Origin of the sequence: Streptomyces sp. 11x1 (assembly GCF_032598905.1) — a bacterium.
GTDB lineage: Bacteria > Actinomycetota > Actinomycetes > Streptomycetales > Streptomycetaceae > Streptomyces.
The window spans coordinates 5336158-5393637 of record NZ_CP122458.1 but is presented as its reverse complement, the minus strand read 5'-3'; the positions used below and the strand labels follow the sequence as shown (position 1 = coordinate 5393637).

51 protein-coding genes, 1 tRNA gene and 1 riboswitch (1 of these 53 only partly in view) are annotated in these 57480 nt (G+C 69.8%); of the genes, 28 read left to right on the top strand and 24 right to left on the bottom strand.

Annotated features, from left to right (window positions below; all coding sequences use genetic code 11):
• The first annotated feature begins 251 nt into the window (after positions 1–251).
• The 9 genes from P8T65_RS23605 to P8T65_RS23565 all read left to right on the top strand — a co-directional run bounded on the left by P8T65_RS23605 (position 252) and on the right by P8T65_RS23565 (position 10733).
• Entirely contained in the window at positions 252–1073 is an 822-nt protein-coding gene (locus P8T65_RS23605) for a hypothetical protein (RefSeq protein WP_316727246.1), read from the top strand.
• Positions 1074–1473: 400 nt separating this feature from the next.
• Positions 1474–2220, top strand: coding sequence for a YcnI family protein (locus tag P8T65_RS23600; RefSeq protein WP_316727245.1), 747 nt, complete (start codon positions 1474–1476; stop codon positions 2218–2220).
• A gap of 83 nt (positions 2221–2303) precedes the next feature.
• A complete protein-coding gene (locus tag P8T65_RS23595; protein WP_316727244.1) occupies positions 2304–2978 on the top strand; it encodes an SCO family protein in 675 nt (224 codons plus the stop codon).
• Positions 2975–3442: a copper chaperone PCu(A)C gene (locus P8T65_RS23590; protein WP_316727243.1), complete on the top strand. Its 468-nt coding sequence runs from the start codon at positions 2975–2977 to the stop codon at positions 3440–3442. The genes P8T65_RS23595 and P8T65_RS23590 overlap by 4 nt, the downstream gene beginning before the upstream one ends.
• A 14-nt stretch (positions 3443–3456) precedes the next feature.
• A complete protein-coding gene (locus P8T65_RS23585; protein ID WP_316727242.1) occupies positions 3457–5535 on the top strand; it encodes a copper resistance protein CopC in 2079 nt (692 codons plus the stop codon).
• 8 nt (positions 5536–5543) lie between these two features.
• Entirely contained in the window at positions 5544–6968 is a 1425-nt protein-coding gene (gene efeB / locus P8T65_RS23580; protein WP_316727241.1) for an iron uptake transporter deferrochelatase/peroxidase subunit, read from the top strand.
• Positions 6969–7026: 58 nt separating this feature from the next.
• Positions 7027–7962: a prephenate dehydratase gene (pheA, locus tag P8T65_RS23575; protein WP_316727240.1), complete on the top strand. Its 936-nt coding sequence runs from the start codon at positions 7027–7029 to the stop codon at positions 7960–7962.
• Positions 7963–8532: 570 nt separating this feature from the next.
• Positions 8533–9810, top strand: a complete 1278-nt coding sequence (gene serS / locus P8T65_RS23570) for a serine--tRNA ligase (protein WP_316727239.1) — start codon at positions 8533–8535, stop codon at positions 9808–9810.
• A 116-nt stretch (positions 9811–9926) separates the two neighbouring features.
• Positions 9927–10733: an HAD family hydrolase gene (locus P8T65_RS23565; RefSeq protein WP_316731684.1), complete on the top strand. Its 807-nt coding sequence runs from the start codon at positions 9927–9929 to the stop codon at positions 10731–10733.
• Between the two features lie 728 nt (positions 10734–11461).
• Here the strand turns inward: P8T65_RS23565 and P8T65_RS23560 are convergent.
• The 6 genes from P8T65_RS23560 to P8T65_RS23535 form a co-directional block, all read right to left on the bottom strand.
• A tRNA-Ser gene (locus P8T65_RS23560) sits at positions 11462–11545 on the bottom strand.
• 283 nt (positions 11546–11828) lie between these two features.
• Complete coding sequence (locus P8T65_RS23555) at positions 11829–12071, bottom strand: hypothetical protein (protein ID WP_316727238.1); 243 nt, start codon at positions 12069–12071, stop codon at positions 11829–11831.
• 143 nt (positions 12072–12214) lie between these two features.
• Entirely contained in the window at positions 12215–12934 is a 720-nt protein-coding gene (locus P8T65_RS23550; protein WP_316727237.1) for an ABC transporter permease, read from the bottom strand.
• A 10-nt stretch (positions 12935–12944) separates the two neighbouring features.
• Complete coding sequence (locus tag P8T65_RS23545) at positions 12945–13856, bottom strand: ABC transporter ATP-binding protein (RefSeq protein WP_184891982.1); 912 nt, start codon at positions 13854–13856, stop codon at positions 12945–12947.
• Positions 13853–14788: an ABC transporter permease subunit gene (locus P8T65_RS23540; RefSeq protein WP_316727236.1), complete on the bottom strand. Its 936-nt coding sequence runs from the start codon at positions 14786–14788 to the stop codon at positions 13853–13855. The genes P8T65_RS23545 and P8T65_RS23540 overlap by 4 nt, the downstream gene beginning before the upstream one ends.
• A complete protein-coding gene (locus P8T65_RS23535; protein ID WP_316731683.1) occupies positions 14778–15767 on the bottom strand; it encodes an ABC transporter ATP-binding protein in 990 nt (329 codons plus the stop codon). Before P8T65_RS23535 ends, P8T65_RS23540 begins: the two co-directional genes overlap by 11 nt.
• A gap of 500 nt (positions 15768–16267) precedes the next feature.
• Here P8T65_RS23535 and P8T65_RS23530 point away from each other — a divergent pair, with 500 nt between their 5' ends.
• From P8T65_RS23530 to P8T65_RS23510, 5 genes are all read left to right on the top strand, one after another.
• The gene (locus tag P8T65_RS23530; RefSeq protein ID WP_316727235.1) at positions 16268–18034 is read left to right on the top strand and encodes an SDR family oxidoreductase; all 1767 of its coding nucleotides are present in this window, start codon (positions 16268–16270) and stop codon (positions 18032–18034) included.
• Positions 18031–18987, top strand: coding sequence for a MerR family transcriptional regulator (locus P8T65_RS23525; protein WP_316727234.1), 957 nt, complete (start codon positions 18031–18033; stop codon positions 18985–18987). Before P8T65_RS23530 ends, P8T65_RS23525 begins: the two co-directional genes overlap by 4 nt.
• A 141-nt stretch (positions 18988–19128) precedes the next feature.
• Positions 19129–19677, top strand: coding sequence for an RNA 2'-phosphotransferase (locus P8T65_RS23520; protein WP_316727233.1), 549 nt, complete (start codon positions 19129–19131; stop codon positions 19675–19677).
• Between the two features lie 36 nt (positions 19678–19713).
• Entirely contained in the window at positions 19714–20616 is a 903-nt protein-coding gene (locus tag P8T65_RS23515) for an LLM class flavin-dependent oxidoreductase (RefSeq protein WP_316727231.1), read from the top strand.
• A gap of 163 nt (positions 20617–20779) precedes the next feature.
• Complete coding sequence (locus P8T65_RS23510; protein WP_316727230.1) at positions 20780–21649, top strand: HAD family hydrolase; 870 nt, start codon at positions 20780–20782, stop codon at positions 21647–21649.
• A 23-nt stretch (positions 21650–21672) separates the two neighbouring features.
• On the opposite strand, the gene P8T65_RS23505 is transcribed toward P8T65_RS23510, so the two are convergent.
• The 5 genes from P8T65_RS23505 to hisC form a co-directional block, all read right to left on the bottom strand.
• Entirely contained in the window at positions 21673–22746 is a 1074-nt protein-coding gene (locus P8T65_RS23505; protein ID WP_316727229.1) for a M23 family metallopeptidase, read from the bottom strand.
• Between the two features lie 274 nt (positions 22747–23020).
• Positions 23021–26518 carry a thiol reductant ABC exporter subunit CydD gene (gene cydD / locus P8T65_RS23500; RefSeq protein WP_399099859.1) on the bottom strand — a complete coding sequence of 1166 codons (3498 nt, stop codon included), beginning with the start codon at positions 26516–26518 and terminating at the stop codon, positions 23021–23023.
• Positions 26519–26626: 108 nt separating this feature from the next.
• Positions 26627–27631 (bottom strand): cytochrome d ubiquinol oxidase subunit II, encoded by a 1005-nt coding sequence (gene cydB, locus P8T65_RS23495; protein WP_316727228.1) that lies wholly within the window; start codon positions 27629–27631, stop codon positions 26627–26629.
• A 27-nt stretch (positions 27632–27658) separates the two neighbouring features.
• The gene (locus tag P8T65_RS23490) at positions 27659–29167 is read right to left on the bottom strand and encodes a cytochrome ubiquinol oxidase subunit I (RefSeq protein ID WP_316727227.1); all 1509 of its coding nucleotides are present in this window, start codon (positions 29165–29167) and stop codon (positions 27659–27661) included.
• 216 nt (positions 29168–29383) lie between these two features.
• A complete protein-coding gene (gene hisC, locus P8T65_RS23485) occupies positions 29384–30463 on the bottom strand; it encodes a histidinol-phosphate transaminase (RefSeq protein WP_316727226.1) in 1080 nt (359 codons plus the stop codon).
• 424 nt (positions 30464–30887) lie between these two features.
• On the opposite strand from hisC, the gene P8T65_RS23480 reads away from it, so the two are divergent.
• From P8T65_RS23480 to P8T65_RS23470, 3 genes are all read left to right on the top strand, one after another.
• Positions 30888–32000: a LacI family DNA-binding transcriptional regulator gene (locus P8T65_RS23480; RefSeq protein WP_184906427.1), complete on the top strand. Its 1113-nt coding sequence runs from the start codon at positions 30888–30890 to the stop codon at positions 31998–32000.
• A 214-nt stretch (positions 32001–32214) separates the two neighbouring features.
• Positions 32215–33294, top strand: coding sequence for a metallophosphoesterase (locus P8T65_RS23475; RefSeq protein WP_316727225.1), 1080 nt, complete (start codon positions 32215–32217; stop codon positions 33292–33294).
• 183 nt (positions 33295–33477) lie between these two features.
• Entirely contained in the window at positions 33478–34353 is an 876-nt protein-coding gene (locus tag P8T65_RS23470; protein ID WP_316727224.1) for a hypothetical protein, read from the top strand.
• A gap of 201 nt (positions 34354–34554) precedes the next feature.
• Here P8T65_RS23470 and thiC read toward each other — a convergent pair whose 3' ends face one another.
• Complete coding sequence (gene thiC / locus P8T65_RS23465; RefSeq protein WP_316727223.1) at positions 34555–36381, bottom strand: phosphomethylpyrimidine synthase ThiC; 1827 nt, start codon at positions 36379–36381, stop codon at positions 34555–34557.
• Positions 36374–36530: riboswitch (TPP riboswitch) on the bottom strand. It overlaps the preceding gene by 8 nt.
• A gap of 71 nt (positions 36531–36601) precedes the next feature.
• On the opposite strand from thiC, the gene P8T65_RS23460 reads away from it, so the two are divergent.
• Positions 36602–38146 (top strand): YibE/F family protein, encoded by a 1545-nt coding sequence (locus P8T65_RS23460; protein WP_316727222.1) that lies wholly within the window; start codon positions 36602–36604, stop codon positions 38144–38146.
• A gap of 29 nt (positions 38147–38175) precedes the next feature.
• Here P8T65_RS23460 and P8T65_RS23455 read toward each other — a convergent pair whose 3' ends face one another.
• Positions 38176–38613: an SsgA family sporulation/cell division regulator gene (locus tag P8T65_RS23455; protein ID WP_184906419.1), complete on the bottom strand. Its 438-nt coding sequence runs from the start codon at positions 38611–38613 to the stop codon at positions 38176–38178.
• Positions 38614–38711: 98 nt separating this feature from the next.
• Complete coding sequence (locus P8T65_RS23450) at positions 38712–39437, bottom strand: IclR family transcriptional regulator (protein WP_399099850.1); 726 nt, start codon at positions 39435–39437, stop codon at positions 38712–38714.
• A gap of 7 nt (positions 39438–39444) precedes the next feature.
• Between P8T65_RS23450 and P8T65_RS23445 the strand changes: the two genes are divergently transcribed.
• The gene (locus P8T65_RS23445; RefSeq protein ID WP_316731966.1) at positions 39445–39867 is read left to right on the top strand and encodes a hypothetical protein; all 423 of its coding nucleotides are present in this window, start codon (positions 39445–39447) and stop codon (positions 39865–39867) included.
• A 301-nt stretch (positions 39868–40168) separates the two neighbouring features.
• Here P8T65_RS23445 and P8T65_RS23440 read toward each other — a convergent pair whose 3' ends face one another.
• Positions 40169–40381, bottom strand: a complete 213-nt coding sequence (locus P8T65_RS23440) for a DUF5326 family protein (protein WP_316727221.1) — start codon at positions 40379–40381, stop codon at positions 40169–40171.
• Positions 40382–40544: 163 nt separating this feature from the next.
• Positions 40545–40862, bottom strand: a complete 318-nt coding sequence (locus P8T65_RS23435; RefSeq protein ID WP_033530837.1) for a cupin domain-containing protein — start codon at positions 40860–40862, stop codon at positions 40545–40547.
• A 57-nt stretch (positions 40863–40919) separates the two neighbouring features.
• Here P8T65_RS23435 and P8T65_RS23430 point away from each other — a divergent pair, with 57 nt between their 5' ends.
• From P8T65_RS23430 to P8T65_RS23420, 3 genes are read left to right on the top strand one after another with little or no spacing between them, the layout of a single operon-like run.
• Positions 40920–41297 (top strand): phage holin family protein, encoded by a 378-nt coding sequence (locus tag P8T65_RS23430; protein WP_316727220.1) that lies wholly within the window; start codon positions 40920–40922, stop codon positions 41295–41297.
• A 9-nt stretch (positions 41298–41306) separates the two neighbouring features.
• Complete coding sequence (locus tag P8T65_RS23425; protein ID WP_316727219.1) at positions 41307–41798, top strand: low molecular weight protein-tyrosine-phosphatase; 492 nt, start codon at positions 41307–41309, stop codon at positions 41796–41798.
• The gene (locus P8T65_RS23420; protein ID WP_184906410.1) at positions 41795–42940 is read left to right on the top strand and encodes a cystathionine gamma-lyase; all 1146 of its coding nucleotides are present in this window, start codon (positions 41795–41797) and stop codon (positions 42938–42940) included. Before P8T65_RS23425 ends, P8T65_RS23420 begins: the two co-directional genes overlap by 4 nt.
• Positions 42941–43051: 111 nt before the next feature.
• Here the strand turns inward: P8T65_RS23420 and P8T65_RS23415 are convergent, their stop codons facing one another.
• Entirely contained in the window at positions 43052–44314 is a 1263-nt protein-coding gene (locus P8T65_RS23415) for an IS701 family transposase (RefSeq protein ID WP_198655123.1), read from the bottom strand.
• 259 nt (positions 44315–44573) lie between these two features.
• Here P8T65_RS23415 and P8T65_RS23410 point away from each other — a divergent pair, with 259 nt between their 5' ends.
• Positions 44574–45479, top strand: a complete 906-nt coding sequence (locus P8T65_RS23410; RefSeq protein WP_316727218.1) for a LysR family transcriptional regulator — start codon at positions 44574–44576, stop codon at positions 45477–45479.
• Between the two features lie 123 nt (positions 45480–45602).
• Complete coding sequence (locus P8T65_RS23405) at positions 45603–46085, top strand: NUDIX hydrolase (RefSeq protein WP_316727217.1); 483 nt, start codon at positions 45603–45605, stop codon at positions 46083–46085.
• Positions 46086–46159: 74 nt separating this feature from the next.
• Here P8T65_RS23405 and P8T65_RS23400 read toward each other — a convergent pair whose 3' ends face one another.
• The gene (locus P8T65_RS23400; protein ID WP_316727216.1) at positions 46160–47632 is read right to left on the bottom strand and encodes a globin domain-containing protein; all 1473 of its coding nucleotides are present in this window, start codon (positions 47630–47632) and stop codon (positions 46160–46162) included.
• 610 nt (positions 47633–48242) lie between these two features.
• Between P8T65_RS23400 and P8T65_RS23395 the strand changes: the two genes are divergently transcribed.
• Positions 48243–49109, top strand: a complete 867-nt coding sequence (locus tag P8T65_RS23395; RefSeq protein ID WP_316727214.1) for a GNAT family N-acetyltransferase — start codon at positions 48243–48245, stop codon at positions 49107–49109.
• Positions 49110–49142: 33 nt separating this feature from the next.
• Here the strand turns inward: P8T65_RS23395 and P8T65_RS23390 are convergent, their stop codons facing one another.
• On the bottom strand, positions 49143–50354 hold the full coding sequence (locus P8T65_RS23390) for an MFS transporter (RefSeq protein ID WP_316727213.1): 1212 nt from the start codon (positions 50352–50354) through the stop codon (positions 49143–49145).
• Between the two features lie 140 nt (positions 50355–50494).
• Between P8T65_RS23390 and P8T65_RS23385 the strand changes: the two genes are divergently transcribed.
• Both P8T65_RS23385 and P8T65_RS23380 read left to right on the top strand, forming a co-directional pair.
• A complete protein-coding gene (locus tag P8T65_RS23385) occupies positions 50495–50953 on the top strand; it encodes a MarR family transcriptional regulator (protein ID WP_316727212.1) in 459 nt (152 codons plus the stop codon).
• Between the two features lie 9 nt (positions 50954–50962).
• On the top strand, positions 50963–51415 hold the full coding sequence (locus tag P8T65_RS23380) for a GNAT family N-acetyltransferase (protein WP_316727211.1): 453 nt from the start codon (positions 50963–50965) through the stop codon (positions 51413–51415).
• Between the two features lie 80 nt (positions 51416–51495).
• Here P8T65_RS23380 and P8T65_RS23375 read toward each other — a convergent pair whose 3' ends face one another.
• Together P8T65_RS23375 and dnaB are read right to left on the bottom strand one after the other, a co-directional pair.
• The gene (locus tag P8T65_RS23375; RefSeq protein WP_316727210.1) at positions 51496–52881 is read right to left on the bottom strand and encodes a serine hydrolase domain-containing protein; all 1386 of its coding nucleotides are present in this window, start codon (positions 52879–52881) and stop codon (positions 51496–51498) included.
• 50 nt (positions 52882–52931) lie between these two features.
• A complete protein-coding gene (gene dnaB, locus P8T65_RS23370) occupies positions 52932–54407 on the bottom strand; it encodes a replicative DNA helicase (protein ID WP_184906398.1) in 1476 nt (491 codons plus the stop codon).
• Between the two features lie 449 nt (positions 54408–54856).
• Between dnaB and P8T65_RS23365 the strand changes: the two genes are divergently transcribed.
• Complete coding sequence (locus P8T65_RS23365) at positions 54857–56203, top strand: MATE family efflux transporter (RefSeq protein WP_399099836.1); 1347 nt, start codon at positions 54857–54859, stop codon at positions 56201–56203.
• A 134-nt stretch (positions 56204–56337) separates the two neighbouring features.
• Here P8T65_RS23365 and rplI read toward each other — a convergent pair whose 3' ends face one another.
• From rplI to P8T65_RS23350, 3 genes are all read right to left on the bottom strand, one after another.
• Positions 56338–56784: a 50S ribosomal protein L9 gene (rplI, locus tag P8T65_RS23360; RefSeq protein ID WP_184906394.1), complete on the bottom strand. Its 447-nt coding sequence runs from the start codon at positions 56782–56784 to the stop codon at positions 56338–56340.
• An 18-nt stretch (positions 56785–56802) separates the two neighbouring features.
• Positions 56803–57039 (bottom strand): 30S ribosomal protein S18, encoded by a 237-nt coding sequence (gene rpsR / locus P8T65_RS23355; protein WP_003949403.1) that lies wholly within the window; start codon positions 57037–57039, stop codon positions 56803–56805.
• A gap of 82 nt (positions 57040–57121) precedes the next feature.
• A protein-coding gene (locus P8T65_RS23350) for a single-stranded DNA-binding protein (RefSeq protein WP_215456920.1) crosses the window boundary here: on the bottom strand, positions 57122–57480 show its 3' portion. The gene runs 229 nt beyond the window's last position; the window shows 359 of its 588 coding nt (coding positions 230–588); its start codon lies off the right edge, out of view; the stop codon is at positions 57122–57124.

Genomic DNA, 57480 nt, shown 5'->3' with positions numbered 1-57480 from the left:
GCGCCCGCACAGCCCCGAGCCCTTTCAGGGGCGCGGGGAACCGCGCGACCAGCCCGCAATCACCCGCACCCGCCGGCCGACCGCAGACCCCACCCCCTTCCGCATCTCCCTCCACCACACGCTCCATCACTCCTCACCCGCCCCGAACGCACCCCTAAACCCCACCTGAACACCGCTCCCTCCCTCCCCCTACCTCAACCCATGAACCCGCCGAACCCGGCGGAGCGCCCCGGTGCGATGATGGGCCCGCCATGACTGTCCCCCACCCAGACCGCCCGGCCGCGCCACGCCGGACCCGCGCCGGAGGCGACCTCCGTGTGCTGCGGGCCGCGGTGTTCGCCGTGGTCTGTGTCGTGCTGGCCGGGGCCGGACACGCACTCGCCTCGTGCGCGACGGTCCCGCTGTGGAGTCTGGGCGTCGGGTTCGTCGGCACCTTCTGCGTCGCCGCCGCACTGGCCGGCCGGCAACGCTCGCTCCCGGGCATCGCGGCACTGCTGGCGGTGGGCCAGACCGTGCTGCACGTCCTGTTCGGCCTGAACCAGCACGGGGCGACCGGCGCGTCCCGCACGACGGAGGCGATGGACGCGGCGCTCATCGAGCGCGCGGCCCGCTTCGTGTGCGGCACGACCGCGGCGACCCTGAGCCCCGAGCGGGCCCGCCGCATCCTCATCGACGCGGGAATCGGCGGTACGCACGTCACGCACGACCCGGCGGACGCGATGACGACCGCGCCGGGCTCGTCCGCCGCCCTCCTGCCGTCCCTGCCCATGCTGCTCGGCCATGTGCTCGCGGCCGTGGCCGCCGGGTGGGTACTGCGCCACGGCGACCTCGCGCTGCTCCGTCTGACCCGGCTGGCGACCGAGGAGTCGCTCGTACGGTCGCTGCTTGGCGCGCTCGCGCTCGCGCTGGCGCGGGTCCTGCGGTCCGGGCTGCCAGGCACGCCGGAGGCGGTTTCCCGCGCCCCGCACACCGTGCACGTGGCGCCCGCCGCCCTGCGGACGACCGCGCTCCAGCACACCGTGGTCCGCCGCGGCCCTCCCGCCGCCGCGCCCGCCTTCATGCTCGCCGCCTGACCCGACGCACACTCACTCCGCACCAGGGAGAGGGCGTCCGTCGCCCGGCGCCGAGCCCCGCGCACCTGCTGCCGACCCCGGCCCAGCGGCCTCGCCCCGCTCCGGCCCCACGGCTCCGGCCTCACGGGCTCCGGCTCTGCGGCTTCCGATTCTGCGGATTCAGAACTCGGGCGCCTGCTGAGCCCGGCCCGGGCCTGGACCCCGGGCTCGGACCTCGCGGCTCGGACCGACAGGCTCGGATCCCCAGGCTCAGGCTCCCGGACCCGAAGCACCGGCTCCCAGCCCTGCTCCCGGTCCCGGCCGTGGATGCCGGCCCGGGCCGCAGCCCGGCTGTCGGCTCGCGGGGTGCGCGGTCCCTCGTCCTCTCTTCTCCCTCACTCACTGTGGAGTGTCACCAGTCATGAAGGCTTCTCGTATCGCCGCCGTCGGCGCCCTCGCCGGCTCGGCCGTGTTCCTCCTGTCCGGCCCCGCGTTCGCGCACGTCAGCGTCGCGGCGGAGGGCACGGCGGCCAAGGGCGGGTACGCGACCGTCAACTTCAAGGTCCCCAACGAGCGCGACGACGCCAGGACCACCAAGCTCGAGGTGAGCTTCCCGACCGACCACCCGCTCGCCTCGGCCCAGCCGGAGGCCGTCCCCGGTTGGGACATCAAGGTCACCACCGCCAAGCTCGACAAGCCGCTCGAACTGCACGGCGAGCAGATCGACGAGGCCGTCTCCAAGATCACCTGGACCGCCACCGGCGACGGCATCGCGGCGGGCTTCTTCCAGAAGTTCCCGGTCTCCATCGGCCAGCTCCCCGAGAACACCGACGAACTGGTCTTCAAGGCGCTCCAGACGTACTCCAACAAGGAGGTCGTCCGCTGGATCGAGGTGCCGCAGGACGGCCAGGAGGAGCCCGAGAACCCGGCGCCCGTACTCGCACTGTCCGCCGCGTCTGACGACCACCACGGCGCGGCCGGCGCCTCGAACGCCTCCGACAAGTCGAAGGACGCCGACGACGCCGAGGCCGCGTCGAACGAGACCACCGCCGCACCCGCCGACAGCAGCGACACCATCGCCCGCGTGCTCGGCGTCGTCGGCATCGTCATCGGCGCGGCGGGCGTGGCGTACGGCGTCCTCGCCGGCCGTCGGCGCACGAACGCCTGAGCCTCCGCCTTCCCGGCCCTCTCCCTCGGCGCGCGCGGGTACGCCCCGTGCGCGCCGGGGCTCGAACCCACTGGACATTTCTCATGCGCACGAACACCAAGAAGAAGGCGCTCGCGGCCGGTGCCCTGCTGGCCGCGGCCGTCCTCGGCCTCTCGGCCTGCGGCACGGGCGGCAGCTCCACCACGTCGGTCGCCGAGGTCTCGGACACCGGCCCCCAGAGGCACTTCACGGTCCTCGACCGGCCGTTCACCAAGCCGGACCTGGTCCTCACCGACACCAACGGCAAGTCGTACGACCTCCGCAAGGAGACCGAGGGCAAGCCGACGCTGATCTACTTCGGCTACACCAACTGCCCTGACGTCTGCCCCCTCACCATGAACAACCTCGCGGTCGCCAAGAAGGAGATCGCGAAGAAGGTGCCGAAGGCGGAGCTGGCGAACCTCCGGCTCGTCTTCGTCACCACCGACCCGGAGCGCGACACCTCGGCCGAACTGGGCAAGTGGCTCAAGGGCATCGACTCCGAGATCGTCGGTCTGACCGGCGACTTCGACGACACCCAGGCCGGCGCCCGCACCCTTGGCATCTCCATCGCCCCGCCGACCAAGGACGAGAACGGCAAGACCGTCTCCGAGCACGGCACCCAGGTCATCGCGTTCTCGCCGAAGACCGACGACGGCTATGTGCTGTACGACGACGATGCCACCGTGCAGGACTACGAGAAGGGCCTGCCGAAGCTGCTCAAGGGTGAGAACCCGTGAGAGCACCGGCCGGCCCCGTCCTGATCACCGCCGCCGCGCTCGTCGCCCTGACGGGCTGCGGCTCCACCGACTCCTCTTCCTCCGGCTCCGCCGCGAAGCTGTCCGTGCGGGCGGCCTACATGCCGCAGCCCGTCACGGACTCCATGGCCGCCGGTTACCTCGTCATCGAGAACGACGGCGGTACGGCGGACGAGCTGACCTCCGTCACCAGCGACCTCGCCCGGGACGTCACCGTCCACGAGACGACCGGGCAGTCGATGCGGGAGGTCGCGGGCCTGAAGGTCCCCGCCGACGGCGAACTCGTCCTGGAGACCGGTGGAAACCACCTGATGTTCGAGAACCTGAAGCGCAAGCCGAAGGAAGGCGAGACGGTGTCCCTGCGGTTGAACTTCACCAAGTCCGAGGCCATCACGGTCGAGATGCCCGTGAAGTCGGCGACGTACCAGCCGACCAGCGGTCACTGAGGGAGGTAGCACCGGTGAGCCGGTTGAGGCCCTTGCTGTTGCTGTTGTTCGCCACCGTCGGAGCTCTGCTCGCCGGTGCCGTGCCCGTCTCCGCGCACGCCGCGCTGACCGGCAGCGACCCGCAACAGGGCTCGGTGGTCCAGGAAGCACCGGACCAGGTGTCGCTCACCTTCTCCGAGAAGGTCGCGGTGTCCGACGGTTCGGTGCGCGTGTACGACCCCAAGGGCAAGGAGGCCGACACCGGCGAGGTCACCGATCTGGGCGGGAACAGCTATGCCGTCGGACTGCATTCGGGCCTGCCCGACGGCACGTTCACCGTCACCTACCAGGTCGTCTCGGCGGACAGCCACCCCGTCTCCGGTGCCTTCACCTTCTCGGTGGGGGCGCCGTCCAAGACAACGGTCGCGGTACCCGAGCAGGGCGCGGGCGGCGGGCTCGTCGGCGGCCTCTATGGCTTCGCGCGCTATCTGTCGTACGCCGGTTTCATCCTGCTGATCGGCGGCGCAACCTTCGTGCTGGCCTGCTGGCAGCGCGGCGCCGGGGTACGGCCCGTGCAGCGGCTCGTGGTGGCCGGCTGGCTCACGCTGACCATCGCCACCCTCACGATGCTGCTGCTGCGCGGTGCCTACACCGGCTCCGGCAAGTTCGGCGACGTCTTGAACCTGGACCTCCTCAGCCAGGTCCTCCAGACGAAGACGGGCGCCGCCCTGGTCTCCCGTCTGCTGCTCCTCGCCGCCGCGGCCCTGTTCATCGCAGTGCTTTTCGGCGCGTACGCACGGCGGTACGAGGAGACCGAGGAAGCCGGGGACGCCGGGGACGTCGAGCCCGCAGCCATGGCGGCCGCCGGCACCGCGAGCGCCGCCGACGATGCGGACTCCCGGGACGACGCTGACACGGACACCGACGCGGACTCCGAGCACCACGACCCGTCCCTCCAGCGGGACCTCACCTTCGGGCTGGCCGTCGGCGGGGGCGTGGTCGCCGCCGGCCTCGCCGCGAGCTGGGCGATGGCCGAGCACGCCTCGACCGGCATCCAGACCGGCATCTCGATGCCCCTGGACGTCGTGCACCTGCTGGCCGTCGCCGCCTGGCTGGGCGGCCTGGCGACGCTCCTCGTGGCACTCTTCCGAGCACCCGTGGGCGCGCAGATCGAGACCGGCGCCGTACGGCGGTTCTCGCGGCTCGCGTTCGGCAGCGTGCTCGTGCTGGCCGCGACCGGGATCTACCAGTCGTGGCGCCAGGTCGGCAGCTGGTCCGCGCTGACCGGCACGGCGTACGGGCAACTCCTCCTCGTGAAGATCGGCCTGGTGGCCGTCCTGGTCGGGATCGCGTGGATCTCGCGCCGGTGGACCTCGCAGCTGGCGGAGGCGCCTGCCGCACTGGAGACGCACGCTGCTGCGGAGACGCAAGCCGCTGCGGAGACGCAAGCCGCTCAGGAGAAGGAGGCCGCCGAGGAGAAGGAGCCGGTGGTCGCGCACGCGGCGGTCGGTTCCACGAAGGCGACCGGCGAGGGCGCGGAGCGTGCCGCTCAGCTCGCCCGGCAGCGGGCGGCGGTGGCGAGCGCGCGCGAGAAACGGCTGCGGGACGCGGATCCGGGCCGTCCCGGTCTGCGTCGGTCCGTGCTGGCGGAGGCGGGCGTCGCCGTCGTCCTGCTCGCCGTCACCACGGTGCTGACGGCCACCGAGCCGGGGCGCACGGTGGAGGAGGCCGAGGCGGCCAAGGCGGCCGTGACGCAGCAGGACGAGACGTCGGGCGCGCTGGCGCTGGACATGTCGTTCGACACCGGCGGCAAGAACGGCCAGGGCGTCGCCCGGCTGCAGATCGACCCCGCACGGGTGGGTGCCAACGAGATGCACGTCTATGTCCAGGGGCCCGACGGCAAGCCCATCGACGTCCCCGAGGTGAAGGTCGCCTTCACCCTGGAGGCCAAGAAGATCGGCCCGCTGCCCGTGGTCCCCGACCGCGTCACCACCGGCCACTGGACGGCGAGTGGCGTACAGGTCCCCATGGCGGGCGACTGGAAGATCGAGATGACCGTACGGACATCCGACATCGACCAGGTGACCGTCAGCAAGAACGCGAAGATCGGCTGAAACACACCATGGCTGACCAGGACCTCGTCGAAGACGGCCCCGCCCGGAGAGGGGCACGGGACGGCGGTGACCACACTGCCGCCGCGCGGGTGCGGACGACCACGGACGACTCACCGTCGTCGTCCGTCGGCGCGGAACAGAAGCGGGAAGGGGACCGACCGCACGGCCCCGCGAGCGGACCCCTCTCCCGCCGCCGCCTGCTCGGCACGGCCGGCGTCACCGGTCTTGCGCTGGGTGCGGCGGGCGGCGCCGCAGGCTACACGGCAGGCTCCGCCTCCTCGTCCTCCGCCGAGAAGGTCACCCCGCTGTCCTCCCTCGGCGCGGGGGAGGTCATGTTTCACGTGAAACATCAGCCGGGGATCACCACCCCGCTCCAGGCGCGTGGCCATCTCGTCGCCTTCGACCTGGCTGCCGGGGCCGGGCGCAAGGAGGCCGCCGCTCTGCTGCGCCGCTGGTCGGACACGGCCCGGCGGCTGATGGCGGGCGAGCCCGCGGCTCAGGACGACACCGCGATCGCCCTGGACGCCGGGCCCTCGTCGTTGACGGTCACCTTCGGCTTCGGACACAGCTTCTTCGCCCGTACCGGGCTGGAGAAGCAGCGCCCGGAGTCCCTGGACCCGCTGCCGGACTTCTCCTCGGACCAGCTCGACAGGTCGCGCAGCGACGGCGATCTGTGGGTGCAGATCGGCGCGGACGACGCGCTCGTCGCCTTCCACGCCCTGCGCGCGATCCAGAAGGACGCGGGCGGCGCGGCCCGGGTGCGGTGGCAGATGAACGGCTTCAACCGCTCGCCGGGCGCCACGGCCCACCCCATGACCGCCCGCAACCTGATGGGGCAGGTCGACGGCACCCGCAACCCCAAGCCGACCGAGTCCGACTTCGACGAGCGGATCTTCGTGCCCGGGTCCGCCTCACCGAGCACCTCCGGCGATCCCGCCTGGATGGCGAACGGGTCCTACGCCGTCGTACGCCGTATCCGCATGCTCCTCGACGACTGGGAGCAGCTCTCGCTCAAGGAGCAGGAGGACGTCATCGGGCGCCGCAAGTCCGACGGCGCCCCGCTGAGCGGGGGATCGAAGGCCACGGAGGCGACCGCGATGGATCTGGAGAAGACGGACGCCGAGGGCAGTCTCCTGGTCCCGATCAACGCGCACGCCCGTATCTCCCGCCCCGACCAGAACGGCGGCGCGGCCATGCTCCGCCGCCCGTTCTCCTTCCACGACGGCATCGACGCGAAGGGCGTCCCCGACGCGGGTCTCCTCTTCGTCTGCTGGCAGGCCGACCCGCTGCGCGGCTTCGTCACCGTCCAGCGCAAACTCGATCGCGGCGACGCCCTGTCGAAGTTCATCCGCCACGAGTCGAGCGGCCTCTTCGCGGTGCCGGGAGGCGCGGCGGAGGGGGAGTACGTGGGGCAGGGTCTGCTGGAGGGCTGACGGCCGCGGGGCCGGGCGAGAGTCGTACGGCTGGACCGGGGCCCATTAGGGTGAGCCCATGTCAGCCAGCTACGTGTACCTCGGCCCCGAGGGCACCTTCACCGAGGTCGCCCTGCGCACGCTGCCGGAGGCCGCGACCCGCGAGCTCGTCCCGATGGTGTCCGTGCCCGCCGCGCTCGACGCCGTCCGCAACGGTGAGGCCGAGGCCGCGTTCGTCCCGATCGAGAACTCCGTGGAGGGCGGCATCACGACCACGCTCGACGAGCTGGTGGCCGGGGCCCCCCTGATGATCTACCGCGAGGTGCTCCTCTCGATCACCTTCGCGCTCCTGGTCCGGCCGGGCACCCAGCTCTCGGACATCAAGACGGTCACCGCACACCCGGCCGCCCAGCCGCAGGTCCGCAAGTGGATGAAGGCCAACCTCCCGCCCGACGTGGTCTGGGAGTCCGCCGCCTCGAACGCCGACGGTGCCCGTCTCGTGCAGGAGGGCCGTTACGACGCCGCCTTCGCCGGAGAGTTCGCGGCCTCGCGCTACGGCCTGGAGGCCCTGCAGACCGAGATCCACGACGCGGAGAACGCCCAGACCCGGTTCGTCCTGGTCGGCCGTCCCGCCCGGCCGGCCGCCCCGACCGGCTCCGACAAGACGTCCGTCGTGATCTGGCAGCGCGACGACCACCCCGGTGGATTGCGCGACCTGCTCGGCGAGTTCGCCGTCCGCGGCGTGAACCTCATGCTTCTGCAGTCCCGCCCGACCGGCGAGGGCATCGGCAACTACTGCTTCGCCATCGATGCCGAGGGCCATATCGCCGACCGGCGGGTGGCGGAGGCGCTGATGGGCCTCAAGCGGGTCTGCCTCCAGGTCCGCTTCCTCGGTTCGTACCCGCGTGCGGACGCCGCCACCGCGAAGGTCCGGCCCATGCTGCCGGGCACCTCCGACACCGAGTTCGTGGCCGCGGCGGACTGGGTGGCGCGCTGCCAGGACGGCCGGTTCTGACCTGGCCCGCCGTCGGTGCTACCTGCCTATTTTCTTTGTCCACAGAAGTTATCCACAGGGCACCTTCTCGACCTGGGGACAAGTCGACAACGCAGCCCCGATCAGTCGACAAATCCCCTTCGTGAGCCGTGCTGCGTCCACAACCTCGTGGGCCACCCTTCGCCCATGTGTTTCCTCACGTCAATCCTTTAGAGCGACCCATTCCCACGTCAATCCACTCGAAAGTGGCCGTGAAGGCGGTTTGGGCCGGGAATCCTCAGGACGGCGCCCGACTTCCCCGGCGATCTTCTCGGAAGTCCACAGATCTTTCGCACAGCCTGTGGATAACTCTGCGGCACTGTGGATTCCTGTGGACGAACGATCCCCAAGTCCCTTGCGGCACAAGAGAGTCGAGTCAACCAGGCGTCGCACCCCCACCCCCTTTCAGGGGGTCGCCTTTCAGTTCATTGACTTTCACCGGCGCCTGCCATGGCGGGCCCAGGTGATCAACATTCCGCTCAAAGCGCCACATAAAGGGCGTACCGCGAATTCAAGTCGTGGGTCGGAACCACGCACCGGTAGCCTTGAGGGGTGATTGACCTTCGCCTGCTCCGTGAGGACCCCGACCGTGTGCGCGCGTCCCAGCGCGCCCGTGGAGAGGACGTCGCGCTCGTCGACTCCCTCCTGTCCGCCGACGAGCGGCGCAGGTCGTCCGGCGTCCGCTTCGACGAGCTCCGTGCCGAGCAGAAGTCGCTCGGCAAGCTGATCCCCAAGGCCTCCGCCGAGGAGAAGGCCGAGCTGCTCAAGCGTGCGGAACAGCTCAAGGCCGACGTCAAGGCCGCCGACGCCGAGCGCGACGCGGCCGACACCGAGACCCAGGAGCTTCTCCTCCAGCTCGGCAACCTCGTCCACCCCGACGTCCCCGTCGGCGGCGAGGAGGACTTCGTCACGCTGGAGACGCACGGCGAGATCCGTGACTTCGCGGCCGAGGGCTTCGAGCCGAAGGACCACCTGGAACTCGGCACGATCCTCGGTGCCATCGACACCGAGCGCGGCGCCAAGGTCTCCGGCTCGCGCTTCTACTTCCTGACGGGCATCGGCGCCCTCCTGGAACTCGCCCTGGTCAACGCGGCGATCGCCCAGGCCACCGCGGCCGGCTTCACCCCGATGCTGACCCCGGCGCTGGTCCGCCCGCACTCGATGGCCGGCACCGGCTTCCTCGGCCAGGCCGCCCAGGACGTCTACCACCTCGACAAGGACGACCTGTACCTGGTCGGCACCTCCGAGGTCGCGCTGGCGGCGTACCACATGGACGAGATCATCGACGCCGACCGCCTCCCCCTGCGGTACGCGGGCTTCTCCCCCTGCTTCCGCCGCGAGGCCGGTTCGCACGGCAAGGACACCCGGGGCATCTTCCGCGTCCACCAGTTCGACAAGGTCGAGATGTTCTCGTACGTCGCGCCGGAGGACTCGCAGGCGGAGCACCAGCGTCTGCTGGACTGGGAGAAGCAGTGGCTGACGTCGCTCGAACTGCCCTTCCGCGTCATCGACGTCGCCTCCGCCGACCTCGGCTCCTCGGCCTCGCGCAAGTTCGACTGCGAGGCGTGGATCCCGACCCAGGGCAAGTACCGCGAGCTGACCTCGACGTCCGACTGCACGGAGTTCCAGTCGCGCCGCCTGCAGATCCGTGTCCGTGACGGCAAGCAGGTCAAGCCGCTGGCCACGCTCAACGGCACGCTCTGCGCCGTCCCGCGCACCATCGTGGCGATCCTCGAGAACCATCAGCAGGCCGACGGCTCGGTCCGCGTCCCCGAGATCCTGCGTCCGTACCTGGGCGGCCGCGAGGTGCTGGAGCCGGTAGCCAAGTGAGCGAAACGGCAGCCACCGGGGGATCCACGGACCCCGGCGAGAGCGCGGTGTCCGAGGCGCCCGTCGCGTCCGACGCGGCCACGGCCTCCGGAACGACCACGGTCTCCGAACGGTCCGTGACGCCCCCGGGCTTCCCCTACAAGCTGATCGCGACCGACCTCGACGGAACGCTTCTCCAGTCCGACGACACGGTCTCCCGGCGCACCCGGGAAGCGCTCGCCGCGGCCACTGCGGCGGGCGCCGCCCACATCGTCGTCACCGGCCGGGCCGTCCCCTGGACCCGCCACATCCTCGACGACCTTGGCTACCGGGGGCTGGCCGTCTGCGGCCAGGGCGCACAGGTCTACGACGCCGGAGAGCACCGGCTGCTCACGGCCGTCACCCTGGACCGACAGCTCGCCGCGGTCGCCCTCGCGAAGATCGAGGCGGAGGTCGGCCCCCTGCACCTGGCCGCCAGCCGCGCGGGCCTGGACGGCGAGATCCTGGTCGGCAGCGGGTACTCCCTGCACGGCTCGCTCCCCACGATCCCGCTCACGGACGTCTCCGACCTCTGGACGTCCCCGCTCAACAAGATCTACATACAGCACCCCACCCTGACCTCGGACGAACTCACCGAGGCCGCCCGTCAGGCCGCCGGCGGCTTCGTCACGGTCGCCATGGCCGGTGAGGGCATCGTCGAGCTGCTTCCCCTCGGCCTCACCAAGGCCACCGGGCTCTCCATCGCCGCCCGCCGCCTCGGGGTGAAGCGCACGGACACCATCGCCTTCGGCGACATGCCCAACGACGTCCCGATGTTCACCTGGTCCACCCACGGCGTGGCCATGGCCAACGCCCACCCCGACCTCAAGGCCGTCGCCGACGAAGTGACCTCCTCGAACGAGGACGACGGCATCGCCGAGGTACTGGAACGCCTGCTGCCTTGACCGATCCGAAGGCCCCCGCCGCGGCGGGGCCCGGGGAAGCGGGGCGACAGCACCGGAGGGACGAGAGACCTGTGGCCGGGCGGCCTCAGCGCCCCACGCGCGCTGACGCGGCAACATCCTGGCGGCGCCTCGAACCAGACGTGTGCGCCCGGCAAACGACACCCGGCCCACCCGGCGCCGCCCGCCCGGCTCCACCGACCGCCGCCCCGAGACCCGGCACAGCCCCCGAGAAGCCTCTCCGCCCACACCCCTTGGCCCAACGAACCCGGCACAGCCCAGTTGAGCCTGTCCAACCCCGCGGCCCAACGAGCCCGGCACAGCCCCGTGAGCCTCTCTACACACACGCCCTCGCCCACCGAGCCCGGCACAGCGCCCGGGAGCCTCGCCGCACCCACCCCCTGGCCCAACGAACCCGGCACAGCCCAGTTGAGCCTGTCCAACCCCGCGGCCCAACGAGCCCGGCACAGCCTCGTGAGCCTGTCTACACACGCCCTGGCCCAATGAGGTCGGCGCAGCCCCGGGGCCTCTCTACACACACCCCTGGCCCAACGAACCCGGCACAGCCTCGTGAGCCTGTCTACACACGCCCTGGCCCAATGAGGTCGGCGCAGCCCTGGGGCCTCTCTACACACACCTCCCGGCCCACCAGGCCCGGCGCAGCCCCGGGGCCTCTCTACACACACCCCTGGCCCAACGAACCCGGCCAAGTCACAGCGACAGCGAAACGGCGGAGGATGCACGGATCGAACGTGCGCGGGCAGAACCCGACCACGGCTTAGCAAGCCGGTGCCTTACCACTCGGCCAATCCTCCGGGTGGGCGGCCCACGCGAAGCGATTCGCGTGCTCGAAGCGGCCGCCCCGGGCAGCCCCCCACTGGGGGGACGGACTCGACGGAGGGGTAACTACTCCGGAGTCCGTCGTGGGCCGCCCTGCGGGGAACTCGACGTACTGCACCTGAAGGACAGCATCGCCGGGCTCCTCTCCCAGAACGTGACGCCGATCCGATCCGGCGACCTGGACACCAACTACTGTGCCCGGCGGCCGAGTTGCCCGCCACCGAATATCGGCCGCGCGGCCCCGGCCACTCCGGACGGTCAGCGGCGGCGCCACTTGCGACGTCGTGCCTTGCTGAAGAACCACCCGGCGGGCGGCTCGTCCGAGCGCCAGGGCTGGGGATCCGGAGCCTGCCCCCGCCACCGCGCCGCCAACATCCGGGCCCGCGCCGACGGTTCGGCCGTCTCGGCGGACCGTATGAAGTCCTCGTCCAGCACGAGGTCGTCCCAGACGTCCTCGCCCGCGCCCCGCGTCTCGCCTCCGTCGGACGAATACTCCGTCATCCCCGTTCCTCCCGCCCTCTGGCCGCCCTTCCTGGCCGGTGTGTCCCGTGTATCCGTCCGCCCAGTCTGCCCGGGCGGGCGTGAAGCCTCCGTCAAGACCGCGAGAGAGGGGCCTCCGGGGCGGCTCGCCCCGGAGGGTCCCGTCACTCCTCGCCGGCGAGCTTCAGCGTCCGCAGCTTCTGTCCCGCGTACCAGGTCGTGCCCGCCGTGACGACCGTCAGCAGGATCACCGCCGTCGGCAGCCCCACGTCGGAGGTCACCAGGTTGCCGTCGGTGACCTTCTGGGCGACGGCGAGTGCCCACTGCTGGACGCTGAGGGTGCGTGCCCCGTCCACCAGGGACCCGAAGAGGGTCTCCCAGACGAGGGCGTACACGAGCCCGAAGACGACCGCGTGCCGGGTGACCGTCCCGAGGAGCAGGAACATCGCGGCGTACGCGATCGAGGCGACCAGCGCCGCCACGGTGTAGGCGACGGCGATCTGCTGCCCGTTGCCGTTGAGGATCAGGCCCGCGATCAGCGTCGGTACGGCCGAGAAGGCCATGGTCACGGCGATCGCCACGATCAGCTTGGTGAAGATGATCGTCGGCCGCTTCACCGGCTTGGCGAGCAGATACACCACCGAGCCGTCGTCGATCTCCGGTCCGATCGCGCCCGTTCCCGCGATGACGCCGATGATCGGCACCATCGTGGCGAGCGCGAATCCGCCCAGGAGATCCGCCGCCACCTGGTCGTCGGCGCCGCTCAGGGCGCGTACGGCCACGGAGAGCACGATCAACAGGGCGGGCAGCGCGCTGAGGATGAGGGCCCGACGGCGGCCGAGCAGGGCCCGGTAGGTGAGCCGGGCGACTGTGGGGTCGTACATCTTCGGCCTCCTACGCCGCGACGAGATACGAGAAGACGGACTCGAGGGACTCGTCCGACGGCGAGACCGTGAGCAGACGGATGCCGTGGTCCCGGGCCACCCTCGGCAGCAGGGTCGTGAACCGCCCGAAGTCGACGGCCTGGATGCGCAACGCGCCCTCGGCCAGATCCACTTCGATCCCGGCGGTCGACGGGTCGGCGATCAGCGCCGCGGCCAGGGCCCGGTCGTCGCTGGAGCGCACCAGATAGCGGTGGGGGCGGTCGGTCATCAGCCGGCGGATGCGCCGGAAGTCACCGCTCGCCGCGTGCCGGCCGGCGACGATCACCTCGATGTGGGCCGCCAACTGCTCGACCTCTTCGAGGATGTGGGACGAGAACAGCACCGTGCGGCCCTCGTCGCCCATCCGCCGCAGCAGGTCCATGAGCTGCATGCGCTGGCGCGGATCCATGCCGTTGAACGGCTCGTCGAGGAGGAGCAGCGACGGTTCGTGGACCAGCGCCGACGCCATCTTCACGCGCTGGCGCATGCCCTTGGAGTACGTCGAGATCTTGCGGTCCTGCGCGTACTCCATCTCCACCGTGGCGAGCGCACGCTGGGCGGCGGTCGCCCCGAGGCCGTGCAACTCGGCGTTGGCGACGACGAATTCGCGGCCAGTGAGGAAGTCGTACATCGCCTCGCGCTCCGGCACGATGCCGATGTGCTTGTAGATCTGCTCGTTGCGCCACACCGGCGTCCCGTCGAGGGTGACGGAGCCCGTGGAGGGGGCGAGGAAGCCGCCCATCATGTTGATGAGGGTGGACTTGCCGGCGCCGTTCGGGCCGAGCAGGCCGGTGACTCCGGGGCCGATCGTCATCGTGACGTCGTTGACCGCCACCACGTTGCCGAACCAGCGGGAGACGTGGTCGATGTTGAGCGTGGTCACAGCCCGACCTTTCGGTAGCGGCGCATCAGCAGGCCGTAGGAACCGGCGATGAGACCCAGGACGACGAGGACGTAGAGGGCTCCCTGCCCGTCGGAGGGCCCGTGCCCGCCGGGGAAGGCGGAGGTGGCGCCCAGGAAGGCGGTCTGTACGCCGTCGATGAGGGTGATGGGCGAGAAGAAGCCGAGCCAGGGCACCGTGGCCGAGCTGTTCTGCTCGGTGGCGATGGCCTGGACGACGGAGACCGCGCCGTAGGAGATGGTCAGGACGGCGATGACGGCCGCGATGCCGAAGCCCCGCCGCGGGGTGACCGCCGAGATCACCAGGCCGATACCGGCGAAGAGGAGCGACAGCAACGCCACGGACACCAGTCCCTGCGCCAATCCCTTGGTCTGGTCGGTGAAGTCGAGCTTGGCCAGCAGCGCGCCGATGTAGAGCACGAGCAGGGGCACCGCGGTGAGGACGAACAGCGCCGAGGTCAGCGCCGCGAACTTCGCGCGGACGTAGTCGGCGGTCTCGATCGGGCGCGAGAAGTACAGCGGGACGGTCTTGAACCGCAGGTCGCGCGAGACGGCTTGCGGCGCCTGGGAGGCCACGTACAGGCCGATGACGGCCTGCATGATCACCGCGTAGTCGGTGTACTTCACGGGCAGGTCGTTGGCCTGGGTGGCGACCGCCACCGCCACCATGATGGCCGCCGGCACGCACATGACCGCGAACAGCAGCATGGGCAACACCTTCGACTTGGCCGAGCGGCCCAGTCCGTAGGCGCCGCGCAGCGACTGCGAGTACAGCGAGCGCCGGGCGTAGGCGCGGCCGAGGCGGGGGCCGTCGTAGGAGCGGTATCCGATGTTGTGGATACGGCTCTGCTCGCCCGTGCGGGCGGGTCCGCCGCTGAGGGACGGTGCCGGTGCACCGTGCTGCTCAACCGCCATGGCCGACCGCCTCCTTTCCTGCGTCCTGGGCGCTCCGGGTGCCGGTCTGCGCGTCGTGGTCCTGGAAGACCTCGGCGATCTGGTGCCTGCGCTGCTCCATGCGGACCAGACCGAGGCCCAGGTCGGCGACGACGTCCCGGACCAGGTCGTAGGTCTCCTCGCCCTGGGCGGTGAGCAGCAGGATGTGCCCGGCGCCGGGGAGGCCGCTGCCGTCGGAGACGGTGACTCCGCGCGCGTGGAGTGCCTGCCGCAGCGCGCCCGTGCCGTCCGGGTGCTCGTCGCTGTCGGTGACCTCGATCGCGAGGGTCGCCGTGCTCTGGGTGAAGTCCCTGGTGGAGCTGGACCGCAGGAGCTTGCCGCCGTCGACGACGACCACGTGGTCGCAGGTGCGCTCCAGCTCGCCGAGGAGATGGGAGGTGACGAGGACGGAGATGCCGAAGTCGGTGTGGATGCGGCGGATGAGGCCGAGCATCTCGTCCCGGCCGACCGGGTCCAGGCCGTTGGTCGGCTCGTCCAGGAAGACCAGCTGCGGATCGTGCACCAGGGCCTGGGCGAGCTTCACCCGCTGCTTCATGCCCGTGGAGTAGCCGCCGATGGGGCGGTACCGCTCCTCGTACAGGCCGACATGGCGCAGGGTGTCCGCGGTGCGCTCGCGCGCGGCGGTCGGCGGGAGTCCGGACATGCGGGCCATGTGCACGACGAACTCGGTGGCCGAGACGTCGGGGGGCAGGCAGTCGTGCTCCGGCATGTACCCCACGCGCTCGCGGATGGCGCCGCCCTTGGCGGCGACGTCCAGGCCGAGCACTTCGGCACGGCCCTCCGAGGCGGGGGACAGACCCAGCAGGATTTTGATCAGTGTGGACTTGCCGGCGCCATTGGCACCGACGAGTCCGGTCACACCGGGTCCGATGTCCACGGAGAGCCGGTCAAGAGCGGTCACCCTCGGGAACCGCTTGCTCAGGCTTTCGGTCGCGATCACAGTCACGATTTAGACATTAGGGGCGCGGGACGCCGCGGTCGTCAGCCCGCGGGGTTGCTTCTTCCTCACCCTCGAGTCGTACGGGCTCCTAGGGGGCCTCCACCGCCGGTCCCCCTAGGGGTCACCCTGAAGGTCGAGTGACGGGACGGCTCCGTGCCGCCGTCCTTGGGCGGCGGTGTGCGGCCATGAGCGGCCGTCATGAGAGGGAACGAACGGCGCCACGGTTTCGTGCCCGCGTTCGCTTGGTTCTTCGGGTTGTACTTCGGGCTGTACTTCGGGCTGTTCTGCGGGCCTGTTTTCTCGGTCTTCGGGCCTGTCTTCTCGGTCTTCGGGCCTGTTTTCTCGGCGTGCCCGTCGTCACGCCCGGCGGTTTTCCACAGCCCGTACGCGCCCGTTGACGCAGCCACCGCTCGCTGGCACAGTCGTTGATGTCACGGCGCGAGCACGGACCGTAGTCGACGAAGGCGGGCGGGGTGGTGGCCTCGGCCGGAGAGGGAGACATGGCGGATGCGGGGACGCTCGAAGACGCGCGGGAGCGCAGGGTGCGTGCGGACGGGGTCGAGCTGAGCGTCGCCGAACTGGGCGACCCCGAGCGCCCGACCATTCTGTTCGTGCACGGCTATCCCGACTCCAAGGAGGTCTGGTCCGAGGTCGCCGTACGGCTCGCGGAGCGCTTCCACGTGGTGCTCTACGACGTGCGCGGCCACGGCGGCTCCACGGCGCCGAAGCCGCTGCGGGGCGGATTCACGCTGGAGAAGCTGACGGACGACTTCCTGGCCGTCGCGGACGCCGTCAGCCCGGACCGCCCCGTGCACCTGGTGGGACACGACTGGGGATCGGTCCAGGGCTGGGAGTTCGCGACGGTCGAGCGCACCGAGGGGCGCGTCGCGTCCTTCACCTCGATGTCCGGCCCCTCCCTCGACCACATGGGGCACTGGATCAAACGGCGGGTGCGACGCCCGACCCCGTCCCGGATCGGCCAGCTGCTGGGCCAGGGAGCCCGGTCCTGGTACATCTACGTACTGCACACCCCCGTACTGCCCGAGCTCGCCTGGCGCGGCCCTCTCGGCAAGTGGTGGCCCGGCATGGTCCGTAGAGCCGAGAAGCTGCCCCCGGGCGACTACCCGAGCGCGTCGTTGCCCACCGACGCCGCGCACGGGGCCTGGCTGTACCGGGACAACATGCGCGCCCGTCTGTCCCGCCCCCGGGACGACGCGTACGCCCATGTGCCCGTGCAGCTCATCACGCCCCAGGGCGACCAGTTCCTCTCCGAACGGCTCTACGACGACCTGGAGTCATGGGTTCCGCGCCTCACCCGCCGCACCCTGCCGGCCAAGCACTGGATCCCACGCACCCGGCCCGATCAACTGGTCGGCTGGATAGCCGACTTCGTCACGGCGACCGAGGGCGGGCGCGAGGCCCCGACGGCCACCGGAAAGCACACGGACCGATTCGGCGGGCAGTTGGTGCTGGTCACCGGCGCGGCCGACGGCATCGGCCGGGCCACGGCCCTCGCGTTCGCCGAGTCGGGGGCACGCGTCGTCGCCGTCGACGTGAACGCCGAAGGGGCGGCCCGCACCGCCGAGTCGTCCCGGCTGCGCGGCGCCCCCGAAGCCTGGGCGGAGGCGGTCGACGTCTCGGACGAGCAGGCCATGGCGAAGCTCGCCGAGAAGGTCGCCACCGAGTACGGCGTGGTCGACGTGCTGGTGAACAACGCGGGGATCGGGCTGTCCGGGTCCTTCCTGGACACCTCTGTCGAGGACTGGCGCAAGGTCCTCGACGTCAACCTCTGGGGCGTGATCCACGGCTGCCGGCTCTTCGGCAGGCAGATGGCCGAGCGCGGCCAGGGAGGCCACATCGTCAACATCGCCTCGGCCGCCGCGTATCTGCCCTCCCGCTCGCTGCCCGCGTACAGCACCTCCAAGGCGGCGGTCCTGATGCTCAGCGAGTGCCTGCGCGCGGAACTGGCCGGGCGGGACATCGGGGTGTCGGCGATCTGTCCCGGCATCGTCAACACCTCCATCACGTCGACCGCGCGCTTCGCCGGTGTCGACGCCGCGGAGGAGAAGCGCCGGCAGCGGAGGGCCGCGAAGCTCTACGGGCTGCGGAACTACCCGCCGGAGAAGGTCGCGGAAGCCGTCCTGCGCGCCGTCGTCCGCGACCAGGCGGTCGTCCCCGTCACCCCGGAGGCCCGCGGCGGACGCTTCATGTCCCGGTTCACCCCCCGGGCGCTGCGCGCGCTCGCCCGTATGGAGCCGCCACTGTGAGCCGTCGGGTCGAGCGGGACGAGCGGGACGACGCACCGGCGGGCGCCGTGTACCGCATCGACGACCTGGCGCACCACAGCGGCGTCACGGTCCGCACGATCCGCGCCTACCAGGACCGCGGACTCCTCCCGAGCCCCGAGCGGCGCGGCCGCGCCAACGTGTACTCCGACGCGCACCTGACCAGGCTGCGCCAGATCGCCGACCTCCTCGACCGCGGCTACACCCTCGCCTCCATCAAGGAGCTCCTGGAGGCGTGGGACACGGGCCGCGGTCTCGGCGGGGTCCTCGGCCTGGCCGCGGAGGTCGAGGGGCCGTGGACCGACGAGAGGGCCGTACGGATCTCGCGGACCGAGTTGATCGAACGGTTCGGCGGCCCTCCCGACGAGACGGCGGTGGCGGACGCCGTCGACCTGGGTGTACTGGTGCCGGTTCCGGACGACGAGGACCTGTTCCTCGTGCCGAGCCCCCAAGAGCTGTCCGTGGCCGCCGAGTTGCACGCGGCCGGCGTGCCGCTGTCCGCGATCGCCGGTCATCTACGGGAGTTGAGGGGTCAGGTCGAGCACATCGCCACGCGTTTCCTGGAGTTCACCACCGAGCATGTGTTCGCCCTCTCGCTCGGGCAGCACCGGCCACCGACCGAGGCCGACGCGGTCGAGGCGGCCGCGCTGGTGCGGCGGCTGAGGCCGCTCGCGCGGCAGACGGTGGACGCCGAACTCGCGCGCGCGATGCGGCTGTTCGCCACCCGCCGACTGCGCCGACATCTCGGCTCCGACGCGCGGGCCGAACCCGCGGAGGAGTCGCGTTCCGTGCTCATCGCAGCGTCCACGATACGAGCGGTGGAGAAGCTGGTTGGTCCGGAGCAGGTGTCCGCCTTCGTCACAGCCGCCGCCGAACGCGAGGTGCAGTCGCGCGCTTTGGATGCTCTTGCCGCAAATACGGAAGAAATCGGATAAATTGATCAATAACCCTGAATCCGGCAGGCCGTTGTCCACAGAATCTTCAATTCCCCTGTGGATAACTACATTTGGCTGTGGATCAAACATCCGCGGCAAAATCAAGTGCGTGACGCAGGTCTCGCCGGGCACGCTGGCGAGATGAACGAACGACGTACCGTGAGAGTGTCGAAGTACCTCTCGAAGCACCTGAGACACCAGCCGGAGCGGATCGGGCTCACGCTCGACGAGGGCGGCTGGGTCGGGATCGACACCCTCATGGCGGCGGCCGCCGCCCACGGCTTCCCCTTCACCAGGGCCGAGCTCGACCATGTGGTCGAGGTCAACGACAAGCGACGCTTCGCGGTCGACGGCGACCGGATCCGCGCCAACCAGGGCCACACCGTCGAGGTCGACCTGGGCCTGTCCCCGGCCACCCCGCCCGCACACCTCTACCACGGGACCGTCGCGGCCTATCTCGGCGCGATCCGCGCCGAGGGACTGCGCGCCATGAACCGGCACGACGTGCACCTCTCACCCGACCGCGAGACCGCCACCCGTGTCGGCGCCCGCCGGGGGCGCCCCGTCGTGCTGTCGGTGGACGCGGGCGCCATGCACCGCGACGGCCACGTCTTCCGTGTCAGCGACAACGGGGTGTGGTTGACCGAGACGGTTCCGCCCCGGTACCTGCGGTTTCCCGAGTCGCACTGAGCGCAACCACACCACGGGGGCCTTTACGCTCGGGGTATGAGTCTGCGTCTGAGCACCGTGATCCTGCCGTACCTACGCTGGCACGAGGGCAGCCGTGACATGTGGCAGCGGGCTGAGCAGCTCGGGTTCCACACCGCGTTCACGTACGACCACCTGTCCTGGCGTACCTTCCGGGACCGGCCGTGGTTCGGCGCCGTGCCCACCCTGACCGCGGCGGCCGCCGTCACCGACCGCATCCGCCTCGGCACGCTCGTGACCTCGCCGAACTTCCGGCATCCGGTCACCCTCGCCAAGGAACTCATCTCCCTCGACGACATCTCCGGCGGCCGGATCACCCTGGGCGTCGGCGCGGGCGGAACCGGCTTCGACGCCACCGCGCTCGGCCAGGAACCGTGGACGCCGCGAGAGCGCGCCGAACGTCTCGCCGAGTTCGTCCCCCTGCTCGACCGCCTGCTCACCGAGGACTCGGTCTCGTACGAGGGCGACTACTACTCCGCGCACGAGGCCCGCAACATCCCCGGCTGCGTCCAGCGGCCCCGGCTGCCCTTCGCGGTGGCCGCCACCGGGCCGCGCGGAATGCGGCTGGCCGCCCGGTACGGGCAGGCCTGGGTCACCACCGGCGACCCGAAGCTGTTCGAGACGGGCACGCCCGGACAGTCGGTTCAGGCCATTCGTGGGCAGGTCGAGAAGCTGGCCGACACGGCCGCCGCGGTCGGCCGCGACGCGTCCCGCCTCGACAAGATCCTCCTCACCGGCTTCACCCCGGACCGAGGCCGCCCCCTGGAGTCGCTCGACGCCTTCGTGGACTTCGCGGGCCGCCACGCCGAGCTGGGCTTCACCGACCTCGTGATCCACTGGCCGATCCCGGACTCGGACTTCGCCGCCGACGAGAAGGTCTTCGAGCGAATCGCCATGGAGGCCCCGGCCCAGCTGGCGTGACCACCGCCCCGAAGCCGTCGCGTACGAGCCGCGTACCGCGGCTCGTACGCCCGCGAGAACGGCGTCGGTAACAGGTCGGGCAGCGGGACGGCCACGGCCCTTGATCACTCACTTGTGCGGGTACCCGCACGGCCGTGCGCGCATATGCGCGACAATGGGGTCCGTGACCTCAGCGACGAGACAGCCCGAGCCCCCGGCCCCGACCGTCCCGCTCCGGCTGATAGCCACGGACCTCGACGGCACCCTGCTCCGCGACGACAAGTCGGTCTCCCCCCGCACCGTCGCCGCCCTCGCGGCCGCCGAGGAGGCGGGCGTCGAGGTCTTCTTCGTCACCGGGCGCCCGGCCCGCTGGATGGACGTCGTCAGCGAGCACGTCCACGGCCACGGCCTGGCGATCTGCGGAAACGGCGCCGCCGTGGTCGACCTGCACGGCGGCCCCGGTACCCACAGCTTCGTCAAGGTCCGTGGGCTGGCGCGCGAGAACGCGCTCGACGCCGTACGGCTGTTGCGCGAGGCCGCGCCGGGCACGGTGTACGCGGTCGAGCAGACGTACGGCTTCAACCAGGAGCCCGAGTACCCGAAGCTCCACATGGAGATCCCCGACACCCTGGCGCCCGCCGAGAAACTGCTGGCCCCGGGTGGTGTGGCCGATCACGAGCCGGTGCTGAAGATCCTCGCCTACCACCCGTCGATCGACCCCGACGACTTCCTCGCCACCGCGCGCTTCGCCGTCGGCGACCGCGCCACCATCACCCGCTCCAGCCCCAGTGCCCTGCTGGAGATCAGCGGTCCGGGCGTCTCCAAGGCCAGCACCCTCGCCCTGTGCTGCGCCGAGCGCGGTATCTCCCACGAGGAGGTCGTCGCCTTCGGGGACATGCCGAACGATGTCGAGATGCTCACCTGGGCCGGCCAGTCGTACGCCATGGGCAACGCGCACCCGGACGTCCTCGCGGCGGCCTCCGGCCGGACCGTGGCCAACAACGAGGACGGGGTGGCGGTCGTGATCGAGCGACTGCTGGCGGAGCGTCTGTAGACCAGACCCGGCGCAGCGCCCATCTACAACGTCACCCCGCGCTTGCGCAGCCACGGCACGGGGTCCACCCCCGAGCCCAGCTCCGGGGTGACCCGTACCTCGAAGTGCAGGTGGGGTCCCGTGGAGTTGCCGGTGGTGCCCGACTGACCGATCCACTGGCCCGGGCCCACACGGTCCCCCTGATCGACGGTGACGGCGGCGAGGTGTGCGTACTGCGTGAAGTAGCCGCCCGCGTGCTCGACGACGATCTCGATGCCGAAGGCACCCCCGCACGACACCTTCACCACGCGGCCCGCACCGACCGCCCGTACCGGCGTGCCGATCGGCACCGCGAAATCCTGCCCGGTGTGCCGACTGGCCCAGCGCTCACCACCGCTGCCGTAGCCCGCGGAGAGTTCGTACGTGGCCACCGGAGCCACCCACCTGCTCGACCGCTTGCCGTCCGGTTGCTCCAGGCGGACGGCTCCCCGGCAGGCACCGGCCGCGACCGCCTCGTCGGCCTGGCCCTGAAGCGTCCACTGCGCCTCTTCGAGCTTCTGCTCGATCGTCTTCTTGATCCCGGAGAGCCCGGTCCTCCACTCCTCCAGCGCTCGCCACGCCTTGGTCGCCTCGGCCTCGTCCGCGGCCAGCCGCGTCTCCGCGCGACGGCTCCTGGCCACGGCGTTGTTGACGGCCAGATCGGCCTGCCAGACCGCCCGCTGACCTCGCATCAGCTCTTCGGTGTCCTTCGCGAACAACATCTGCGCGGTGTACGGCACCCCGCCGCCCTCGCGGTACTGGGCGCGCGCGATCCGGCCGAGATCGGCGTTGAGCACCGCGATCTGCTTCCGCTCCCGGGTGAGCAGCTTCTCCAGTCGCTCCGTCCGCGCCTTCTGTGCCTCCGCCGCCTGCCGACCCGCCTCGTACCGCTGGGTGGCCACCGCCGCTTCCTCGAACAGCCTCGCCACCCGGGCGCTGATGCCCTCCTCCGCGGACGCTCCCGAGGCCCCGCCGGCCCCTCTGCGATCGCTGTCGGCCGCCGTCGGCCGGACCGCGACGGTGGCCGAGGCGCACAGCACCACGGCGACGAGCAGCGAGTGTCGGCGAGAGAAGCGCATAGCAGCGATCGTGGACCTGCCCCGCGCCACAGTCCTGTTCGAGTCGTACGGCCGGGGGACACTCTGACCCGTACGGGCCAAGCGAATGAGCCGAACAGGGGCCGGACCGCGGGGCGTTCGGCGCGGCCCCTTGCAACCGGGGCAGTCCCGTGCGGAAGGCGGGCCTGATCAGCAGGTCATCAGGACCGGTGGGGCGGCGGCACGACCGGCGACACCGGCCCTGTGGCCAAGGATCAGCCGACAGGGACCGGCGGCCAGGGCACCCGCGAGGCGCTCAGACCGCGGCCAGCAGCTCCCCGGCCGCTTCCCGTTCCACCATCTCCCGCAAGGGGCCTTCCGCCAGGGCCAGTTCCGCGTAGGTCCCGCGCTGCGCGACGCGCCCCTCCGCCAGTACGACGACTTCGTCCACCGCGTCGAGGCCGACCAGCCGATGGGTGATCAGCAGGGTCGTACGGCCCTCGGTCGCGGCCAGCAGATCCGCGGTGAGCGCGTCGGCCGTCGGCAGGTCCAGGTGCTCCGCCGGCTCGTCGAGAACGAGGACCGGGAAATCGGCCAGCAGCGCGCGGGCGAGCGCGAGCCGCTGACGCTGGCCGCCAGACAGCCGCGCCCCGTGCTCGCCGATCAAGGTGTCGAGCCCGTCCGGCAGTTCGTCCGCCCAGTCGAGCAGCCGTGCCCGCGCGAGCGCGTCCCGCAACTCCGCCTCACCGGCGTCCTTACGGGCGAGCAGCAGGTTCTCCCGCACCGAACTGTCGAAGAGGTGCGCGTCCTGGGCGCACAGCCCCACGAGCCGCCGCACGACGTCCCCGTCGAGCGTGCTCGCGTCCACGCCGCCCAGCGTGTAGGTCCCCTCGCGCGCGTCCAGGAACCGCAACAGCACCTGCGCGAGCGTCGTCTTGCCCGCCCCCGAGACGCCGACCACGGCGATCCTGCGGCCCTCCTCGAGGGTGAGGTCCAGCGCGGTGAGCGCGTTCCGGTCCTGCCCGGCGTACCGCGCGCCGAGCCCTTCGAGCCGCAGCGGGAACGGCGACACCGGCGCCTCGGCCGACTCCTCCGGTTCGCGGACGGGTTCGGGGGTGTCCAGCATCTCGTACACGCGCTCCGCGCTCCTGCGCACCCGCTGGCGGAACTGGACGGCGAGCGGCATTCCCAGCACCGCCTCGAACGCGGCCAGCGGGGTGAGCACGACGACGGCCATGGCCACACCGCTCAGCCGTCCGTCGACGACCGCCTGGGCGCCGAAGAGCGCGGTGGCGGCGACGGTGAGTCCGGAGACGAGCGCGGTGAGCCCGTCGCCGAGCGCGGTGGCCGTGGCGGCCCGGGAGGCGATCCCGGTGAGCGCCCGGTCGGCCCGGCGTGCCTCCGCCGTACGCGCGGGCAGGGCGCCCGCGACCGCCAACTCGGCGGTGCCGGTGAGCAGATCGGCCACACGCGTGGCCAGCACCCCACGGGCCGGCGCCAGCCGGTACTCCGCCCGCCGCGCCACGGCCCCGGTCACGACCGGGACCCCGGCACCGGCCGCGAGCAGACCGACGGCCAGCGCGGCTCCCGCCTCGGGCAGCAGCCAGGCGGTGAACCCGACGGAGGCGGCGGAGACCGTGACCGCCGCCCCTGCGGGCAGCAGCCAGCGCACCCAGTAGTCCTGCAGCGCGTCGACGTCGGCGACCAGCCGTGAGAGCAGGTCGCCCCGGCGGATCGTGCGCAGTCCTGCGGGTGCCAGTCGTTCGAGCCGCCGGTAGACGGCCACCCGTGTGTCGGCCAGCATCCGCAGCACGGCGTCGTGCGACACCAGCCGCTCGGTGTACCGGAACACGGCCCGCCCGATCCCGAACGCCCTCGTCGCCGTCACCGCGACCATCAGATACAGCACCGGGGGTTGCTGCGAGGCCCGCGAGATCAGCCATCCGGAGGTCGCCATCAGCCCGACCGCGCTGCCCAGCGCGAGGCTGCCGAGCAGCAGCGCGAGGGTGAGCCGGCCCCGTCGCGGTCCGGCCATCCGGCGGACCCGGCTCAGCACGCCTCCGCGCCGCTCCAGCGGCAGGTCTTCCCCGGGCGTCGGCTCCGGTGCCTCCTCATGTTCCGACCGAGGGGAGGCGGCGAGCACCCGGTCCCGCTCGGCGGCCGGCGCCGCCCCGCGCCCGGTGGCCTCCTCCAGCCGCACCACCCGGTCCGCCACCCCCAGCAGGGCCGGACGGTGAACCACCAACAGCACGGTCCGGCCCACGGCCAGCCGCCGTACCGCCTCCACGATCTCCGCCTCGGTCTCCCCGTCCAACGAGGCCGTCGGCTCGTCGAGTAGCAGCACGGGGCGGTCGGCGAGGAACGCCCGGGCGAGAGCGAGGCGTTGTCGCTGTCCGGCGGAGAGTCCGACGCCGTCCTCACCGAGGACCGTGTCGGCCCCGGCGGGCAGGGCGTCCACGAAATCGAGCGCTCCCGCGTCGGCGAGCGCCCGCCGTATCGCCTCCTCGTCCGCGTCCGCACGGGCCAGCCGTACGTTCTCCGCGATCGACCCGGCGTACAGATGCGGCCGCTGCGGCACCCAGGCCACCTGCGATCGCCACGCGTCCAGGTCGAGCGAGGCGAGGTCGGCTCCCCCGACCCTCACCCCGCCGGAGGTGGCTGCCGTGAACCCCAACAGGACGCTCAGCAGGGTCGACTTGCCTACGCCACTCGGCCCGACGAGGGCCACCGTCTCACCGGGGGCCACGGTGAACGAGACGTCGGAGACGGCGTCGTACGACCGGCCGGGGTAACGGACGGTCACCCCGTCGAAGCGGAGTTCACTCACGGGCGGCACTGTTCCGGTCCCGGACGCCGGCACCGGGGTCTCCAGGATCTCGAAGATCTCCTCGGCGGCCGCGAGCCCCTCGGCGGCCGCATGGAACTGGGCGCCCACCTGCCGGACGGGCAGATACGCCTCGGGAGCCAGGACGAGGATGACCAGACCGATGTACAGGTCCATCTCGCCGTGCACGAGCCGCATGCCGATGGTGACCGCGACCAGGGCCACCGAGATCGTCGCGAGCAGCTCCAGCGCGAAGGACGACAGGAAGGCGATCCGCAGCGTCCGCATGGTCGCCCGGCGGTACTCACCGGTGATCCGCTTGATCGACTCGGCCTGGGCCTTGGCCCGGCCGAACACCTTCAGCGTCGGCAGCCCGGCCACGACATCCAGGAAGTGCCCCGACAGCTGTGACAGCAGCCGCCACTGACGGTCCATCTGCGAGCGGGTGGCCCAGCCGATGAGCACCATGAAGACGGGGATCAGCGGCAAGGTCCCGACGATGATCGCCGCCGACACCCAGTCCTCGGTGACGATCCGCGCGAGGACCGCGACGGGCACGACGACCGCGAGGCCCAACTGCGGCAGATAGCGCGAGAAGTAGTCGTCCAGCGCGTCGACCCCACGGGTGGCGAGGGCAACCAGTGAGCCGGTGCGCTGTCCGCTCAGCCAGCCGGGCCCCAGTGCGGTCGCCCGTTCCAGCAGCCGCCCCCGCAGCTCCGACTTCACCGCCGCACTCGCACGGTGAGCGGCCAGTTCGGTCAGCCAGGAGACCAGGGCCCGGCCGAGCGCGACCGCGACCAGGAGCAGCAGGGGGGTGCGGAGTGCGGAGACCGGCATCCCGTACTGGAAGGCCCCGACCACCACCTCGGCGATGAGCATGGCCTGCGCGATGACGAGCGCGGCTCCCGCAACACCCAGTCCGACGACGACCACCAGGAAGAAGCGAGTGGCACGCGCGTACCGCAGCAGTCGTGGGTCGATCGGTTTCACGTGAAACACCCTCTTCTCAGCAGGCATGTTTCACGTGAAACATGCCTCTTCGGCCTGGCGAGACGTGTTTCACGTGAAACATCGTCAAACACACCCCCTCACCGAGACTCAGTGCACCGACTCGGCGATGTGCTGCGTACCGATCCGCTTGCGGAACACCCAGTAGGTCCACCCCTGATAGAGCATGACCACCGGTGTGGCGATGGCCGCGCACCAGGTCATGATCTTCAGGGTGTACGGGCTGGACGAGGCGTTGGTGACGGTGAGGCTCCAGTCCTCGTTCAGCGAGGACGGCATGACGTTCGGGAAGAGCGTCAGGAAGAGCATCGCGACGGCGGCCACGATGGTGACCCCCGACAGGGCGAACGCCCAGCCCTCGCGCCCCGCCCGAACCGCCGCCAGCGCCACCACCAGTGCGGTCACGGCCACGACCGCAGCGACCAGTGAAGCGCCGTCGCCCTTCTCGATCTGAGTCCAGAGCATGAAGAGCAGCGCCACTCCGGCCGTCACGGCACCCACCCGCAGGGCCAGCGTGCGCGCCCGCTCACGGATGTCCCCGACGGTCTTGAGGCCGACGAACACCGTTCCGTGGAAGGTGAACAGGGCCAGCGTGACCAGTCCGCCCAGCAGGGCGTACGGGTTGAGCAGGTCGGTGAGGCCGCCTACATACTCGAAGTCGCGGTCGATCTTCACCCCGCGCACGATGTTGGCGAAGGCCACGCCCCACAGGAAGGCGGGGAGCAGCGAGGTCCAGAAGATCGCTGTCTCCCAGTTGCGCTGCCACTTCTCCTCCGGCCGCTTCACCCGGTACTCGAACGCCACACCGCGGACGATCAGGCAGACCAGGATGAGCAGCAGCGGCAGATAGAAGCCGGAGAAGAGGGTGGCGTACCACTCGGGAAAGGCGGCGAAGGTCGCGCCGCCCGCCGAGAGCAGCCAGACCTCGTTGCCGTCCCAGACGGGCCCGATGGTGTTGATGAGGACCCGCTTCTCCGGACGGTTCCGGGCCAGCAGTTTGGTGAGGACGCCGACCCCGAAGTCGAATCCCTCCAGGAAGAAGTAGCCGATCCACAGGACGGCGATGAGGACGAACCAGACGTCGTGAAGTTCCATGACTGTGCTCCCTTGGCCCGGTGCGGCCTAGTACGAGAAGGCCATCGGCTTGTCGGCGTCACGGGAGTCGCCGCCGATCTTCGTGGGCGGGTTGAGGTCGGCCTCCGTCAGCTCGGGCGGCCCCGCCTTGACGTACTTCACGAGCAGCTTGACCTCGACGACGGCGAGGATCGCGTACAGCGTGGTGAAGACGATCATCGAGGTGATGATCTCGCCCTGGGAGACACCGGGGGAGACCGCGTCCTCGGTGCGCAGCACGCCGTAGACGACCCAGGGCTGACGGCCCATCTCGGTGAAGATCCAGCCCCAGGAGCTGGCGATCAGCGGGAAGCCCAGGGTGAGGACCGCGATGCGCCAGTACCACTTGGTGAGCGTCGGACCGAGGGCCTTCTTCGGCAGCAGTACGAGATGCGGCACCTCGTCGTCGCCGACCCGCAGGTGCTGCGGCAGCAGGAACTTCCGCCGGGTGAGCCAGAGGCCGACCGCGCCGATCGCGACGGACGCCATGCCGAAGCCGATCATCCAGCGGAAGCCCCAGTAGGCGACGGGGATGTTGGGCCGATAGTCACCGGGCCCGAACTTCTCCTGCTCGGACTTGTTGACGTCGTTGATGCCGGGGACGTACGAGTCGAAGTCGTCATTGGCGAGAAAGGACAGCAGGCCGGGGATCTCGATGGCCACCTTGTTGTGGCCCTCGTCGACGTCTCCGTAGGCGAAGACGGAGAACGGCGCGGGCGCCTCGCCGTCCCACAGGGCCTCGGCGGCCGCCATCTTCATCGGCTGCTGCTTGAACATGACCTTGCCGAGGAGGTCGCCGCTGATCGCGGTGAGCATGCCGGCGATCATCACGGTGACCAGACCGAGGCGCAGCGAGGTCTTCATCATCGGGATGTGCTTCTTGCGGGCCAGATGGAAGGCGGCGATGCCGACCATGAAGGCTCCGCCGGCGAGGAAGGCCGCCGCGAGGGTGTGGAAGACCTGGGTCAGCGCGGTGTTCTGGGTCAGGACGAGCCAGAAGTCGGTGAGCTCGGCCCGGCCCTTCGCCTCGTTGATCCGATAGCCGACCGGGTGCTGCATCCAGGAGTTGGCCGCGAGGATGAAGTACGCCGACAGGATCGTGCCTATGGAGACCATCCAGATGCAGGCCAGATGGATCTTCTGCGGGAGCTTGTCCCAGCCGAAGATCCACAGGCCGATGAAGGTGGACTCGAAGAAGAAGGCGATCAGCGCCTCGAAGGCGAGCGGAGCCCCGAAGACATCACCGACGAAGCGGGAGTAGTCGGACCAGTTCATGCCGAACTGGAACTCCTGGACGATGCCGGTGACGACACCCATCGCGATGTTGATCAGGAAGAGCTTGCCCCAGAACTTGGTGGCCTGGAGGTACTTCTCCTTCCCTGAGCGCACCCAGGCGGTCTGCAGGCCCGCGGTCAGAGCGGCGAGCGAGATCGTCAGGGGAACGAAGAGGAAGTGGTAGACGGTCGTGATGCCGAACTGCCATCGCGCCAGAGTCTCCGGCGCCAGAGCGAGGTCCACGTCTTCTCCTTACATGCCGTGGCACTGCGGCAGCCTGTCCAGATGACACGCACATCTCAGGACAACCAGGACGCGCTTGTGAACGCGTTCACATTCACAAGCAATTATGACATGGCTGTTCGAGGCCGGACCGCGGGGTCCCCAAAAACAAGAGGCCCGGGGAAAAATCCCCGAACCCCCTGGTCAATGGCCGTCCAGGGCCATCAGGAGCCCTGCCTAGAGCTCCTTGCGGAAGGTCTCCGTCACCTTGAGGAAGATGTCGTTGGCCTCGGTCTCACCGATCGTCACGCGCACGCCCTCGCCCGGGAACGGCCGCACGACGACGCCGGCCTGCTCGCAGGCACCGGCGAACTCGACGGTGCGCTCCCCCAGCCGCAGCCATACGAAGTTCGCCTGCGTCTCCGGCACCGTCCACCCCTGGCCGCGCAACGCCTCGACGACCCGGTTCCGCTCGCAGACCAGCGAACCGACGCGGCCGAGCAGCTCGTCCTCGGCGCGCAGTGAGGCGACCGCGGCGTCCTGTGCGAGTTGGCTCACACCGAACGGCACGGCCGTCTTCCGCAGCGCGGCCGCCACCGGCTCGTGAGCGATCGCGAATCCCACCCGGAGCCCCGCGAGCCCGTACGCCTTCGAGAAGGTACGCAGCACACAGACGTTCGGCCGCTCACGGTAGAACTCGACGCCGTCCGGCACCTCGACATCCCGCACAAACTCGCGGTACGCCTCGTCCAGCACCACCAGCACATCACCGGGCACCCGGTCGAGGAACCGCTCCAGCTCGGCACGGCGGACCGCCGTGCCCGTCGGATTGTTCGGGTTGCAGACGAAAATCAGCCGGGTCCGGTCGGTGATCGCGTCCGCCATCGCGTCCAGGTCGTGCACATCGCCCGGCGTCAGGGGCACCTGCACGGACGTGGCCCCGCTGATCTGGGCGATGATCGGATACGCCTCGAACGACCGCCAGGCGTAGATCACCTCGTCGCCCGGCCCCGAGGTCGCCTGCACCAGCTGCTGGGCCACACCGACCGAGCCGGTGCCCGTGGCGAGATCCGTGACCGGCACCCCGAAGCGGTTCGCGAGCTCACTCATGAGCCCCGTGCACGCCATGTCCGGGTACCGGTTGAAGGACGCGGCCGACCCCGTCACGCTCTCCAGCACGCCGGGCAGCGGCGGATACGGGTTCTCGTTGGAGGACAGCTTGTACGCCACCGGGCCGCCCGCCGCGGCCGGCTTGCCGGGCTTGTAGGTGGGAATCCCCTCTAGCTCGGCTCGCAGCTTGGGGCTTGTCTCGCTCACCGCAGTCCTCCTCGTCGACTCAATGCTTCTCACCTTATGAGGATTCAGCGCCCCTGCGAATGGCCTGTGGACAACCGCGTCCGTACCGGCATCCACACCGTGTCCACGCCTCCGCCGTCACACCAGCCCCAGGGGCATCAGCGCACGAAGGTGTACGAATCAGGGGGCGCGTCGCTCGTGGACGCGCGCGCCGGTGGCTCACGCCGTAGCGCGCATCACCCGTCCAGGTGAGTTGAGACCTCTTCGAGACATCAGCTACTTGGCAGGCCCATGCGCGTCGACAAGTCACGTCCTGACATACGAGCCCTCAACTCCCTTGCAATGCAAGGGAATTACCCCTTTCTGACCTTGCAGAAACGTGCCTGTCAACGAGTGCATATGCGTCCGCACTACCCCACCGCATGAGCCCTACTATCGGCTCGCCATGACAGCAGCAGGGAAGCACCAGGTGAGCCGCGCGGAAACTCCCCGCCGAGGCAGCCGGTCTGGCCGGGCGGGCATCCGGGACGTGGCCGCCGCCGCCGGAGTCTCCATCACGACCGTTTCCGACGCCCTCAACGGCAAGGGCCGGCTCCCGGACGCCACCCGACGCCATGTACGCGAGGTCGCCGACCGACTTGGCTACCGCCCCTCGGCGGCCGCCCGAACTCTCAGAACCGGCAAGTCGGGCCTCATCGGCCTGACTGTGACCACATACGGGGATGAACCTTTCACCTTCACCGAGTTCGCGTACTTCGCGGAAATGGCGCGGGCAGCCACCTCGGCCGCGCTGGCCCGGGGCTACGCCCTGGTGATCCTCCCCGCGACCTCGCGGCACGACGTGTGGTCGAATGTCGCCCTGGACGGCACCGTGGTCATCGACCCCTCCGACCACGACCCGGTCGTCAGCGAACTGGTCCGCCAGGGATTACCGGTGGTCTCCGACGGCCGGCCGGCCGGCTCGCTGCCGGTCACCGCGTGGGTCGACAACGACCACGAGGCAGCCGTCCTCGGCATCCTCGACCACCTGGCCGACGCGGGCGCCCGCCGGATCGGACTCCTCACCGGCACCTCGACGGACACGTACACCCATCTCTCCACCACCGCGTACCTGCGCTGGTGCGAGCGCGTGGGCCAGGATCCCGTCTACGAGTCCTATCCGGCACACGATCCGTGCGCCGGGGCCGTCGCGGCCGACCGGCTGCTGGCCCGCCCGGACCGCCCGGACGCGGTCTACGGCCTCTTCGACCCGAACGGCACCGATCTGCTCGCCGCGGCCCGGCGTTACGGCCTGCGCGTCCCCGACGACCTGCTGCTCGTCTGCTGCAGCGAGTCCGCCGTGTACGCGTCCACCGAGCCACCGATCACCACGCTCTCACTGAAGCCGCGCCGGATCGGCACGGCCGTGGTCCAGCTCCTCATCGACGCGATCGAGGGGGTCGAATCGGACCAACCGGTCGAGCAGGTGATACCGACGGAACTGATCGTGCGGACCTCGTCCGAGCGGCGTCCACCACGCACGACGGTCAGCCCGCCACGATCACCTGAAGCGGGTTGACGTCCCACTTGAGGATGCGAACGGGAATTGGGCGGGGAGAGCCCCGCCCAATTCGGGAGAAAACCGCGGTGAACTGTGGCCCTGCGCCATTTCACCACCCCTGGGTCATCACACAGCGCGATCCGCATTCCTATGATGGGCGCACACACCGCGGACCGTCGCGACCAGGCAGTCCGATGCGGTGCAGATGCGGGCGATGGTGGTGGAGGGGTCGATGACGCAGGGGGCCGGTCAGGGACCCGAGGTGCGGACGCCGACGGTGCGCGATTTCCGCGTGCCCGCGTACGTCCACGAGGCCGGTCCGTACGGACACTCCGCGGACCCCGGCGAAGCCACCGGGCCCGCCGAGGATCCCGAGGGTTACCCCGAGGGATACACCCCGACCCAGCGAGACCTTCCGGTGATCAACCGGGGCGACACTCTCCAGGTCGTGATCGACCCGGAGGCCGCGGCGGCCGAGCCGTCCTCCGCCCGGCCGAGCCCGCTCTTCGTCGTCGGGGACGTCCACGGCTACCTGGACGAGCTCCTCGCCGCGCTCCGCGAAAAGGGCCTCGTCGACGCCGCGGGCAACTGGTCGGCGGGCGCCGCCCGCCTCTGGTTCCTGGGCGACTTCACCGATCGGGGCCCGGACGGCATCGGCGTCATCGACCTCGTGATGCGTCTGTCCGCCGAGGCCGCCGCGGCCGGCGGTTACTGCAAGGCACTCATGGGCAACCACGAGCTGCTGCTGCTGGGCGCCAAGCGGTTCGGCGACACCCCCGTCAACTCCGGCGCGGGCACGGCCACCTTCCAGGCCGCCTGGCTCCTCAACGGCGGCCAGAAGACCGACATGGACCGCCTCCAGGACCATCACCTCCAGTGGATGGCCCGTCTGGACGCCATGGAGGAGGTCGACGGCCACCTCCTGGTGCACTCCGACACCACCGCCTACCGCGACTACGGCGACTCCATCGAGGCGGTCAACGACACCATCCGCGAGACGATCACGCGCAACGACGCGGACGAGGTCTGGGACCTCTTCCGCAAGTTCACCCGCCGCTTCGCCTTCCGGGACGAGGGCGGCGCCGACGCCGTGCGCTCGCTGCTCGAAACGTATGGCGGCACCCGCATCGTCCATGGTCACAGCCCGATTCCCTACCTCCTGGGAGAGGTCGGCTCGGAGGACGGCGAGGACGGCACCGGTCCCTCGGTCGACGGACCGTACACCTATGCGGACGGTCTGGCCGTCGCCATGGACGGCGGGGTGACCATGGCCGGAAAACTGCTGGTCCAGGAACTTCCCCTGCCTACCTGAGTCGTCAACGGGCAGGCGTTTCCCGTCGGAAGACTTCGCTGGCCAGGGGCCAATTTCTTCAAACCCCCTGTCACCGCCTGCCGTCACCGCTCTACCATCGGCTTATCCGTAGCAGGCTCCCCTCCGTTTCTGCCCGACGGCTCGTCAGCATGCCGAGCCACAAGCCCTACGGAGCATCGGGGGATGCAGATGAACAGCGTTCCGCAGCACCTGCTCAGTGAGGACCGCCAGGAATACGAGCGGATCCTCGGCGAGGCGCTGCGCTCCGCACCACACCGCCCGGAATTCGCCGCCGGCCTCCAGCGGCTCAACACCGAACAGCTGCGCACGATGGCCCTCAACGCCTCGGCGATCATCACGGCCGCCGCGGCGACCGAATACCAGTACTACGTCAAGGTCCGCGACGAGTTCCGCAGCCCTCCGTCGGCCACCACGCCCGCATCCGAGGGGACAGCGTCCGGCTCCAGCGAGCCGGACGGCTCCACGGTGAGCCTCGCCGCCACCGTGGGCGAGGTCACGGAGGCGGTGGGGGCGGGCGCCGGTGCCGTCGCCGCGGTACTCGCTCCGGTGCTCGCCGGAACCGCGGCGGTGCTCTTCCTGCTCGTGGGGTACGTCATGAAGGCGCTCGACCCCGAGCGGGCGATCGCCGAGACCCTCCTCACCACGGGCTGGGTCTTCGGTGCGGTCACCGCGGCGGCGATCCTGGTGGCCGCGGTCGGCCTCCTGCTCACCGCCCTGCGCAACAACGCCACCGCGCTCCTCGACGTCGGAGCGCGCAGCGAGCTGAACGAGGAGCTGACCCGGGCCAGGGAAGCCTGGCGCGAGGCTCTCCTGGAGCGCGGCATCCTGCCGTTCCTCCGCGACGCCCTCGCGAACCCGGGTCCGGCGCTGCTGCTGGAGCCGGACCGTCCGGCCCCACCCAGCCGTATGCCGCACCTCGGCTACAACCGTCCCAGCTTCAGCAGCCCGGACAGCGGCAGCTCCGGCTCCCGGCCCAGCTACAGCAGTCCGGACTTCTCCAGCCCGGACTTCGGCGGCCCGGAGCACCAGCCCGACTGACAACCGGCCCGTCCACCGCCCGCCCCGCGGCAGCGGGCTCTCCCGGCAACGGCCGGAAGAGCACCGCTCGTCGCCCGGGGAACGCGGTCCACGCGAAGGCTCGTGGCTCCGCGCCCGGACAGCGGGAGCCACGCACGAACCCCCGCCCCTCGGGCGAACGTGAACGCTCCCGCCACCGTGCCTCGATCCTCGTATCGCCCCTCAGTCCGCCATCGGCAGATAGACCCGGTTCCCCGCCTCGGCGAACTCCCTGGACTTCTGGGCCATACCCGCCTCGATCTCGGCCCGGGAACCACCGTGCTCACGACGAATGTCCTGGGAGATCTTCATCGAGCAGAACTTCGGACCGCACATGGAGCAGAAGTGCGCCGTCTTGGCCGGCTCCGCCGGGAGGGTCTCGTCGTGGAACTCGCGTGCCGTGTCGGGATCGAGGGCCAGGTTGAACTGGTCCTCCCAGCGGAACTCGAAGCGGGCGTCCGACAACGCGTCGTCCCACTCCTGTGCGCCCGGGTGCCCCTTGGCAAGGTCCGCCGCGTGGGCCGCGATCTTGTAGGTGATGACGCCGGTCTTCACGTCGTCGCGATTGGGCAGTCCCAAGTGCTCCTTGGGCGTGACGTAGCAGAGCATCGCCGTGCCCCACCACGCGATCATCGCGGCGCCTATGCCCGAGGTGATGTGGTCGTACGCCGGTGCGACGTCCGTCGTCAGCGGGCCGAGCGTATAGAACGGAGCCTCATCGCAGATCTCCTGCTGCAGGTCGATGTTCTCCTTGATCTTGTGCATCGGGACATGTCCCGGGCCCTCGATCATGGTCTGTACGTGAAAACGCTTCGCGATCCGGTTGAGTTCCCCGAGGGTGCGCAACTCCGCGAACTGGGCCTCGTCGTTGGCGTCGGCGATGGAGCCGGGCCGCAGGCCGTCACCGAGGGAGTAGGTGACGTCATAGGCGGCGAGGATCTCGCACAGTTCCTCGAAGTTCTCGTAGAGGAACGACTCCTTGTGGTGGGCGAGGCACCAGGCCGCCATGATCGAGCCGCCGCGCGAGACGATGCCGGTCTTGCGGTTCGCGGTGAGCGGCACATACGCGAGGCGCACACCCGCGTGGACCGTCATGTAGTCCACGCCCTGTTCGGCCTGCTCGATGACGGTGTCCTTGTAGATCTCCCAGGTGAGCTCCTCGGCCTTGCCGTCGACCTTCTCCAGCGCCTGGTACAGCGGCACCGTGCCGATGGGGACGGGGGAGTTGCGCAGCACCCACTCGCGGGTGGTGTGGATGTTCCGGCCGGTGGACAGGTCCATGACCGTGTCGGCACCCCAGCGGGTCGCCCAAGTCATCTTCTCGACCTCCTCCTCGATGGAGGAGGTGACCGCGGAGTTGCCGATGTTGGCGTTGACCTTCACCAGGAACCGCTTCCCGATGATCATCGGCTCGATCTCGGGGTGATTGACGTTCGCGGGCAGTACGGCCCGGCCGGCGGCGATCTCCTCGCGGACGACCTCCGGCGAGACGTTCTCCCGAACGGCCACGTACTCCATCTCGGGTGTGATCTCCCCGCGTCGTGCGTAGGCGAGTTGGGTCACGGCCTGGCCGTCGCGGCTCCGGCGCGGCTGGCGCGGCCGCCCCGGGAACACCGCGTCGAGGTTGCGCAGCCCGCCACGCGGCGAGGTGTGCTTGATCCCGTCGTCCTCGGGGCGGACGGGACGGCCCGCGTACTCCTCGGTGTCTCCCCTGGCGATGATCCAGTTCTCGCGCAGGGGGAGCAGCCCCCGCCTGACGTCGGTCTCCGCGGTCGGATCGGTATACGGACCGGAGGTGTCGTACAAGGTGACGGACTGTCCATTGGTGAGATGCACCTGGCGGACCGGCACGCGCAGATCGGGGCGTGAGCCCTCGATGTACGCCTTGTGCCAGCCGATGGACTTCCCGGCCTCCAGGGGCTGTTCACCCTGGCTGTTCTCGCCCTGGGGTGCGGCGGATGCCCCGTCCGTCTGGCTGGAGGCAGGCGTGCGTGTGTCCTCGATGGTCATGAGACCTACTCCCTACGCCGGCATTACCCGGTAACAGGTTCAGCGGTCGACGCAGCAATTTCCGCCCGACGATGTTCCACGTGAAACATCGCGTCTGCGGAGGTCAGCGCCCTCTCAGCCCGGTGCTCCGAGCTCCCGCGTGTGCAAAGGTGCCTCCACGCTAGCGGCAGATGTGGCGCGGTGAACAGTGGGCATCGCTCGTTCTTGCGATGATCGGTCGGTGACCACGACGCAGCAGCCCCCGCCTCCGCCCCCCGAGCCGCCCCACGGCCATGGCCCTGGAAACGTCCATGGGCATGGATCCGACGGTGGCCATGGATACGGCTCCGGTGGCGGCCACGGCTCCGGTGGAGGGCACGGCTCCGGTGGAGGGCACGGCTCCGGTGGAGGGCACGGCTCCGGTGGAGGGCACGGCTCCGGTGGCGGCCACGGCTCCGGTGGAGGGCACGGCCAAGGCCCGTCCTCCGGCGGCGGCCATTCGCACAGCCATAGCCACGGCCCCGCCGCCCCCGTGTCGCAGCACCTGCGCAAGGTCATCGCGGCGGTGCTGATCCCCTTCGCGACCGCGGTCGTCGTGGGTCTCGTCGTGCTCTGGCCCGGCGGCGCCCCCGCGCACGAACGCACCGGGGTGGGCTTCGACCGACAGACACAGCAGGCCACCGTCACCAAGGTCGAAGAGGTCAGCTGTTCTTCGGTGAACGCCTCGGGCGGGACCCCGACCGGCGACACGTCCACCGCCGAGGGCTCGTCGGCCCAGCAGCAGGCGAACGGCACCTGCAAGAAGGCCACGGTCCGGGTCGACACCGGTGACGACAAGGGGCGTACCTTCACCGAGATCGTCCAGCCCGACCAGTCACGGCAGTTGGAGCAGGGCCAGGAGGTCGTGGTCGCCTACGAACCCGCCGCGCCCAAGGACCTGCAGTACTCGGTGACCGATGTGAACCGGAAGTTCCCGATGGTGCTGCTCGCCGGGATCTTCGCACTCGCCGTGGTGGTCGTGGGCCGGATGCGCGGCCTCATGGCCCTGGTGGCGCTGGCCATCAGCTTCCTGGTGCTGACCCTCTTCATCCTGCCGGCCATCCTGCAGGGCTCGAACCCGCTGGTGGTGGCGGTGGTCGGGGCGAGCGCCATCATGCTCATCGCCCTATACATGTGCCATGGGCTCTCCGCCCGGACCTCCGTGGCGGTGATCGGCACCCTGATCTCGTTGCTGCTGATCGGGCTGCTGGGTTCGGGTTTCATCGGCTCGGCCTACCTGACCGGCAACACGGACGACAACACCGGTCTGATCCATGGGCTGTACCCCACGATCGACATGAGTGGCCTGTTGCTCGCGGGCGTCATCATCGGCTCGCTCGGCGTGCTCGACGACGTGACCGTCACCCAGACGTCGGCGGTGTGGGAGCTGCACGAGGCCAATCCGACGATGGGCTGGCGGAACCTGTACCGCGCGGGCATCCGGATCGGCCGCGACCACATCGCATCGGTGGTCAACACCCTCGTTCTCGCCTATGCCGGTGCCGCGCTGCCGCTCCTGCTGCTCTTCTCGATCGCGCAGAGCAGTGTCGGCACGGTCGCCAACAGTGAGCTCGTCGCGGAGGAGATCGTGCGCACGCTCGTCGGCTCGATCGGCCTGGTGGCATCGGTGCCGGTGACTACCGCGCTGGCCGCCCTGGTCGTCGCAGCCGACCGTCCGAACAGCGCCGAAGCGGCGTCCGTGCCCGCTCCGGCTCGTGGTGGAAGGGGGCGCCGGCGCAAGCGCTGAAGCGTTACGGCACCCCGGCGCCGTAACGTTCAGCCCGCGCTCTGCTCCTCCGCCAGGATGCGGTCCAGAGCCTCGTCGAGCAGTGCGTCGAAGTCGGCGAGGGAACGCTCCTGCCCCAGCGGCACGAGCTTGTCCGTGCGGTCCAGGAAGGCCACCAGCGGCGCCGTGCCGACTCGGAACATCGCCTGGTCGCTCCCCACTTGCAAGCGGATCAGGACCTCGCCGAACGTCTCCGGATCGGCGGGCGCGATGTGGACGTCCCCGTCCCCGCACGGCCGCCCGACTCCGTCGATGAGCAGCTCCCGCCCGAACGCCCAGGTCACCGGGGCATCTCCGGGCAGGTGAAAGGTCAGCCGCACGGCGTAGGGATCACAGGTCTCGTAACGCAGCTCCACCGGAATGCGGAAGGAGAGTTCTTCCGAGACGAGGAAGCTCATCATGACCTCTGCCTGTACCGACTCGTGCATCGCCTACCCCGCCGTGTTCGTCGACTGGCCAGGAATCATCCGCCTGACACCCCTGGAAGTTTGCTGAAAGTACACGAGAGATCACAAGGAGTGATTTTTCAGATGCTGATAGAGATCGCGAGTGTCCCTAGCAGCTTCCCGATCTCCGTCTGCAACTGATGGGCCACCGGCATCAGCCGGGCCGCCTGGTGCGAGGGCAGCGAGATGGCGAGGGCCCCGGCAGTCGTCCCCACGGTGAGGGGAAGCGCGGCACAGACCGTCCCGAGGGCGTACTCCTGATGCTCCACCACCGGCTCCATGCGCCCGAGGCGACCGAGGCGCCGGAGCAGTGTCTCCTCGTCACGAACCGTGTACGGGGTGAGGGACTGCGCCGGGTGGCGGTCCAGATGGTCGAGGCGGGCCCCCTCGCTCAGTTGGGACAGCAGGCACTGTCCGATGGCGTGGGCGTGCGCCGTCTCACGAAAGTCGGCCCATTCCTCGACGGCCGGGATGCTCGGGCTGTCGGCGACGCACATGACCTCGATCTCGCCGTCCCGGTAGATGGCGAAGTACACGGGCACGCCCAGGGTGTCCCGCCAGTGCGCCAGCGCCTCACTCACCGTGCTGCGACGTTTCTGCTGCGCTCCGCTGCTGCTCAGCCGCTCCGCCGCTTCACCGAGGAAGAACAGCCCCTTCTCCCGGCGCAGATAGCCCTCGTGCACCAGGGTGCGGAGCAGGTGGTAGGCCGTGGGCAACGCGAGACCGGCGTCCCGTGCCAACTGTTTGGCGGGTGCTCCGTGTTCCCGCTCGGCGACGGCCTCCAGCAGCCGCATCGCCCTCTGCACGGAACCGATGAGGGTGCCGGAGTTCGCCTCCGGCACGGTCGGCGGCGCGGGCGAGGGGATGCGGGCCCCTCGCCCCGGCCCGTGCCCGTGGGACGGCACCGAGCGGACGAGCCCCGTCGTCTGCGCCTGGTTCCGGAGCGGTGGTGCCGGCGGCCGCGCCTCGGTCCTGGTCGGCGATGACGGCGCCGGGGCCGGCCCCGCGGCCGCCGGACGCTGTGCCCGCTTCCGGGACGCGGAAGGCTCGGGCCGCCGCACGTTCTCCTCGCCCGGCGAGGTACGTGGCTGCACAGGAGGCGCCAGGGCCGTCGAGGGCGTCGCCCGCGGAGATGCCGGTGGGCCATGCGTCTCCGGGGCCCGGACACGTGACGGCTCGGCTACCGTCGCAGGCGTCGATCTGGGGCCCGGCTGCGTAGGAGGAACCGTGCTCTGAGACGACCGGGAGCGTGGCCGGGGGGACGGGGAGAGCGGTTCTGCTGATGCGGTGTCAGCCGTGGCCAAGGGTCGCTCCCGAAGCGCGAGGAGGGCCGCCCGTGCGGGCGACACGGGAGGAGATGCGCCGCTTGCGGGGTTCGATCCCGCGGCGAGTTTCCGGACTCTAGCCGCCCGTCACCGCCCGCAGACGGCCCCGCCGGGAAACTTCCCCCTGGCGAGGGAACCTCACGTTCCTGTTACCGGCGCGCCCTGACCGGGCTCACCCACTCACGCCACAGCCGTTGCACGGCGCTGACGCCTCACCAGTCGCCGCGTGACGAGGATCCCGCCGTGAACTTCCTGACGACGTAGATCAGTCCGCCGACCAGCGCCACGAAGATCAGCGCCTTGAAGAGCAGGCCCACCACGACCTGGACAACACTGACTATCAGCCCTCCGAACACCAGCAGGGCGATGACCGGCACCGCGATCCACTTCACCCACCACGGCATCCCCTCGAAGATCTCCCGCATCGCCCTTGCTCCTTGTGTCTCCACCCGTCGCCCGCCACCGGGACACTGATTCCGGGCCTTCTGCTGTCCTGTCATCGATGCTATGGCGGTGCGAGGGTGTTCCGGGGGCTTCGCATCCCTTGTCCGTCCCTGATCGTCCCCCTAGGGAACGCCGAAGCGGACGTCAGCCCTCCGGCGGAGAGAACACCACCACGACCCTCAGGTCCTCGGTGATGTGGTGGAACTTGTGGGCGACCCCGGCCGGCACGTACACGACACTGCCGCGTGCCACCTGGGTCGTCTCCAGCCCCACCGTGAGCGAGGCACGGCCGCTCACGACGAGGTACACCTCGTCCTGGCTGTGCGGCCTCTGCGGATCGAGCTCACCGGCATCGAGCGCGTACAGACCGACCGACATGTTCCGCTCGCGCAGGAACTGCAGATAGGCACCGTCGTTGGCGGCACGCTCCGCCTCCAGCTCATCCAACCGGAATGCCTTCATCGACTTAGTCGCCCCTGCCCAGTACTCGTACCGATCGCTTCTGCCACGATCAGACACATGATGAATTTCCTAGTCAAGACGATCGCCAACGCCGGCGCCCTGGCGGTCGCGGTGTGGCTGGTCGACAAGATCACGCTGACCGGGGACAGCACGGGCAAGAAGGTCGGCACGCTGCTGCTGGTCGCCCTCGTCTTCGGCCTGGTGAACGCGCTGGTCAAGCCGCTCGTGCGCCTGTTGACCCTCCCCCTGTTCATACTCACGCTCGGCCTGTTCACGCTGGTCGTGAACGCCTTGATGCTACTGCTCACCTCCTGGCTGGCCGACGTCCTCGACCTGAGCTTCCACGTGGAGGGCTTCTGGACCGCCGTGCTCGGCGGCCTGATCATCTCGATCGTCTCGTGGGCGCTCTCCCTCGTCCTGCCCGACGGGGACTGAGGGTCCGCCATGACGTACCGAGTCTGCTTCGTCTGCACCGGCAACATCTGCCGTTCCCCGATGGCCGAGTCCGTCTTCCGCGCCCATGTCGAAGAAGCGGGGCTCGGCGAGCTGGTGGAGGTCGACAGTGCGGGCACCGGGGGCTGGCACGAGGGCGACGCCGCCGACCCGCGCACGGCATCCGTCCTGGAGTCGAACGGCTACGAGGGCGTCCACACGGCCCGACAGTTCCAGGTCTCTTGGTTCGCCCGCCTGGACCTCGTCATTGCCCTCGACGAAGGTCACTTCAAGGCCCTGCGCCGCCTCGCGCCGACGGCGGCGGACGCGGACAAGGTCCGCCTCCTGCGCTCCTACGACCCCGCCGCCGGAGGCGACCTCGACGTTCCGGACCCCTACTACGGGGGCATGGACGGATTCGAGGAGTGTCTGGAACTCGTGGAGGCCGCGAGCCCAGGTCTGCTGGCCGCCGTACGGGAGAACATGGAGGTAGGGGCCGCGTGAGCACCGAGAACCCCGAATCGGGCCCCGGCGAGGGCACCCGCGCGGTGCGCGCCGGCCTGCCCGAGCCCGTCAAGCACGAGCCCACCCTCCCCGGGCCGGTCTTCGCCGCCCACTACCACCTGCCGGGCGAGCCCACGGGCCCGTACGCCTACGGACGCGACCAGAACCCCACCTGGACGCTTCTGGAACGCGCCATCGGCGAACTGGAGGCCCCCGGGCACGACGACGTCGAGACGGTCGCCTTCGCCTCCGGCATGGCCGCCATCTCGTCCGTCCTTTTCTCCCAGGTCCGCTCCGGGGACGTCATCGTCCTGCCGAGCGACGGCTACAACGTCCTGCCACTGGCCGGTGACCAGCTGCGGTCGTACGGCGTCGAGGTGCGCAGCGCGCCGACGGGCGGCGACGCCCAGCTCGACGCCCTGGACGGCGCCAGGCTGCTGTGGATCGAGACACCGTCGAACCCCGGGCTGGACGTGTGCGACGTGCGCCGGCTCAGCGAAGCGGCACGCGCGCGAGGGTGTCTCGTGGCCGTCGACAACACACTGGCGACACCGCTCGGACAGCGCCCGCTGGATCTGGGCGCCGACTTCGCCGTGGCCAGCGGAACGAAGCAGTTGACCGGCCACGGGGACGTCCTGCTCGGGTACGTCGCCGGACGCGACCCGGCGCTCATGGCCGGTGTGAGGCGATGGCGCAAGATCGTCGGTGCGATCCCGGGGCCGATGGAGGCCTGGCTCGCGCACCGCTCGCTCGCCACGCTCCAGCTACGTGCCGAACGGCAGAACGTCAACGCCCTGGCGGTGGCCGAGGCGCTCAAGGGCCGCCCCGAGGTCACCGGGGTGCGCTATCCGGGACTTCCCGACGACCCCTCGCACAAGATCGCCTCGCAGCAGATGCGGCGCTACGGGTGTGTGGTGTCGTTCGAGTTGCCCACGCGCGCGCGTGCCGACCGATTCCTCGACGCGCTGCGCCTCGTGGACGACGCCACGAGCTTCGGCGGGGTGCGCTCCACCGCCGAGCGACGCGGCCGTTGGGGAGGTGACGCGGTTCCGGAAGGCTTCATCCGGTTCTCGGCCGGCGCGGAGGACACGGACGATCTCGTGGCGGACGTGCTACGAGCGCTCGCTGTTGCTACCGACTAGTAGTGCTTGGTCAGGTCGGTATCGGTTCTGGCATGTTGCGGTGACAGGTGGGGCAGGCGCCGGTCCAGACCGCGAGGAGTAGCTGCAGTTCGCGGGCGACCTGGTAGAGGCTCAGGCCGGCGCCGTCTCTTTTGGGGACCGGGTGATGCGCTGAAGGGTGCAAAAGGCGTGTGCGACGGAGACGAGGGTGACGTGGTGGTGCCAGCCTCGCCAGGTGCGGCCTTCGAAGTGGGCCAGGCCCAGGGTCTGCTTCATCTCGCGGTAGTCGTGCTCGATGCGCCAGCGTAGTTTCGCGGTGCGCACGAGGGTGGCCAGCGCCGTGTCGGCGGGAAGGTTGGACAGCCAGAACTGGACGGGTTCGGGCTGGTCGGCGGGCCATTCGGCCAGCAGCCAGCAGACGGGCAGTTCCGGGCCGTCGCAGGCTTTGCGGATCTCGCGTCCGGCGGGCCGCACGCGCAGGGCCACGAAGCGGGAGTACATGCGCTTGACGCCGCTGCGGCCGCTGCCCGGGCGGGAGCCTTCCCGCCACTGCACCGGCCGGGCTGTCTGCTTGCCGGCCTCGATGACCAGCTTCTTCACCGTCCTGGCCGCCTCGGGATAAACCGGCTGGGGCCGAGGGCCGCGACCGCCGTAGGGCGGGGTATGCGGCCGTGCCGTTTCCGGGTGGGCGGTGGTCGTGGTGGAGATGCCGACCGCGTAGCCGAGCCCGCGTTCTTCCAGGCCCAGCCGGAAGGCTGCGGTATCGCCGTAACCGCCGTCGGCGACGACGATCGGGACGTCGATGCCCCACGACCTGGTCTCGTCGATCATGTCCAGGGCCAGCTGCCACTTCTCGACGTGTCCGACGTCGGTGGGGATGCCGCACGTGGTGCGGCGGGCCACCTTGCCCGGATCGGCCTTGGACGAGGCGGGATCCCAGCTCTCGGGCAGGAACAGACGCCAGTCGACAGCAGCCGACGCGTCGTCGGAGGCCAGGTGCAGGGACACCCCGGCCTGACAGTTGGTGACCTTGCCCGCGGTGCCGGTGTACTGCCGGGCCACACACGCCGAGGCGTCCCCGTCCTTGAGGAAGCCTGTGTCATCCACGATCAGCGCGGTCGGCTTGACCACCTGCTGCATCCGCCAGGCCAGGCGGGCGCGGACATGCGCCGCGTCCCACGGGCTGGTGGTGATGAAGTTCGCCAGGGCCTGCCGGTTGCCGTCCTCGCCCAGGCGGGCGGCCATCGGTTCCACCGACTTGCGCCGCCCGTCCAGCAGCAGGCCCCGCAGATAGACCGTTCCCCACCGGCGTTGATCCGCCCGCGCGAACGGCTCGAACATCTCTGCCGCGAAGTCCTCCAGATCACATCGGACCGCGGCAAGCTCCCCACCCATCACAACAGGTCAACGGAACAAGCGATCAAACGGACACGCCACCGGCGAGTGAACCTGACCAAGCACTACTAGTACCGCGCTACGTACAACGGACGGTCCGAGCCTCCCCCCTCGTGGCTCGGACCGTCCCCGGTTCCGCGCGCGAAGAACCGCGCGACCAAGGCTAGTTGACTCTGTGTCAGTGTCCAATCACAGTAGCGACAGAAACCTATCGACTTATTTATAGTTGGGCGCTCCGGAGGCGACGTGGGAGGCGACCATGGATCTGGCCTTACTGCGGACGTTCGTGACCGTGCACCGGGCCGGTTCCTTCACTCGCGCCGCCGCTCTGCTCGGTCTCTCGCAGCCGGCCGTCACCTCCCAGATACGCACGCTGGAGCGCCAGTTGGGCCGCCCGCTCTTCCTCCGCAGGGCCCGGGGCGTGACACCGACGACCATCGGCGACGAACTCGCACACAAGGCTGCGCCGCATCTCGACGCGCTGGTGGAGATCGCCGAGACCGGCCTCGACGACGAGTCGTCCTTACGGACCCTCCATCTCGCCGGCCCTCCGGAGTTCACCGCCGAGCGGGCCCTGCCCGCGCTCACCGAACTGAAGGGCGACGACGGCCAGGGCTTCGCGCTCCGGGTCTCCTTCGGAAACTCGGACGAGGCGCTGGCGGGCCTCGCCGCCGGACACCACGACCTGGCCATCACGACCGCCCAGCCGCGTGGTGCCCTTCTCACCGCGGCCCCCCTCTGCGACGAGGAGCACGTCCTGGTCGCCGCCCCGCACTGGGCGGACGTGATCGGTCCGGGCCGGCCGGGGCGCAAGGAGGCGCACGCGCTGGAGGAGCTTCCGCTCGTCGAGGTACACGAGTCACTGCCCTTCATCGCCCGCTACTGGGCCTCGGTCTTCGACGCGCGGCCCGCCGCCTCCGGGACCGTCGTCGTCCCGGACCTGCGCGCGGTCGTCGGCTGCGCCGTCTCGGGCGCCGGACTGGCCGTGGTTCCCCGTTACCTGTGCGCTTCCGCCCTGGAGCGCGGTGACCTCGTCACGCTCCTGGAACCCGCGGTGCCCCCGTTGCGAACCTATTTCCTGGTGGTCCGTACCGGCACCCTGGCCATGCCGCACATCGCGCGGGCGCACGAGTGGCTGCTGGACACCGCGGCGAACTGGTCCTGAGACCACCTTGGAACCCCTGGGCGGAGGGGAGAGCCGATCGCGGACCGACCGTGAGCGCCGGGGTGCCCTTCTTCCTCGCGCCGGTGATGTTTCACGTGGAACATGCGGGGCCACATTTCTCCCATGACCGTACGACCCGTGGTCAAGCGCACCGCCCGCGCCGTTCTGCTCGACGGCGACGACCTGATCCTGATCAAGCGGACCAAGCCGGGCATGGATCCCTACTGGCTCACGCCGGGCGGCGGTGTCGAGCCGGAGGACACCACGGTCGTCGACGCGTTGCACCGCGAAGTGCACGAGGAACTCGGCGCCAAGATCACCGATGTGGTGCCCTGTTTCGTGGACACCGTCGAGCACATCGGTGAGGACGGCGGCGCCACAGGGGTGAAGGTCCAGCACTTCTTCGTCTGTCACCTGGAGTCCATGGACCCCTCCAAGCGACACGGCCCCGAGGTGGACGAGCCACTCGGGGAGTACGAGATCGTGCGCATCCCCTTCACCCGGGTCGGCATCGCCTCCGTACACCTCGTCCCGTTGTCCCTGCGGCACTACCTGGACGGGAACATCGAGGGTGTACGGGCGATGCACGCGCCCGACCTCGGCTGAGCGTCCGCGGACGACCGCCGAAGACCAGCCGCTCGCTCGGTCTCCGCCGTCAGCCGCTCGGCTTGTCCCGGGTGTCAGTCCCCCGCCGCCACCAGTTCCTCCACCGAGTCGTGGCGTATGCGGTCGGCGGAGATACCGGCGGCCTTCAAGGCGTCCACACCGCTGCGGATCATGCCGGGCGGTCCGGAGAGGTAGGCGTCGTACCCGTTCCAGGGCCCGTGGTCCCGTATGGCGTCGGGCAGTTGCAGCAGTCCGTGCTTGTCCACGACCGGGCGGACCTCGAGCCACGAGTTGCTCTGCTGCAGCCGTAGCAGCGTGTCCAGGTCATAGAGGTCCTGGCCCGTGCGGGCGCCGTAGAAGACCTCGACGGGACGGTGCCGTCCATGTTCGGCCACGTCCTCCACGATGGCCTTGATCGGCGCTATCCCGGTGCCCCCGCCAAGACAGAGCAGGCCGCTGTCGCTGCTGTGATCGACGGTCATCGCGCCGGCCGGCGGTCCCAGTCGCAGCACGTCACCGGGCCGGGCGCGGTGCACGAGCGAGTTGGAGACCCAGCCCGCGGAGATCGCCTTCACATGGAACGACAGCAACCCGTCCGAGCGGGGCGCCGAGGCGAAGGAGTAGTGCCGCCAGATCCGCGGCCACCAAGGGGTCTCCAGGCTCGTGTACTGCCCGGCGAGGAAGGGGTACGGCTGGTTCGGGCGGACGGTGAGGATCGCTGTGTCCGCCGTTCTCAGATCGTGCGAGACGACCTCGGCGAGCCACCAGGGCGGGGAACGCAGCTCGTCCGCGGCCGCCGCGTCGATCATCACCTGGGAGATCGTCGTGTACGTCCTGACCCAGGCGGCCTCGGTCTCCTCGTCCCAGATCCCCTTGGCGTACCGGCTCAGCGCACCGATCAGACACTCGCCGACCGCCGGGTAGTGCTCGGCCTGGGTCCCGTACTTGCGATGGCCACGGCCGAGGCTCTGCAGGTAGTCGACGAGGACGGGAGTGTTGTCGACGTGCTCGGCAGCGGTCAGCAGTGCCTTGAGCAAGCGGTCGCGCTGGGCGTCCATGGCCGGGGGGAACATCGACCGCAGTTCGGGGTGCTGGACGAAGAGCAGCGCGTAGAAGTACGAGGTGACCTTGTCGGCGACCGGTCCGACCTCGGCCATGGTCCGCCGGATCAGAACGGCATCGGGGGAGGGGGGCGCCGTCTGTCCGGCGGGCTCGTCCGGCACGCGCGGGTCGAAGACGGAGTGCTCGGTGCCGTGGTCCGGGGCGGGTGGAGGGCTGAGTGGGGTGCTGGGAGGAAGGCCCGCGCCGGTCTGTATTCGCTCCCGCGCCGCGCCTTCCCGGTGGTGCCGCACGCCGGTCGGTGGCTCCTGGGAGCGGCCCACGGGCCGCAGGCCTGCGAGGCGGTTGCCGTCTGGTTCCTGGTCCCCGCCAGGGAGTGGCGGCGATGTGCGAGGCGTGAACCAACCGCCTCCGTCAGCGTCCCCCGAAGTACCGTTGCCGGCCGACGTGGTGGTCGGAGCGTCCATGGTCTGCCTCGCCTCGAACATCTTTCGGTCGATCTGCGTACGCCCTCCAGCCGGAAGTCGCACGTTTCCCCCGCGGACGGCCTTGCATTCCCCGTTCGTTCCCCGTCGACCAATGCGGCCACATTCAACCCGGAATCCCGCTCCGTACGGACAAGTAGATGAGAGTGTGACGTGAGCCGCAGCACCCACGGCAGCGTTCCATAGCGCGCGAACGCCCCCGCCTCGTAGCGGAAAACGCAGGTTCTCGATCTCCCTGTCCGGTTAGGCTGCATTGAGCTGCGTTCGTACCCCCACCATGAGACAACTGCATCTCGCTTCGGACACGAACCGGACTCGACCCTACCGGCAGGGCCGTCACACACAAGTCCCCCCTGGCAGTACCGGGAATTCAACTGGCGCGAATCAGTGATTCCTTCAATTACCGGGCGCGCCATACTCATTCATAGGCATCCCACAGATCCTGCCGCCGAGTGCCTACGCAGCCACGCCTGTGCGGGTATGCCCGCAGACGGATGTTTCACGTGAAACATCCGTCCACACGCTGTTCGGTTGTGCACGAGATGGCCAGAACAGCGCACGTCGACAGCAAACCAGTGGACGACGGGGGCGCGTGTCGGACAGCCTGACCTGCGTGCCGACACCTTCCCCCACCCTTGTGCCCATCCGCCGTCTGACGCCTCGCGATCTCACCGCCTGCGCCGACTTGTCCGAGGACCGGGGCTGGCCTCGCGAGGAGCACAAGTGGGGGCTGCTGCTGTCGGCCGGCACCGGATATGGCATCGATGACCCCGAGGGCGGGCTGATCACCGCCTGCGTGGTCACCGAATACGGCCCGGCGGGCCGCCCGGCTCTGGGGGCGATCGGCATGGTGCTGGTCGCCGAGCGGCATTCCCGCCAGGGCATCGGTCGCCGCCTGATGCGCCATGTCCTCGCGGAGATGGGCACGACACCGCTGACGCTGCACGCCACTCCGAACGGACGCCCGCTCTACGAAGAGCTCGGCTTCAAGGTCGCCGGACGGGCCGAGATGGTGCGCGGGCACTTCACGGCAGGAGGACCGGACCCTGCGGTCTCCACCCGTCCGGCCACGGCCGGGGATCTCACCACGATCCTTCGGCTCGACGAAGAGGTCTTCGGCACGGACCGGACCCACATCCTCACCCGGCTCCCCGCGTTCTCCGACCAACTGCACGTCGCGGAGGAGAACGGCGAGATCATCGGATACGCGGCCGCCTGGCCCAACCTCGACAACCAGGTCGTCGGTCCGCTGATCGCCCGTGACACCGAGGTGGCGAAGGCGCTCATCGCTTCCCTCGCCGCCCACACGGATCTGCAATTGCGCACCGACATCGACGTTCGCCACGAGGAACTGCTGACATGGGTGAAGGACCGCGGTCTGGCGTCGATCGCCTTCAACTCCGTGATGACGTACGGGATCCCTGAGCTGCCGGGTGACTGGACCCGGCGCTACGCGCCACTGACCGTGGCAGCGGGTTGAGGCCGGTACTCCGCAGCCTCGTCCCGCCGACCGTCAGTGGTGGGCAGGTGCCGACCGGGCGTCCGCTCCCGCAGATCGGGCGACACCCTTGCCGGGGGCGCTCTCCCCGCGCTCCAGCGCTGTCGCGACGAAGGCCAGCACGAGTGCGCTCACGGCGAGTGCGGCTCCGACCCAGTTGGGTGCCGTGTAGCCGAGGCCCGCGTCGATGACCAGGCCGCCGAGCCAGGCGGCGAGCGCGTTGCCGAGGTTGAAGGCACCTATGTTCACAGCCGAGGCCAGGGTGGGTGCGCCATGCGCCTGGTCGAGGACCCTCTTCTGCAGCGGCGGCACGGTCGCGAAGCCGAGTGCGCCGACCAGCGTGAGGGTGACAGCGGCCGCGATCTTGTCGTGAGCGGTGAAGGAGAACAGGGCGAGGACGACAGCCAGGCCGCCCAGCAAGACGTACAGCATGGGCATAAGCGCACGGTCCGCGTACTTGCCGCCGACCAGGTTGCCACCGACCATGCCGAGGCCGAAGAGGACGAGGAGCCAGGTGACGGAGGAGTCGGCGAAGCCGGCGACACGCGTCATCATCGGCGCGACGTAGGTGACCGCTGCGAAGACCCCACCGAAGCCCAGCACCGTCATCGCCATGGCCAGCAGCACCTGGACGTTCTTGAACGCCGCCAGCTCGTGCCTGAGGCGGACCTCTTCCGGCCTGGGCATCTCGGGAAGCAGACGGGCGATGCCCAGTAGCCCGACGACGCCCAGTGCCGTGACTGCGGCGAAAGTGACCCGCCAGCCGACGGACTGTCCGATCAGCGTGCCCAGGGGAACACCGACGACGTTGGCGACGGTCAGACCGCTGAACATCATGGCGAGAGCACCGGCCTTCCGGTCCGGGGCGACGAGGTCGGCCGCGACCACCGAGCCGATACCGAAGAAGGCCCCGTGCGCGAGAGAGGCGACCACACGCCCGAGGAGCATGACGGAGTAGGAGGGGGCGAGCGTGGAGAGCAGGTTGCCCATGACGAACAGGACCATCAGCAGTATGAGCATGCGCTTGCGAGACACCCGCGTGCCCAGGGCGGTCATGATCGGCGCTCCGAGCACGACACCGAGTGCGTATCCGGTCACGAGGAACCCCGCGGCCGGGATGGATACACCGAAGTCGCCGGCGACCTCGGGCAGGACTCCCATGATCACGAACTCGGTCGTACCGATACCGAAGGCCCCGATCGCAAGAGCCAGAAGCGCGAGAGGCATGAGGGCGTACACCTTCCGAAAGACTGCATGAGCGCTTTACCAGCGTACACAATAGTTGCATACGCGCTATATATGCGTCTGCCGACAGTTGCAGGGGTGGCCTATCCTGGGGACGATGCTTCGGGACGGAGGGACTATCGATGACAGCCACAGATCCCGCGCTCACCGCCCTCGCCCAGGGCTGGTGCGCCCTTTCCCTGTTGCACGGGAGGATCGAGGCCCACATCGAGCGCGCACTCCAGGCCGGGCACGACCTGAGCGTGCGCGAGTACTCGCTGCTCGATGTGCTCAGTCGCCAGCACGACGGTGAGGGCGGGCACCTGCAGATGAAGCAGGTCGCCGACGCGGTCGTCCTCAGCCAGAGCGCGACCACCCGTCTGGTCACTCGGCTCGAGGATCGCGGACTGCTCTCCCGCTATCTGTGCCCGACCGACCGTCGGGGTATCTACACCGATGTCTCCGAGGCGGGTCTGCGCCTCCTCGCGGCAGCACGCCCCACCAATGACACCGCTCTGCGCGAGGCTCTGAACGCGGCCGCCGAGAACCCCGCACTGGCCCCCCTCGTCCGCGTCGTGGAGTCGCTGAACGTGTCCGCGTAGGGTGCGGGCATGGGAGATCTGGACATTCGCCCAGCGACCGAGGACGACGTCCCCGAGATCGTCGCGATGCTGGCCGACGATCCTTTGGGCGCCCAGCGCGAATCACCGGACGATCTGGCCCCCTACCTCACCGCCCTGGAGCGCCTCAGTGATGACCCCCACCAACACGTGGTGGTCGCCGTCCGTCAGAGCCGTGTCGTCGGCACACTCCAACTGACGATCGTTCCAGGGCTCTCCAGACGCGGCTCCACCCGCGCGATCATCGAAAGCGTACGGGTGCACGCCGATGAGCGCGGCACCGGACTCGGAACACAGCTCATCGAGTGGGCGATCGACGCATCACGAGCAGAGGGCTGCCAGTTGGTGCAGCTGACGTCCGATGTCACGCGCACCGAAGCCCACCGCTTCTACGAGCGGCTCGGATTCCAGGCCACCCACGTGGGTTTCAAGCTGCCCCTCTGAGACGGCGCCCGTGAAGGGCTGTCGCGTCGCGTTTCACGTGAAACATCACAGGACGAGCCCCTCACAGCCGCAGATACGGGCTATGCGATGCCCCGCCAGCCCTCGGGATCCACTCCGCCGGGCACCGGAGCCCCCTCGGCGTACGGCTGACGCGTGAACACGAACGATCCGAGGTCCAGGTGGCTCACCGCCCCGTCGGGCCCTCGTACGGCCCGCAGGAGCTCTCCGGCGAAGTAGCCGTTGAGCCCCGTCCAGCTGCCGTCGTCGTTCCGTCGGAAACGAGCACAGCGCAGAGTCGCGGCAAGCGGCTCCAGCGAGAGACCTTCCCCGGCGGTGAGCCGCAGCACGAAGCTGTACGTCCCCCAGTACCAAGGTCCGACCAACTCCAGGACCGATCGGTCCACTTCGGTCAGCGGCCGCCACGGCTCGGGGATCCGCGGCTCGGCCTCCGCCACGATGCGTACGAGGTCGGCGGCCACCTCCGACAGCGCCGGCCCGGAGGTGCAGTTGGTCAGCACCACGGCTGCCACATCGTCCTCGACGCTGATGGTCAGCTGGGCGAGGAAACCCGGCACCGAGCCCCCATGACCGACGAGGAGCCGGCCGTCACGGTGCTGCAACTGCATCCCGAGCCCGTACGCCGCTCCGGCCGCCACATCGGCGGCCTCCCCCGGCGCGGCCGGCGTCCGCATCTCCAGGACCGACTCCGCGCTCAGCACCCGCTCGTCCCCCTTGGCCAGGAAAGCCGCGAACCGCGCCAAGTCACCTGTCGTGGACCAGAGTTGACCGGCCGGGCCCATACGGCCCAGGTCCTCGACCTGCTCCGGCAGCATCACGTCCGCCCAGGGGTGCACGGCCCAGCCACCGGCGTGCGGCGCCTCCGGGTGCCAGGTCGTGCGGCGCAGGCCGAGGGGTTCGAGCACCTCGCGTCGCAGGACCTCTTCCCAGGGAGCATTTCGCAGCTCCTCGACGAGCGCGCCGAGGAGCGTGAACCCGGGGTTGGAGTAGTGGAAGCGACGGCCTACGGGATGGCGATGGGGCTGCTCCCCGAGAACGTCGGCGAGCTCTGGGCGCAGGGACCCTGACGTCCGCTCCCACCAGGGCGAAGGAGACTCCGCCGCCAATCCCCCTGTGTGCGCGAGCAGTTCGGCGATGGTCGCCTCCCCCGCGCCTGTCCCGGGCAGGTGCTTCTCCAGCGGATCGCCGAGGTCCAGCACGCCCTCGTCACGGAGCCGCATGACCAGAACAGCGGTGAAGGTCTTGGTGATCGAACCGATCCGGTACTGCACGTTCGCGTCCGGCCCGTGCCCGGCCACCGAGGTTCGCGCCCCTTTCCACACCGTCTCCCCGCCCCGGACCACCGCGGCGACCAGAGACGGAGCCCGCCCCTCGGTCTGGGCGACGGCGATGCGGTGCAGCAGTGCCCGGCGTGTGGCGGGGAGCAGCTCTTCATGAGGTGTTGTCATGAGCTCAGTCCACCGGGCCCGGCACCGGGAGTCGAGCGCATTTCGCCCGGTCAGGTCTGTGCCATGTCCACGAACCGCGAGTAGTGGCCCTGGAAAGCGACCGTGATCGTGGCCGTCGGACCGTTACGGTGCTTGCCCACGATGATGTCGGCCTCGCCGGCGCGCGGCGACTCCTTCTCGTAGGCGTCCTCGCGGTGCAGCAGGATCACCATGTCCGCGTCCTGCTCGATCGATCCCGACTCACGCAGGTCGGAGACCATGGGCTTCTTGTCCGTACGCTGCTCGGGGCCACGGTTGAGCTGTGACAGGGCGATCACCGGCAGCTCCAGCTCCTTGGCCAGTAGCTTCAGGTTTCGCGACATGTCCGAGACTTCCTGCTGACGGCTCTCGGACCGCTTGCCGCCGGACTGCATGAGCTGCAGATAGTCGATGATGACGAGCTTCAGGTCGTTGCGCTGCTTCAAGCGCCGGCACTTGGCGCGGATCTCCATCATCGACAGGTTCGGGGAGTCGTCGATGTAGAGCGGCGCGGCCGACACGTCCGGCATCCGGCGGGCCAGGCGCGTCCAGTCCTCGTCGGTCATCGTGCCGGACCGCATATGGTGAAGGGCCACGCGCGCCTCCGCCGACAGCAGACGCATCGCGATCTCGTTGCGCCCCATCTCGAGCGAGAAGATCACGCTCGGCATGTTGTGCTTGATCGAGCAGGCTCGCGCGAAGTCCAGCGCCAGCGTGGACTTACCCATGGCGGGACGGGCCGCGATGATGATCATCTGACCCGGGTGCAGACCGTTGGTGAGCTGGTCGAGATCCGTGAAGCCGGTCGGCACACCGGTCATCTCCCCCGACCGCGAACCGATCGCCTCGATCTCGTCGAGCGCGCCCTCCATGATGTCGCCGAGCGGCAGATAGTCCTCGGTCGTGCGCTGCTCGGTGACCGCGAAGATCTCCGCCTGGGCCCTGTTGACGATCTCGTCCACGTCGTCGTCGGCCGCGTATCCCATCTGGGTGATGCGGGTGCCTGCCTCGACCAGGCGGCGCAGGACGGCGCGCTCGTGGACGATCTCTGCGTAGTACTCGGCGTTCGCCGCCGTCGGCACCGTCTGGACGAGCGTGTGCAGATAGGAGGCGCCGCCCACCTTGGTGATCTCGCCGCGCTTGGTGAGCTCGGCGGCGATGGTGATGGGGTCGGCGGGCTCGCCCTTGGCATAGACGTCGAGGATCGCCTGGTAGATGGTTTCATGAGCCGGCTTGTAGAAGTCGGGCCCCTTGAGGATCTCGACCACGTCGGCGATGGCGTCCTTGGACAGCAGCATGCCGCCGAGGACGGACTGCTCGGCGTCGAGGTCCTGCGGCGGTACGCGTTCGAAGGCCGAACCCCCGCCGTCCCACTCCCGGTTGTCCCGGCCCCGGTCGTGCCGCTCGTCCCTGCTCCGGTCTCCGTCCGGACGCCGGCGGGAAGGGGGCAGACGATCACTGGGCCCGCTGTCGGCCCACGGGTCGTCCAGGGGCTCGGAAATGCTCACCGAGCGACCTCCTCCCGTCCGCCGAGCGGACCTCGCCGTGCTTCTCATTTCTACGGCACGACACTGACAAATGAGAGGCCCAACTCCGGTTCTGGCGCGTCGGTTTTGCGAGGTTTCCGCGATCAGCCAGGGAGTGGGCGCCGCACCACCGTAGGCCCGTCGGCACCGTCAGCCAATCTGGTTATCCACAGGCCATGTGGACGACGGGCCAGATGCTGTGGAGAACTCTGCAAAACCTGTGCACGACTCGGTGGACAGGCCTGTGAACAAGAACCGCGCCATAGGTTCACCACCGTTCTGACCTGCACATTTACCATCCACGGGCTGTGCAGAAGAAAAACTTTCTCGACCGGATCAAGATCATCAAGATCGGCGCACGAGAACGCACCCGACCAGGCAGCATGTAATGACTGCAAGTGCTTTGCATCTCTTACCTGTGGAAGATTAGATTGGTGCTCATGACACAGGCTTCCGAGACCACCAAGGCCGCCCGGCGTCGGCACGATCGAGAGATCATCACGCTGGCCGTTCCGGCCTTCGGCGCGCTCGTCGCGGAGCCGCTCTTCCTCATGGTCGACACCGCCATCGTCGGCCACCTCGGCACCGCCCAACTGGCCGGTCTTGGAGTCGCCTCAGCCCTCCTCGTCACCGCGGTGAGCGTCTTCGTCTTCCTCGCCTACGCCACCACGGCCGCCGTCGCCCGCCGCGTGGGAGCGGGAGATCTACGGGCCGCCATCCGTCAGGGCCTGGACGGTATCTGGCTGGCCCTGCTGCTGGGAGCAGCTGTCGTCTCCGTGGTCGTCCCCATGGCCCCCACCCTCGTGTCCCTCTTCGGGGCCTCGGACACTGCGGCTCCCTACGCCACGACCTATCTACGGATCTCGGCCCTCGGCATCCCGGCCATGCTCGTCGTGCTCGCCGCCACGGGCGTCCTGCGTGGCCTCCAGGACACGAAGACACCGCTCTACGTCGCCGTGGCGGGGTTCGTCGCCAACGGTGTATTGAACGCGGGCCTCGTCTATGGGGCCGACCTCGGTATCGCGGGATCCGCCTGGGGCACGGTCGTCGCCCAACTCGGCATGGCCGCCGCATATCTCTGGGTCGTGATCCGTGGTGCCCACAGACACGGCGCCTCGCTGCGTCCGGACATCGCCGGCATACGAGCCTCGGCCCAGGCGGGGGTGCCCCTGCTGGTCCGTACGCTCTCGCTGCGGGCGATCCTCATGATCGCCACCGCGGTGGCCGCCCGGCTCGGGGACGAGGACATCGCCGCACACCAGATCATCCTCTCGCTCTGGAGCTTGCTCGCCTTCGCCCTGGACGCGATCGCCATCGCCGGACAGGCCATCATCGGCCGCTACCTCGGTGCGAGCGACGCCCAAGGAGCCCGCGATGCCTGCCGCCGGATGGTCCAGTGGGGAGTCGCCACGGGTTCCGTGCTCGGACTCCTGGTGGTCGCCGCCCGTCCCTTGTTCATCCCCATCTTCACGAGCGATCCGACGGTTCAGGAAGCGGCACTGCCCGCTCTGGTCGTGGTGGCGCTCGCCCAGCCGATCTCCGGCGTCGTCTTCGTGCTCGACGGAGTACTGATGGGCGCGGGAGACGGCCCCTACCTGGCCTGGGCCATGCTCCTCACCCTGGCGGTCTTCGTCCCGACCGCGCTGCTCGTCCCCACCTTCGGCGGTGGTCTGACCGCCCTCTGGGGCGCCATGACGCTGATGATGGCGACCCGCATGCTGACCCTGTGGCTGCGGTCCCGGTCCGGGCTCTGGATCGTCACAGGTGCGACGCGCTGAGTTCCGGGGGATGCTCCCCGCCGAGAACCCGCCGAAGTCCGCTCCGTTTCACGTGAAACATCGCCGCGTCATGCGTATGGGGCCGCACCCTTCGCAGGGTGCGGCCCCATACGTCGCTTCAGCGAGCGCGGCCCTTAGGCCGCGATGACCTCGATGTTGACCTTGGCGGCAACCTCGGGGTGCAGACGCACGGACGTCTCGTGAGCGCCCAGCGTCTTGATCGGAGCAGCCAGCTCGATGCGGCGCTTGTCGACCTCGGGGCCACCGGAAGCCTTGATCGCGGAAGCGATGTCGGCCGGGGTGACGGAACCGAAGAGACGACCGGCGTCGCCGGAGCGGACGGCCAGACGAACCTTGACAGCCTCGAGCTGACCCTTGATCTGGTTGGCCTGCTCGATGGTCTGGATCTCGTGGATCTTGCGAGCACGACGGATCTGCTCGACGTCCTTCTCGCCGCCCTTGGTCCAGCGGATAGCGAACTTCCGCGGGATCAGGTAGTTGCGAGCGTAGCCGTCCTTGACGTCGACGACGTCGCCGGCAGCGCCGAGGCCGGAGACCTCGTGGGTGAGGATGATCTTCATGTGTCGGTCACCCTTCCCTTATCGTGCGGTGGACGTGTAGGGCAGCAGCGCCATCTCACGGCTGTTCTTGACGGCCGTGGCGACGTCACGCTGGTGCTGCGTGCAGTTGCCGGTCACGCGGCGGGCACGGATCTTGCCGCGGTCGGAAATGAACTTCCGCAGCATGTTCGTGTCCTTGTAGTCCACGTACGTGACCTTGTCCTTGCAGAAAGCGCAGACCTTCTTCTTCGGCTTGCGCACAGGCGGCTTCGCCATGGTGTATCTCCTGTGTGATCAAGAAGTTTGGGGTACGGCCCCGCCCTCGACCTCGAAGGCCGGTGATCCCGGCCACGAGGGCTTAGAAGGGGGGCTCGTCCGAGTAGCCGCCACCGCCGCCGGAGCTTCCGCCCCAGCCGCCGCCACCCTGGTTGCCACCGGCGGGAGCGCCGCTGGCCCACGGGTCGTCGGCGGGAGCGCCGCCGCCCTGCTGACCGCCGCCGGGGCCACCGCCCCAGCCGCCGCCACCCTGGCCGCCACCGCCACCTCCGCCGTAACCGCCCTGGCCACCGCGGCCGGCACCGCCGGCGGTCTTGGTGACCTTGGCCGTGGCACTGCGCAGGCTGGCGCCGACTTCCTCGACGTCCAGCTCGTAGACCGTGCGCTTGACGCCCTCACGGTCCTCGTAGGACCGCTGCTTCAGCCGACCCTGCACGATGA

What these genes read in the sequence shown, in the direction of transcription:
- P8T65_RS23400 (WP_316727216.1), bottom strand. Translation starts at nt 47,632, where the DNA reads ATGTTCGAGGCGAGGCAGACCATGGACGCTCCGACCACCACGTCGGCC.
- P8T65_RS23555 (WP_316727238.1), bottom strand. Translation starts at nt 12,071, where the DNA reads ATGACGGAGTATTCGTCCGACGGAGGCGAGACGCGGGGCGCGGGCGAG.
- P8T65_RS23595 (WP_316727244.1), top strand. Translation starts at nt 2,304, where the DNA reads ATGCGCACGAACACCAAGAAGAAGGCGCTCGCGGCCGGTGCCCTGCTG.
- rplI (WP_184906394.1), bottom strand. Translation starts at nt 56,784, where the DNA reads ATGAAGATCATCCTCACCCACGAGGTCTCCGGCCTCGGCGCTGCCGGC.
- P8T65_RS23605 (WP_316727246.1), top strand. Translation starts at nt 252, where the DNA reads ATGACTGTCCCCCACCCAGACCGCCCGGCCGCGCCACGCCGGACCCGC.
- pheA (WP_316727240.1), top strand. Translation starts at nt 7,027, where the DNA reads ATGTCAGCCAGCTACGTGTACCTCGGCCCCGAGGGCACCTTCACCGAG.
- P8T65_RS23425 (WP_316727219.1), top strand. Translation starts at nt 41,307, where the DNA reads ATGACGTACCGAGTCTGCTTCGTCTGCACCGGCAACATCTGCCGTTCC.
- P8T65_RS23520 (WP_316727233.1), top strand. Translation starts at nt 19,129, where the DNA reads ATGAACGAACGACGTACCGTGAGAGTGTCGAAGTACCTCTCGAAGCAC.
- cydB (WP_316727228.1), bottom strand. Translation starts at nt 27,631, where the DNA reads ATGGAACTTCACGACGTCTGGTTCGTCCTCATCGCCGTCCTGTGGATC.
- P8T65_RS23430 (WP_316727220.1), top strand. Translation starts at nt 40,920, where the DNA reads ATGATGAATTTCCTAGTCAAGACGATCGCCAACGCCGGCGCCCTGGCG.
- P8T65_RS23440 (WP_316727221.1), bottom strand. Translation starts at nt 40,381, where the DNA reads ATGCGGGAGATCTTCGAGGGGATGCCGTGGTGGGTGAAGTGGATCGCG.
- P8T65_RS23480 (WP_184906427.1), top strand. Translation starts at nt 30,888, where the DNA reads ATGACAGCAGCAGGGAAGCACCAGGTGAGCCGCGCGGAAACTCCCCGC.
- P8T65_RS23455 (WP_184906419.1), bottom strand. Translation starts at nt 38,613, where the DNA reads ATGCACGAGTCGGTACAGGCAGAGGTCATGATGAGCTTCCTCGTCTCG.
- P8T65_RS23415 (WP_198655123.1), bottom strand. Translation starts at nt 44,314, where the DNA reads ATGGGTGGGGAGCTTGCCGCGGTCCGATGTGATCTGGAGGACTTCGCG.
- P8T65_RS23410 (WP_316727218.1), top strand. Translation starts at nt 44,574, where the DNA reads ATGGATCTGGCCTTACTGCGGACGTTCGTGACCGTGCACCGGGCCGGT.
- P8T65_RS23390 (WP_316727213.1), bottom strand. Translation starts at nt 50,354, where the DNA reads ATGCCTCTCGCGCTTCTGGCTCTTGCGATCGGGGCCTTCGGTATCGGT.
- P8T65_RS23475 (WP_316727225.1), top strand. Translation starts at nt 32,215, where the DNA reads ATGACGCAGGGGGCCGGTCAGGGACCCGAGGTGCGGACGCCGACGGTG.
- P8T65_RS23550 (WP_316727237.1), bottom strand. Translation starts at nt 12,934, where the DNA reads ATGTACGACCCCACAGTCGCCCGGCTCACCTACCGGGCCCTGCTCGGC.
- efeB (WP_316727241.1), top strand. Translation starts at nt 5,544, where the DNA reads ATGGCTGACCAGGACCTCGTCGAAGACGGCCCCGCCCGGAGAGGGGCA.
- P8T65_RS23405 (WP_316727217.1), top strand. Translation starts at nt 45,603, where the DNA reads ATGACCGTACGACCCGTGGTCAAGCGCACCGCCCGCGCCGTTCTGCTC.
- P8T65_RS23505 (WP_316727229.1), bottom strand. Translation starts at nt 22,746, where the DNA reads ATGCGCTTCTCTCGCCGACACTCGCTGCTCGTCGCCGTGGTGCTGTGC.
- P8T65_RS23385 (WP_316727212.1), top strand. Translation starts at nt 50,495, where the DNA reads ATGACAGCCACAGATCCCGCGCTCACCGCCCTCGCCCAGGGCTGGTGC.
- P8T65_RS23445 (WP_316731966.1), top strand. Translation starts at nt 39,445, where the DNA reads ATGAGGGTGCCGGAGTTCGCCTCCGGCACGGTCGGCGGCGCGGGCGAG.
- P8T65_RS23540 (WP_316727236.1), bottom strand. Translation starts at nt 14,788, where the DNA reads ATGGCGGTTGAGCAGCACGGTGCACCGGCACCGTCCCTCAGCGGCGGA.
- P8T65_RS23515 (WP_316727231.1), top strand. Translation starts at nt 19,714, where the DNA reads ATGAGTCTGCGTCTGAGCACCGTGATCCTGCCGTACCTACGCTGGCAC.
- P8T65_RS23530 (WP_316727235.1), top strand. Translation starts at nt 16,268, where the DNA reads ATGGCGGATGCGGGGACGCTCGAAGACGCGCGGGAGCGCAGGGTGCGT.
- thiC (WP_316727223.1), bottom strand. Translation starts at nt 36,381, where the DNA reads ATGACCATCGAGGACACACGCACGCCTGCCTCCAGCCAGACGGACGGG.
- rpsR (WP_003949403.1), bottom strand. Translation starts at nt 57,039, where the DNA reads ATGGCGAAGCCGCCTGTGCGCAAGCCGAAGAAGAAGGTCTGCGCTTTC.
- P8T65_RS23600 (WP_316727245.1), top strand. Translation starts at nt 1,474, where the DNA reads ATGAAGGCTTCTCGTATCGCCGCCGTCGGCGCCCTCGCCGGCTCGGCC.
- P8T65_RS23435 (WP_033530837.1), bottom strand. Translation starts at nt 40,862, where the DNA reads ATGAAGGCATTCCGGTTGGATGAGCTGGAGGCGGAGCGTGCCGCCAAC.
- P8T65_RS23470 (WP_316727224.1), top strand. Translation starts at nt 33,478, where the DNA reads ATGCAGATGAACAGCGTTCCGCAGCACCTGCTCAGTGAGGACCGCCAG.
- P8T65_RS23380 (WP_316727211.1), top strand. Translation starts at nt 50,963, where the DNA reads ATGGGAGATCTGGACATTCGCCCAGCGACCGAGGACGACGTCCCCGAG.
- P8T65_RS23375 (WP_316727210.1), bottom strand. Translation starts at nt 52,881, where the DNA reads ATGACAACACCTCATGAAGAGCTGCTCCCCGCCACACGCCGGGCACTG.